This is a genomic window from Bradyrhizobium sp. 153, assembly GCF_023073835.1.
Taxonomy (GTDB): domain Bacteria; phylum Pseudomonadota; class Alphaproteobacteria; order Rhizobiales; family Xanthobacteraceae; genus Bradyrhizobium.
The window spans coordinates 113,858-171,528 of record NZ_JADPKH010000037.1; the positions used below are offsets into that span (position 1 = coordinate 113,858).

Here is a 57,671-nt window from a genome sequence, read left to right on the forward strand (position 1 = left end):
GTGGCCGCGTTTCATTTTGCGCCGGAAAGGTCGATTTGCGCATCGTCAAGATCCTGCTGGTCGTGCTCGCGGTCGTGGCTCTCGCGCCCTATGTGATCGCGCCGTTTTACCGGACCGGCCATCCGGTTTCGACGCTGATAGCCTGGCGTTCGCTTCGGGGCGCGCCGATGCAGCGCCAATGGATCGATCTGGCGGCGATGTCGCCGTATCTGCCGCGGTCGGTGGTGGCCGCCGAGGACGCGCATTTCTGCAAGCATCACGGCATCGATTGGGGGGCGCTGCGCGAGGCGATCGATGACGCCCAGGAGGACGGTACGCCGTTCCGGGGCGCCTCCACCATCACCCAGCAGGTCGCAAAAAACCTGTTCCTCTGGCAGGGGCGGGACTTCGTCCGCAAGGCGCTGGAATTCCCTTTGGCTCTGTGGATCGACCTCGTCTTGCCCAAGCAGCGAATCCTGGAGATCTACCTCAACATCGCAGAACTCGGCCCGCAGGGGCAGTTTGGCGTCGAGGCGGCCAGCCTCTATGCCTTCGGCAAGTCGGCCGCCAGCCTCTCCTCCCGGGAAGCCGCCCTTCTGGCCTCGATCCTGCCCAATCCGGTCAAACGCAGTGCCCGGACCCCCGGACCGGGTGTCAGGCGGCTGGCAGCAACCTATGTGGCGCGGGGGCAGGCGAGCTCGCTTGCGACCTGCTGGCACGAAAATCGCTGATTCCGGGCCCATTCCGGGCGTATTTTCCGGCCCAAGAGCCTAGCTTTACGGCCAGCCTTCCTCTATAAGCGCGGCCTTGATCGGCATTCAGCTCGCCTCGTATTGCGGGTGCTGAGCCGTCCCTTCGCGGACGATGCCCTGATGACACCAATCCCTAGAGGATAACTGAAATGGCCGTTCCGAGAAGAAAAACCTCGCCGTCGCGCCGCGGCATGCGCCGCTCGGCCGATGCCATCAAGAAGCCGACCTATGTGGAAGACAAGGACTCCGGCGAGCTCCGTCGTCCGCACCATCTCGACCTCAAGACCGGCATGTACAAGGGTCGCCAGGTCCTGAAGAAGAAAGAGTCCTGAGGGCAGGACCTTTCTTCGGGCGGGCCGATTGGCCTGCCTGATTTCGGCCACCCCATGAGATAGACGGGGAGGCGGCGGAGCAAATGCTTCGCCGCTGTATTATCCTGTCCGGATATCTTGATCGAGAAGGCATCTTGCCGATGGTCGGTTTCCCGCTACTTCTGATTCCGCTCGCGGTCTACAATATCATCGCCTTCCTGATGCCGACGGTGTCCTTTACGGACGTGCTGTTTAAGGTGCCGATGGTGTCCGGCGAGACTTGGCCGGTCACGCTTGCCGATCTGCTGCTCGCGCTCGGGGTGGTGCTGCTGCTGCTCGAGGTGGTCAAAGGCGCGCGGCCCGGCTCGAAATTCCTGATGGATCACCTGCTGTCGCTGATCGTGTTCGGCGCGGCCGCCGCCGAATTCGTGATGTGGCCCAAATTCGGCAATTCCACCTATTTCCTGCTTGTGCTGCTCGCGATGGCCGACTTCCTCGGCGGCATCGCCCAGCGCACGCGCCGTCGCGTCACCTATGTCGCCGAGACGACGATGGCTGCGCCACGCAAGGCCAAGCGCCAGGCCGAAGCGTCGGCGGACGATGTGGCGTCCGAGCGCAAATTCGAGCCGGTGATCGCGCCACAGCCGGCACCGGTCGTGCCACCCGCACCCTCGGCGCAATCCGTCGCCGAATCCGTGCTGACGGATCATCCCGCGCCGAAGCCGGTGCAAAGCGCGCCGTCGCCGGAAATCCCCTCGCCGCATCTTCAGCCGGGCAACGGCACGCCTTCCTCGCCGGATACACCGCCGCGCTGATCAAGCCACCTGCCGTGTCCGCGCGCTGACGCTCGGCAGCGGGCGCTTGCTGCCATAGGCCATCTGCGCATCTTCGGACGAGGCGCGGCGCAGCCGGCTCGCCTGGGGCAATTGCTCGGCATTGGCGATCAGCTGGGTGACGAAGCTCGGATCGGGTCGCGGCAGCGGTGCCTTATGGACCCACTGCAACGTCGGCATCAGCGGCACGAGGGCCGTGCCTGTCCCGTTGTCTCCTGCGTCCGCTCGATCAGTACTCAACATCGCAATCACCGTTGATCCGGCGGGATTGTCGCGTTTCGGGACGCTGGCGCCGGTGCGTGCCATGTACTCGCAAGCCCTATGCCGGCCGGGCCGGATTGGTTCCCGGGTGCCGACAAACGTGGTTTCCAAATTGTTTATCAACTTTGCCTAGGGTCGAGGCCGAATCTGGCTCTATCCTGTGCCGGCTCAGGACTTCCCGCTGTCCCGAAACGAGGCGACTTTGACCCCAGCATTGCCGCAAGCCTCCGACATCCTGGCCGCACTCGGCCAGGCCGTGTTCGCCTGGGACATCGCCAGCGACGTCATCGTCTGGGGTGAACAGGTCAGCGCCGTCTTCCCGGGCATTCCCGCCGAGCGGCTCGCCACCGGGGCCGAATTTGCCAAGCTGATCGAGCCTGCGCAATCGCTACGGAGCGCTGCGCTGGCGCAGACCTCTGCCGTGCACGGTGCCGGCGGCACGCCTTATCGGGTCGAGTACGGCGTGCGCATGAGTGCTTCCGATCCTGTGATCTGGGTCGAGGAAACCGGCCGCTGGTTTGCCGGTCCCGACGGCCGCCCCACGCGCGCGATCGGCTCCGTCCGCATCAACAACGAGCGTCATGCCCGCGACGAGGAATTGACGAAGCTGGCCCGGCTCGATCCGCTCACCGGCGAGCTCAACCGCTCCCATCTGATCGCGTCACTGGCCGAGGCGATCGAGGAGACGACCCGCTTCCGCTCGACCGCAGCCTTCATGCTGGTCGGCATCGATCATCTCGCCCGCGTCAACGACGCCTTCGGCTTCGACGTTGCCGACGCGGTGATCCTCGACGTCGCCAAGCGCATTCGCGCGCGCTTGCGCGGCGGCGACGTGCTCGGCCGCTTCTCCGGCAACAAGTTCGGCCTGATCCTGAAGAACTGCACCGTCGACGACATGAACGTTGCCGCCGAGCGCTTCCTCGCCGGCATCCGGGACGAGGTGGTACCGACGAAATCAGGCCCGGTCTCGGTCACCGCGTCGATCGGCGCGGTCAGCGTGCCGCGCTATGCCCGCACCACCGACGAGGCGGTCAACCGCGCCCATGAGACGCTCGACGCCGCAAAGCGCCGCCGCGTCGGCTCGTTCGCCGCATGGCGCCCGGATCCCGCGCGCGACGCGCAGCGCCGCGTTAACATCCGCGTCACCGACGAGATCGTCACCGCGCTGAACGAGCGCCGCATCAAGCTCGCCTATGAGCCGGTGGTCTCGGCCGCCTCGCGCGAACGCGCGTTCCACGAATGCCTGGTGCGGATGGATCAGGGCGATGGCCAGGTGCTGCTCGCACCCGACATCGTGCCGGTCGCCGAACGGCTCGGTCTGATTCGCCTCGTCGATCATCGCGTGCTCGAGCTCGTGGTCGCCGAGCTCGCGGCTGCACCCGACATCTGCCTCAGCCTCAACATCTCGCCCGATACGACCATGGATCCCGATTGGTGGGCGGGGATCGAGTCGCTGATGCTGGCTCATCCCGGCGTCGCCGAGCGGCTGATCGTCGAGATCACCGAAACGGTCGCGATTCAGGACATCGATGATGTCCGCGGCTTTGTCACGCGGCTGAAGAATTTCGGCAGCCGCATTGCCATCGACGATTTTGGCGCCGGCTACACCTCCTTCAGGAACCTGCGCAAGCTCGGCGTCGACATCGTCAAGATCGACGGCGCCTTCGTTCAGAACGTCACGCGGTCCGCCGACGATCGCGCCTTCGTGCAGACCCTGATCGACCTCGCCCGCCGCCTCGAAATCAAGACGGTCGCCGAATGGGTGCAGGACGAAGAGGCCGCAAGCATGCTGCGCGACTGGGGCTGCGACTACATCCAGGGTCGTCTGATCGGCCTCGCCTCAGCCGAGCGGCCATGGGGCGCACCGCCGGACAATGCGCTGCCTGCGGCAGGGTAGGTGTTTTCGTTTTCGTCGCGCGGGGATCTCGCTTCACCTCTCCTTTGCGGGAGAGGGCGGATACGTCAGGCAGTAAGTATAAACCTCCTCACGCCCCTTCGTCCAACGCCACCAGCTCACGCTTCTTGCGCAGCGCGGGCAACAGTGGTGCGATCAGCAGCACCATCGCCAGCGCAAGACACGCCGCCGAGATCGGCCGCTGCACGAAGGTCCAGAGATCGCCCTGCGACAGGATCAGCGACTTGCGCAGATTGTTCTCCAGCATCGGTCCGAGCACGAAGGCGAGTACCAGTGGCGCGGGCTCATAGCCGAGCTTGCGCATGAAATAACCGATGATCCCGAACGCGATCATCACGTAAACGTCGAACACGTTGTTGCTGGAGCAGTAGACGCCCAGGATCGTGAACAGGATGATCAGGGGGAAGAGGATGTTATAGGGCAGCTTGAGCAGTTGCACCCACATGCCGATCATCGGCAGATTGAGGATCAGCAACATGACGTTGCCGATATACATGCTGGCGACGATGCCCCAGAACAGGCCGGGGTTTTGTGTGATCAGCAGCGGCCCCGGTTGCAGGCCGTGAATGACGAACGCGCCGAGCAGCAGCGCCATCACCACGTTCGGAGGGATTCCCAAGGTCATCAGCGGAATGAACGCGCCGCCGGCCGCCGCATTGTTGGCGGATTCGGGGCCTGCGACGCCCTCGATCGCGCCTTGGCCGAACCGCTCCGGCGTTTTCGACAGCCGCTTCTCCAGCGCGTAAGACGCGAACGAGGCCACCACGGCGCCGCCACCCGGCAGGATGCCGAGCAGAAAGCCGAGCAGCGTACCGCGTGCTACGGGACCGGCGCTCGCCTGCCAATCGGCCTTGTTGGGCAAGAGCTGCGTGATCTTGGTGTTGATGATGTCGCGCTTGATCGCCTGCTCGGTGTTGAGCAGCACCTCGGCGACGCCGAACAGGCCCATCACGACGGGCACGAGGCCGATGCCGTCGATCAACTCCATGCGGCCGAAGGTCAATCGCGGCTGCGCCGTGATGCTGTCGAGGCCGATCAGGCCGAGCACGACGCCGATGCAGGCCATCAGCAGCGCCTTCGGCATCGAGCCCTGGGTCAGGAAAGTGAGCACGACGAGGCCGAGCACCATCAGGCTGAAATACTCGGCCGGGCCAAAGGCGATGGCGATACTGGCAAGCCTCGGCGCCACCAGCATCAGCGCGATCAGCGCAAAAGTGCCGGCGATGAAGGAACCGAAGGCGGAGATGCCGAGCGCGGGGCCGGCGCGGCCCTGCTTCGCCATCTGGTGGCCGTCGATGCAGGTGACAACGGAGGCAGCTTCGCCGGGGATGTTGACCAGGATCGACGTGGTCGAGCCGCCATACATCGAGCCGTAATAGATGCCGGCCATCATGATGATGCCGGATTCCGGCGTGCCCGACAGCGTCACCGGCAACAGCAACGACATCGCCGAGATCGGCCCGATGCCCGGCAGCACGCCGACCAGCGTGCCAATGAAGACACCGATGAAGCAATAGAGCAGGTTGATCCAGGTCAGCGCAACGCCGAACCCGTGCGCGACATTGGCGAGCGTATCCATGCGATCAGCCGATCCCGAACAGGCCAGAGGGCAGCTGAATCAAGAGCAGGCGCTTGAGCACCCACCACATGCCGAGCGGAACAAGCACGGCGATTGGAATCGCCAGCGTCCAGCGCACGGGATCGATCAGGCGCAACAGCAGCAGCATCAACGGGATCGACGACAACAGGAATCCCAGCGGCTCCAGTGCGAACGAGAACGCGGTGAGGCAGGCGATGACGAGAAGTGGCTTGCTCCAACGCACATTTTCCCAGCGTGAGGCCAGCGTTGGCCCGCCCTCGGTGATTGCCGAGATGATGATGCTGGTTGCGAACACGCATATCAGGATGCCCGTGTAGAACAGCACGTAGCCGGAGCCGGGATCGTTGATGGTGCCGAGCTTGAGCTTCAGCCCCGACCAGATCACGAAGGCGCCGAGTGCGAGCCCGATCGACCCGCCCCAGAGTTCGGAGTTGCTGAGGCGGAGTTTGACGTTGGTTTGGTTGTTCATCGCTTGTCTCTCAGCCGTTCCCCGGACGCTGCGCAGCACGAAGTGGTGCGCTGCAGATCCGGAGGTCCGATGGTTCGTGGCAAGGTGGTTCCGGCTCTGCGGTGCATCGCTGAAGAAGCGCTGCACCGCGTCCGGGACACGGAAGCGGCTCAGCCTATTTCTTCGCCAGCCCGAGTGTCTCGATCACCTTGCGCTCGGACTCCGTGACCTCGACAACGAACTTCTTGTAATCCTCTGTGTTCTTGTAGTTCGGCACCATGTCATATTTGGCGAGCGTTGCCACGACGGCCGGGTCTTCGACCGCCTTTTTGAACGCATCGTGCAGCTTGGCGACGATTTTCGGATCCATCCCCTTCGGGCCGGCGATGCCGAACGGGGAGTCATAGACCATGGGATAGCCGAGTTCCTTCAGCGTCGGTACATCCGGGTAATTCGGCGAGCGGGCACCAGTCCACACCATCAATAACCGCAGCTTGCCAGCGTCGACCAGCGGCCGCCATCCCGTGGAGTCTGCCTGAAGCATTGTATGCTGCCCCAGGACCGCGGCGTTGGTTTCCGCGCCGCCTTTGAACGGCACCTGGGTGAGCTTGATGCCGGACATCGCCGCGATCTGCTCCATGCCGATGTGCAGCGAGGTGCCGGTGCCCGGCGTCGCGTAGGTCACCTTGCCCGGGTTCGCCTTGGCGAACTCCACCACGTCCTTCCAACTCTTGAACTGGGACTCCGCGTTGGTGGTGACGCCGAAGGTATAGCCGGTGAGATGGATGATGTAGGTAAAATCCTTCGCCGGATCCCATGACACCTCCTGCATCAAGGGCAAGCGGAAGACGGTGATCGGGATCTGGGAGATGGTGTAGCCATCCGGCTTCGCGGCCGCGGCCATGGTTGCAGGCCCCACGGTGCCGCCGCCGCCGGCCTTGTTGTCGATCACGATGGGCTGACCCAGGACCTTCGAAGCGCTGTCGGCGATCGCCCGCATCGAGATGTCAGTCGAACCACCGGCCGGCCAGGGCACGATCAGCGTAATCGGCTTGGTAGGATAGTCCTGCGCACTGGTGGCAGTGGAGAGCACTGCGCCTATGACCGCATGTATGGCGGCAAAGGCAATCGTCTTCAGCCCGGATCGCGACATAGAAACGCCTCCCTCGCAGCGGCCTCGCTCAAGCCGCCGTCTCTCATTTTGTGGGACGATTGTTCCCGAAATCACGAGAGAAGAAAAGCGCCATTGCGTCTGTGCCAGGCAAGGAGCGAGACGGCACTTCCGCCGGAAACCATCCATGCGACAATTGGTCGTTCGGCGGCGTGCCGAGATACGGAATTTGAGCGGGCGAAGCCGCTACGCCACGCGCCGGATTGCGCTCAGCGTCTCGATGATGCCGCCGACTTCGGCCGCCGGGCACGGCTTGCCGAAATAATAGCCCTGCACGGCGGTGCAGCCGCATTCGCGCACGAAGTCGAGTTGCTCCGCGGTCTCCACCCCCTCCGCCGTGGTCTCGACCCCGAGCACGGAGCCGAGGCTGGCGATGGTGCGGACGATGGCGACGCTTTCGGGGCTCTCGCCGAGGGTGCCGACGAAAGAGCGGTCGATCTTGATGCGATCGAACGGAAATTTGCGCAAATAGCTCAGCGAGGAATAGCCGACGCCAAAATCGTCGAGGCTGACCCGCACGCCGAGTGCGCGGAGCTGGTGCAGGATCTCTATCGTCGCCTCGCTGTCGTCGAGCAGCGCCGTCTCGGTGACCTCGAGCTCGAGGCGTTGTGGCGACAGGCCGGCTTCCGCAAGTGCGCTCGTGACCATCGTCACCAAGCCGCGCGAGCGGAACTGCACCGGCGACAGGTTTACCGCGATGGTGACCTCGGGCCAGGATACAGCGGACGCACAGGCGGTTCGCAGCACCCTTTCGCCGATCGGGACGATCAGCCCGGTCTCTTCCGCGATCGGAATGAATTCGGCCGGCGAGACGAAGCCGCGCGAGGGATGCTTCCAGCGCAACAGCGCTTCGAAGCCGGTCAGCTCGGAATTGTCGAGCCGCACTTGCGGCTGGAACACGAGATGGAATTCACGTGCTTCCAACGCGCCGCGCAGATCGTGCTCCAGCGCATGCCGGCTGCGCGCCTCTTCCTCCATCTCGGGCTCGAACAGCTGATAGGCGCCGCGGCCCTTGGCCTTAGCCTGGTAAAGGGCGAGGTCGGCGCATTTCATTAGCTCGTCGGCATCGAGCCCGTGGTCGGGCGCGACCGCGATACCGACGGAGACGCCGATATGGATCGACTGGTTTTCCAGCGGCGGGGGGTGGCCGATGATCTCGACCAGGCGACGGGCGAGCTTTTCAGCCGATTGCGGCTGCGGTCCGCGTTGGAGCACGGCGAATTCGTCGCCGCCGAGCCGCGCGACGGTATCATGCTCGCCGACATTCTCCTTCAGCCGCGCCGCAACCCAGCGCAGCAGGCGGTCGCCTGCCGCGTGGCCGAGGCGGTCGTTGACGGTCTTGAAATTATCGAGGTCGAAACACAGCACCGCCATCGCGCCGCCGGCGATCGCGACCTGGTTCAGCCCCTCGCTCATCTTCTCGCGGAACAGCGTGCGATTGGGCAGGTCTGTCAGCGAATCGTGGCGTGCCATGTGCGCGACGCGGGCCTGGGCCTTGTGGCGCTCGGTGACATCCTCATAGGTGACGACCCAGCCGCCAAGCTCCATCCGCTTGTGATTGAGCTTGATGATGCGGCCGTCGCTCAAATGGCGATGCAGCGTGTGCTCGCCCTCGCGCAGCCTCTCGACATAGTCGGCATAGAGCCGCGCGCCCGTGGTGTTCGGATGGATGCCGAGCTCGCAGCTGTGCTCCATGATCTCGCGCATCGAGACGCCCGGCTTCACGATCTCGGTCGAGAGGCCGTACATCTCGATATAGCGGCGGTTGCAGACGATGACGCGCAGGCTCGAATCGAGCATGCACAGGCCCTGGCTCATGTTGTTCAATGCGGCGTCGAAACGTCGATACTGCTCGCTCAGCTCCTCGATGGCGCGCTCGCGTTCGGTGATGTCCTCGTAGGTGGCGACGAAGCCGCCATCGGGCAGTGCACAATAGCGCACCGAGATCACGATCCCGTTGGACATGCGCCGTCGCATCGGCGAGGAATCGCGGTTCGCGATCCTCGCGCTGGCGGCTTCCAGGAGTTGTTGCGGGCTGTATTCGGAAGCGAACGCGCCGTTCGCCATCGACCGCTCGATCAGCTCGGAAAGATGCGTGCCGGGCCGTGTCTCCTCGGGCGACAGTCGGCAGATCGTGCGGTAGGTGGTGTTGCAGACGCGAAGCCGCATCTCGCTATCGTAGAAAGCGAGTCCGTGCGCCATGTTCTCCAGCGCCGCATCGAGGATGAAGTTCTGCTGCCTCAGCGTTTCCTCGTATTGCAGCCGCTCGGTGACGTCCTCGTGCACCGTCACCCAGCCGCCGTCGGGAAGGAAGCGGGAGACCGCCTGCACCATCCGCCCGTCATAGCGCATGACCAGCAGGGTTTTCGCTTTCCTGGCGCGCACGTCAGCCAGCCTGGTGTGATGGAACTCATCGGCCGACATGCCCGTCAGGTTGCCGCGCGACATCCAGTGCTCGATCACTGTGCTGTGCGAGATGCCCGGCTTCACGATTTCGGAGTCGAGGTTGTAAAGGTCAAGGAACCGGCCGTTGCAGACGACGACGCGGCTGTCGGCATCGTACATGATGAGGCCGTGCGACATGTTCGCGAGCGCGTGCTGGCTACGCTCCGTCTGCACGCGCAATTCCGCCTCGAGTCGGGCGAGACGACTGACGTCGTCGCAGATCGTCATCCAGCCGCCGCCGGGGAGAGGCTTCAGCTCGAGCGCCATGACGAGGCCGCTGGCAAGCCGCTGTTCGGTGCGGAATGGCTTGCCCCCTGCAATTTGCGCCAACCGCGCCGAGTAAAGTGCATCAATCTCGTCCTGCGGAAAGTTTCCGCGCGTCGCGCTGTGGGCAAGCACCTCGCGATAGCTCGTGCCCACCCGCACGATATCGGCCGACATGTCGAACAGCGTGAGGTAGCGCTGATTGACCAGCACGATCCGGTTGTGGGCATCGTAGACGCAGACGCCCTGCTCCATGTGGTCGAGCGCAAGCTGGCTGAGCGCGACCAGGGCCTCGGGGGCCTGTTCGCGGTGTGCACCATGCTCGTTCTCGCGGGTCGACATCATGAGAGTCGTGGATCTCGGCGGGCAATAGACTTAACGCGACGTAATTCAGCCGCCGAGGGTAGCGAAGAGGCCGGAAAATTCCCTTAAGGGCAGTAGTTTACGGAGAGTGACCGGCGGTGCAGAGATGCGTGTGCACGGAGTATCACTGTCATCCTGAGGTGCCGGAGCATAGCTGAGATCTGGAAGGGCGTCGGGCCGGCTGCATCGCGGCCGGTTCATCCTTCGAGGCGTGCCGCGCTGCACAGGGCGAGCACCTCCGGATGACGGGCCAAGGCGCAGCCTGCCGGCCTGCTCAAGGCCCGTACAGCACCAGTTCCGTGTCGGTGAGATCGGCGAGCTGCGGCCGGTGCGGGCCCTTGAAATATTTGCGGCCGCGCCGTTCGGTGTAGAGGCCGACGAGGCCGGGAAGCGGGCCGTTGGAATCGACGGCCACCGCAATCTTGCCGAGCCGCAGCAACAGCCGGCCGATCCGGCCGGCGCAAGTGGCATATTCGGCGGTGTTGCGGCAGTAGATCAGCTTCATCGCAGGCGGCGCAATGAAGCCGCGGCGGATGCGCACCGGTTGCAGGATGAAGGGGAACGTTCCCTCCGGTGTGCGGCAGACGAGGCTGAGGCAATTGTAGCGCGCATGTCGTGTCAGCAACTCGGTCTCGGGTTCGCCAAGCCCCTGGATCGCCTTGGCGTGCGGCGAGATCACCTCGATCGTGCTCCAGCGCGGGGGGCGCGCCAGCGCAGGCACCGAGAAGAATATCCCGCAGCAATAGGCGCGAAAGCCCTGCGTCTCGATGATCGGCCAGGTCCACGGCGCCGGGCTGATGTTGAGATAAGTGACGTCCTTGTGCCGCTGCGCGATCTTGGTCAGCAGCGGCGCGTAGTTGCGGTAGGCCGGATCGACATACCAGCTCGACAAATTGCACTGGATGGCGGTCTCTTCGCCGTGCTGGCGCGCCGTGTAGATCAATAGCAGTACGCCGACCGGTGTGCCGTCATCCTCGAGCATGTAGCCGAAGCGCGGATAGCCCTCCGGCACGGTCCGGAAAGCCTGCCGGCGCAGGCCTTGTATCCAATAGTCCCGCGAGCGGCCGATGAAGCCGCCCGTCAGCAGGTCCGCGATGGCTTCGACATCGGGCTCGGTGATTTCGCGGCATCGGACCTTGGTGTGGATCACGCTCGTCTTGCCCGTGGAAATGGTCAGCCTCGTGAGTTCCGTTAGCGCCAGCCTTCGCCGTGGGCCTCGGCCGCAACATGCGGCTGTAAGCCCAGGACGTCCCGCACCCTGGCTGGCCAGGAAGCGGTATCAGTGCCGTGGGTGTGAAACAGGGCGACCGCGAGCCGGTCCATGCCGAAGGCAACGCAGCCGGTGTGGGCCGGCTCGCCATTGGCATCCTGAATGCCCCAGGTCGTGCCGAAATGCTCGCGGTGATAGTTGAAGCTCATGCAGGCGGTCGGCTGCTGCTCCGAGCGCAGCGGGATCAGGAGCTCGAACTTCAGCTGCTGCTGCTTCTGGCTCACCGCCTTCATCTGGCCGACGCGGCCGAAGAAAGGATCGCTGGCGTAGTCGACGCGGAAGGTCAGGCCGAGGTCGCGGGCGATCGCCTGCGCGCGCACCATCCAGCGCTCGCGGAAGTCGGCGACGTCATCGGGGCTGCCGATACAGACATATTCGCGCATCCGGAACGATTGCAGGCGGTCGAGATGCTTTGACGGCTCGCGGCGGAAGCAATCGGCGGCGACGTCGAAGCGCAGACCGCCCTTCGGCAATTGGCCTCGGCTTGCTGCGATCGGGTAGACGGGATAGCAGGCGGCTGGCGACAGCACGAGGTCGGCCGGCGAGAGCGATGAGGTCCAGTCGCCACCGGCATCAAAGCGGCTCACCGCAGCGTTGATCTCGCGTTCGGTGCCGTGCAGCCCGCAGACGCAGCCGAGCAGGTTCGGAAAGCTCTTGAGGTAGCCGGATTTCTCCAGCTGAGCCCGGCTCATCACCGGCGGAAAGCGCATCACCTCGGTTCCGGCCTCGCGATGGCCAGTGATCAGCGTGGCGAGCTTCTCGACGATGCCCTCGTAGAGCGCGGTGCGGGCGTAGACCCCGTCCGAGCCCATGCGGTGGAATAGCTTGTCGATGAGATGATCGAGCGGATCGATGATCTCTGGTGCGGTCGCGGGCGAATTGGGGAGGACGGCAATGTTCATGGAGTTGATGTCCTGCTATCTCAAATTGTTCTTGTTGGTTCAGTCGCCAAGGCTAGTCGGTCATGAAGGCACGTCAGTCACGAAGGCTCAATGGAACGCCGCTCATCAGCGTCGATGTCGCGGCGTTGGCGAGAATACGGTCATTGTTGATCATGATCGGCGACGACAGAACGTCGCGCAGGTGGCGGCCCATGGTGAACTCACCGTCGTTGCGGTAGCCGGAAAGGCCCGCTGTGCGCATCGCATGCATCACAGTCTCGACCGCGAGCTCGGAGGCCTGCACCTTTAAAAGCGTGATCGAGGATTGGAAGTCGAGCGAGCTCAGCGCGCGCTCGTCATGCTCGGCGCCGGCGAAGGCGTCGATGTTGGCAGCGATCAGCGCGCGCAGCTTTGCGAGTGACATCTTCGCGGCGGTGAAATGCGCCGCGGCCGGCGGCATTTGTCCGCCGGAGCTGCGGGCCGCTTTGCGAATGAAGGCCTGCGCACGGGTCACCGCGGCGGCGGCAATGCCGGCCCAAGCGGACGACCAGCATAGATGCGCGAATGGCGTCATGGTCTGGGCGTGGATCTTGTCATAGGATTCCGGGAAAACGCGGTCGGCGGGGCAATCCACCTTCAGCTCGAAACCGGTCGAGCAGGTGCCGCGCATGCCGAGCGTTTCCCAACCCAGCGTGCGCTTCAGCGAATAATCGTCCTTGGCGAGTGCCAGCAGCACTTGGTCGGAAGCGGCAGCGTCAGTGGCGCGGCGGGCGATGGTGACGAGACCGTCGGCTTCGGCGCCGTAGGAGATCACGGTGGCGTCGCGTACTAGCGACACGATGTCGCCGGCGTGATCGACGGCGGCGGCGCTGGCGCGGATGTTGCCGCCGTTCTGTCCCTCGGTGGTGGAAGAGGCGAGCAGCCACTGGTCGCGCGCGACCCGGCGCATCATGGTTTCCATCCAGGGGATGCCGTGGCCGTGCCTGACGACGCAGGCAACCTTGGTCTGGTGCATCGCGTAGATCATCGCGGTGGAAGCGCAGGCGCGTCCGAGCGTATAGCAGATGTCGGTGACATCGTAGATTGAGGCGCCAAAGCCGCCGAATTCGACCGGGATCATGACGCCAAGCAGTTTCTGCTCGCGCGCAACCTCGAAAGCCTTGTGGGGGAAGCGGGCGTCGCGATCGACCCCGTCTGCGTCGGCCGCTGCGGCAGCGGCTGTCCGGGCGGCACGCTCGATCAGGGAGGGGCCCTGCTCGAGAAAGCTCGTCTGCGTTTCGTCGACAGTGAGGACTGCTTCACGCACGTTCATGCTCGTCCGCCTCCGGTTCGCCGTTCGAGATCGCCGCCATCATTCGCGATGCCGCCGGCGATCCTCCGACCATCTTTGCTTGTGAGACGAGGCTACGGATTTAATTCAAATTCGTCGATGAAATAGAGGGTAAACAAAGCCCAATTCCGAACGAACAGTTAAGGTCAGGTTGTTGGAGGGGGCCGAAATTCAGCGGACCCGTTAGGATTCTGGAAGAGCCCTCCAAATTTTAGTCAATCTGAGTCATCGTTTACTAAGAAGGACGAAGTAATCCTCGCGCCCATTGCGGGATCGACTGGCCGTGCCCATCGTAGCCGGCAGTCCGGTCCGCCTCCGATAGACAGATGGGAATTTGCCGATGCAGGCTTTCAATACCGACATGCGCAATCGCATCATCAAGCTGGTGAAGGGCATCATCGAACAGAACTCGCTCACGGCGGACATCACGCCATCGGCGAAGCTCGTCGATGTCGGCCTGACCTCGATGGACATGGTCAATCTGATGCTCGGCGTCGAGGCCGAGTTCGACTTCACCATCCCGCAAGCCGAAATCACGCCGGAGAATTTCCAGACCGTCGAGACGCTGGAGCGGATGATCGCAGCTCAGCTGCAGCCGGCGAACGCAGCTTAGTTGAACCACTGCGGTCGTTCTGGCGAAAGCCAAGACCCATTTCCCAGGGAGCAGTTTTGCGGAGACCGGTCGTTCGGGACAAAGACCGTTCGCAACCGATAGACGTCGCAGTATGGGTCCTGCTTTCGCCAAGGCGACACCGATGGCGTGGCGATAGCGCCCGTTTCCTGACCACACCACCACCCCGTTCCAAATCTGGCGCAAAACTGGCATAGCTTGACCATGTCGCACGTGGCGGATGGGATGGAGCAGGCATGACGCAGGCGGTATTGGGCATCATCGGCGGTTCCGGCATCTATGATCTGCCGGGCCTAGAGGGTGCGCACGAAGAGGAGATCAAGAGCCCCTGGGGCGAGCCGTCAGCGCCCCTGCGCCGCGGCTCCATCGCCGGCTTGCCGATCGTGTTCCTTCCGCGGCACGACAAGGGACACCGACTGTCGCCCTCCGACATCAACTACCGCGCCAATATCGACGTCCTGAAGCGCGCAGGTGTCACCGACCTGATCTCGCTGTCGGCCTGCGGCTCCTTCAGGGAGGAACTTCCGCCCGGCACCTTCGTGCTGGTCGATCAGTTCGTCGACCGCACCCACAAGCGCGAGAGCTCGTTCTTCGGCCGCGGCTGCGTCGCCCATGTCTCGATGGCCCATCCGGTCTCGCCACGGCTGCGAATCCATCTTGCCGCAGCGGCCGAAGCCGAGGGGATCGCAATCGCGCGTAGCGGCACCTATGTCTGCATGGAGGGGCCGCAATTCTCCACTTATGCGGAGAGCATGACTTACAAGACGCTGGGCTATTCCGTGATCGGCATGACCAACATGCCCGAGGCCAAGCTCGCGCGGGAAGCCGAAATTTGCTATGCCACCGTTGCGATGGTGACGGATTTCGACTGCTGGCATCCCGACCACGATGCCGTGACCGTGCAGGACATCATCCGTGTGCTGAATTCGAACGCCGACAAGGCGAAGGCGCTGGTCGCGCGGCTGGCAAGGGATTTTCCGCGCGAACATGAGCCGTGCCCGATCGGCTCGGATCGCGCGCTCGACACCGCCCTGATCACGGCGCACGAGGCCCGGGATCCCGAGCTTTTGAAGAAACTCGATGCGGTGGCGGGGCGCATCCTGCGCGGTTGAGACGAAAGGCAGAATGCCATGAAGGTCGACGGCAAGCATTTTCGCAGCATCTGGCGCCAGCGCGACGGCTGGTCGGTCGGCGCGATCGACCAGCGCAGGTTGCCCCACGAGTTTGTTGTTGCGGAGCTGACGTCATGCGAGGAGGCGGCGGTCGCCATCCGCGACATGCTGGTGCGCGGCGCGCCGCTGATCGGCGCCACCGCCGCTTACGGCATCGCGCTCGCGATGCGCGAGGACGCCTCCGACGCCGGCCTGAAGCGTGCCTATGACACGCTCGTCGTGGCGCGGCCGACCGCGATCAATCTGAAATGGGCGCTGGACGAGATGCGCGCGAGGCTCGCACCGATCGATCCGGTTGAACGGGCGGAGGCGGCCTACGCGCGCGCCGACGAGATCGTCGAGCAGGATGTCGAAATCAACCGCGGCATTGCCGGCAACGGCCTGAAGCTGATCGAGGCGATCGCGGCGAAGAAGCCGGGCGATACGGTCAACGTTCTCACTCATTGCAACGCCGGCTGGCTTGCGACGGTCGACTGGGGCACCGCGACGGCGCCGATCTATCTTGCGCATGAGCGCGGCATCAAGATCCATGTCTGGGTCGACGAGACCCGCCCGCGCAATCAGGGCGCCTCGCTCACGGCTTGGGAGCTCGGCCATCACGGCGTGCCGCACACGGTGATCCCGGACAATACCGGTGGCCATCTGATGCAGCACAGCATGGTCGACCTCGCCATCGTCGGCACCGACCGCGTCGCTGCCAATGGCGACGTCTGCAACAAGATCGGCACCTATCTGAAGGCGCTCGCCGCGCACGACAACGGTGTGCCGTTCTACGTGGCGCTGCCGTCGCCGACGATCGATTTCGCCGTCCATGACGGCATCCGTGACATCCCGATCGAGCAGCGCAGTGGCTCTGAGGTCACCGACATGACCGGCCGCACCGCGGATGGGAGACTGGAGACGGTGCGCATCGTGCCGGAGGGCTCCCCGGTCGCGAATTATGCATTCGATGTGACACCGGCGCGGCTCGTGACCGGCCTCATCACCGAGCGCGGCGTGCTGAAGCCCGACCGCGCCTCGCTCGCGGCCGCGTTTCCGGAGCGGATCGCCTCCGCTGCAGAATAGGTTGGACTAGCAGAGCTTCAACCCCGTCGCGACCTCGAGCTCGGCGATGGCCTGGGCCCCGCTGGTGACCTTGATCGTGGTCATGCCCATCTCGCGAGCCGGCTTGAGATTGACGCCGAGATCGTCGAGATAAACGCAATTGTTGGGATCAACCTTCAGCGTCTCGACCATCAGCCGGTAGATGCGTGGATCGGGTTTGCGCAGGCCGATTTTGGCGGACTCGATGACGTGATCGAACAGTGCCATCACCTCGGCAATGTAGAGCGTGCGTCCCGTCAGGCTGCCGATGGCGTTGGCCGGCAGGTTGTTGGTGATGCAGCCGGTCTTGAATTGCGCCTTGATGCGCTTCAGCGCCTCGACCATCTCGGGACGCAGATCGCCCTGGAGCAGCGGCAGCACGTCGCGCCCGCGCACTTCTGCGCCAAGCGCTCGTGATTCCTCGGCGAACAAAAGATCGAACGTGTCGATATCCACCTCGGCGCGTTCAAACTTGGCCCAGGCATTTTCCAGATGGTTGGCGGCGTTGGTGCGCCGTATGATGTCGATGGGCAGGCCACGCTCGGTCTCGAACCGGGCGAACGCCTCGAACGGTGAGCTCGTCAACACGCCGCCAAAATCAAAGATCACAGCCTCGATCGTCAAGGTCCCGTCCTCGTCAATTCAGTGCCAGGATGGCTGACAAGACGGCTAGCACGCGCTATCGGCAAGGGCCAGCCTGAAGCAAACTCCGCCCCTTGACCGAAGGGCCTGCCAGACGTGTTCCCATGAAGACAATTGCGACATTCATCACCGCCATTCTGCTGCTCGCCACGCCTGCTCGCGCCATCGTCGGCGGCGGCACGCCGCAAGCGGAGGGTGTCGCGCGCGCCATCGTCACCATCGTTGGCTCGCGCGGCAATTTTTGCACCGGCAGCCTGATTGCACCGAAGCTGGTGCTGACGGTCGCTCACTGCGTGCAGCCCGGCGCGGACTACAAGATTGTCGATCGCGGCGGCGACGGCCAGCCGCAATTGCTGAACGTCCGTTCTGTCGCGATCCATCCGAATTTCAACATGCAGGCGATGCAGGCGCATCGGGCGACCGCCGACGTGGCACTGCTGCAACTGGAAATTCCACTGAAGGGAAAATCGACGGTGCCGGTCGGTGCACCGGATATTCCAATCCGCGTCGGCAGCCGCTTTACCATCGCCGGCGTCGGCGTCACAGTTCGCGGTGATGGCAAGAGCGGTGGCATTACGCGTGTGGCTGCGCTGGTCGCCACCGGCCAGCCCGGCACGCTGCAGATCCGGCTAGTTGATCCCCTAACCAACGGTGTTCGTGACGGAATCGGCGCTTGTACCGGCGATTCCGGCGGACCGGTGTTCGAGGACAAGCCGAACGGTGCCGTGCTCGTTGGCGTCGTCAGTTGGTCGACCGGGCCGAACGGCGCCGCAGGTTGCGGCGGGTTGACCGGGGTCACTCCGCTCACGCTCTACCGGGATTGGATCTTGCAGACCGCACGGAGCTGGGGTGCGGCACTGTGATTTGACCGCGACCGGATCTATGTCATGTTGAAACGGAAGCGCGATGGGCGACACTGCCTGTCGCGGAGGAAACGCGCCGTCCAGTCAAGGCCGGCCACGAAAAACGAGCAAGGCAACAAGCAACAATGAATGTCGCTGTTCGCGGTCACACCGCTACCAAGCAAGCTTCCGAACATTTCGACGTGCTGATCGTCGGCGCCGGCATCTCCGGCATCGGCAGCGCCTATCATCTCACCAAGCAGCTTCCGGGCACGAGCTTCGTCATTCTGGAGACGCAGGCGAGCTTCGGCGGCACATGGATCACACATCGTTATCCCGGTATCCGTTCGGACAGCGATCTCCACACCTTCGGCTATCGCTTCAAGCCCTGGGTCGGACCGCCGATCGCGACCGCCGAAGAGATCCTCGCCTACATGAACGAGGTGATCGAAGAGAACGATCTCGCGAAGCACATTCGCTACAAGCACAAGATCAATTCCGCGAGCTGGTCGAGTGAGCAAAGTCTCTGGACCATCGAGGCGGTAGCGACCGACACCGGCGAGCCGAAGACCTTCACCGCAAACTTCCTCTGGATGTGCCAGGGCTATTACCGGCATTCGGAGGGTTACACGCCAGAATGGAAGGGGATGGACCGGTTCAAGGGCCGCATCGTCCATCCGCAGACATGGCCCGACGACGTCGATCTCACGGGCAAGAAGGTGATCGTGATCGGCTCCGGCGCGACCGCGGCAACACTTGTTCCGAACATCGCGGACAAGTGCGCGCATGTCACGATGCTGCAGCGCTCGCCGACCTATTTCCGGCTCGGTCGCAACGCCATCGAAATCGCGGAGGAGCTGCGCAGGCTTCAAGTCGACGAGGAATGGATTCATGAGATCGTCCGGCGCAAGATTCTGTTCGAGCAGGATGCATTCACCAAGCTTTGCGTCTCCAAGCCGGAGCAGGTGAAGAAGGAGCTGATCGGTCAAATCAGCGCGGTCCTCGGCCCCGACTACGACGTCGAGACCCATTTCACGCCAAAGTACCGGCCGTGGCGGCAGCGCATCGCCTTCGTGCCGGATGCCGATCTGTTCAAGGGGATTGCCAGCGGCAAGGCCTCGGTCGTTACCGACGAGATCGAGTGCTTCGCCGAGAACGGCATCCAGCTCAAATCCGGCAAGCTGCTCGAAGCCGACGTCATCGTCACCGCGACCGGCTTCAACCTGGCCGCCCTGGGCGACATCGCCTTCGAGATCGACGGCAAGCCGCTCGCCTTCGGCGACACCGTCACCTATCGCGGCATGATGTTCACGGGTGTGCCGAACATGGTCTGGGTGTTCGGCTATTTCCGCGCGAGCTGGACGCTGCGCGTCGACCTTGTCGCCGATTTCGTCTGTCGGCTGCTCAGCCATATGAAGGGCAAAGGCGCAAAGAAGGTCGAGGTGAGATTGCGCCCCGAAGACCACAACATGCCGATCCTGCCCTGGATCGATCCGGAAAACTTCAACCCCGGATACATGATACGCAATATGGACCTGTTGCCGAAGCGCGGCGACAAGCCAGAATGGCAGCACAGTCAGGACTACTGGACCGAGAAGGACGAGATTCCGAAGACGGACCTGGACGATGCGGCGTTTGTGTATGGGTGAGGGGATTGCGGGAGCAGCGGCACGCCACGATTGTAAAGCCGTATAGGGCGCGCCGAGCATCGGCCGTCACAGGCGCACGTCACACGATCGGCCGTGAATGTAAGCGGCCTTCCATCGGGCGGTGCCGCGGCTAAGTGGAAGGGCCTTGGCCTGGCGGCCAACGAGCGAGCCAGTTGCTCGCGTCGGAGTGTCACGGCAACTCGCCGGGCATTCTGGCCAAGATTAGTCTTGGTCGCAGCAGTCGCGGTGACCTTCCTTCAGCAAGGATAACGAAGAGGTCACCGCTTCTGCTGCTCAGGCCTTCGCGGCGGCCGCGGCGCCATGGGCGTTCCCGCCATCTTGTTGGCGGTCTCGCTGACGTCGAGCAGCGAACGGCGGATGTCCTCGAGGTAGCTTGCCGATTTCTTCTTCATGGTGTCGGCGAGCTCGTGCAATCCCTGTATCTTCTCGAACAGCTCGTCGGCCTTGCCGTCGACGAAGCCGGGCACCACGCCCTCGATCTTCGTGACGGCCTTGTCGAAGTCCGCGAAGGCGCTGTCGACCTTCGCCATGACGGAGTCGACTTCGCCGCCCTTGCTCCTGAGATCGGCGGTGTAGTTCTCGAATGTGCGCAGGCCCTCCTTGATCGCAGGGGCGTTGCTCACGATCGTACGGTCGACGCTGTGCAGGGCATCGACGATGGACTCGGCATCGCTGAGATCGGCGGTCAGTATGGGAACGCCGTCCAAGTCCAGCGGCACCGGCGGCGCGGAGGGGGCACCCCCGATCAGCGAGATCGCGGCGACGCCCGTGAGACCCTGGAACTCGATGCCTGCGACGGTGTCCTTGCGGATCGGTGCGGTGTTGTCGAGCATCACGAGCGCCACGATCCTGCCGGGACTGTCCAGCTTGATCGACAAGATCTGGCCCGCAGGCACACCGTCGAAATTGACCGGCCCGCCGCGACGCAGTCCGCTGGCGGAGCCGCCTTCGAACACCACGCGCAACTGGCTGCGGCTTTGGATGGTGCGCCATTTCTGCACGCCGAGCAGGACGCCGAACGCCACGGCGATCGCCGCCAGCGTCGCCGTTCCGATCACGAGATTGCTCGCGCGTGCCATGCAGGGAGGATTTTACGGCCAAAGCGGAGAAGTTGGAAGCAGCCCGGATAGACTTTGGCCGCATGTTACGTAGGGCAGGTTAGCGAAGCGTAACCCGCCACGTCTCTCCCATGCAGGAGCGCAAATTCGGGGATTACGCTCCGCTAACCCGGCTCTACCTCATCTCAATGCCCGGCCGCGCGCTTTGCCGCAGCGTTGTTCAGGACGATGAGGGCGTCGACGGCCACGCCCGTCTTGGTGTTGATCAGGAACGGGTTGATGTCGATCGAGGCGATCCGGTCGCCGGCGTCTGCGATCAGGCTGGACAGGCCGACGAGCGCCTTCACTGCGGAGGTCTCGTGCAGCGTCGGCCTGCCACGATAGCCGCGCATCTTGACTCCGGCCTTGGTGCGACCGATCAGAAGCCGCGCCTCGGCCTCGTCCAGCGGCGCGCCGGCGAGTGCGACGTCCTTCATCAGCTCAATGTCGATGCCGCCGGTGCCGAACAGCACGACCGGCCCCATCTCGGCATCGAGCGAGGCGCCGACAACGAGCTCGAGCTCGGCCCTGACCTGCTGCGCGATCAGGATGCCGTCGAGCTTGGGCTTGCCCTTCAGCTTCTTCACCCGAGCCGTGATGTCGGCGAACGCCTTCTTCACCTCGGCGGCACTGTTGAGGTTCAGCACCACGCCACCGATGTCGGACTTGTGCAGGATCTCGGCGCTAACGACTTTAGCGACAACCGGGAAACCGATCTGCTTGGCGATCTTCACAGCTTCCGCCGCCGTCTGCGCAATTGCCTCCTTCGAGATCGGGATGCCGTATGCTTTCAGGAGCTTCTTGGAGGCAACCTCGTCGAGCGCGGCGCCGCTCGCCGACTTCAGCGTCTTCTCGAGCACGGCACGTGCGCCCGGCTTCGAGCGTGAGACGATGTCCGGAACTTCCTTGCGCAGCTTTGCGTAATCGAGCAGCGACTTGATCGCGGTCACCGCGCGGTCCATGCCCTGCATCACCGCCAGATGCGGCAGCGATTTGCGCAGCGCCTTGGTGAACTCGGTGAAGCCGATCGACATCGCGCTGATATAGATCACGGGCTTTGCGGCCCTGCTCGCCATCTCATTGACGATGCGAAGATTGCGCTCGCGCAGCTCGTGCGGCGCCTTCGGCAGCTCAGCGTCGATGATGACGACGTCGATATCGGGATCGTCGATCATCAGCTTGATCGACCTCATGTAGACGGAGGGATCGACCACGGCGGCAAACCCTGCATCGAGTGGATTGCCGACGATCGAGCCCGGGCCGAGCATCTTTGCCAGCTCCGAGCTGACATGGGGGCTCAGCGGCGCGAAATTCAAGCCCACGGCATAGAAAGCGTCGATCAGCATGCCGCGCTTGCCGCCGGACAAGGTGACCGCGGCGAGCCGGTCGCCTCTGGGTGCCACGGCGTGGACGAAGCACTCGGTGGTCTCGATCAGCTCGTCGAGCCCACCGACCCGAATCACGCCTTCGCGGGTTGCAATGGCATCGAATGTCTCGATCGACCCGGCGAGTGCACCGGTATGCGCCATCGCCGCAGCGCGGCCGCCCTCCGACGCGCCGAGCTTGAGCGCGATCACGGGCTTGCTCGCGGCGCGCGCCGCCTTGCACGCGTCGCGGAACGCCTTGGTATTGCGCACGCCTTCGAGATAGACGACGATCACCTTGATGCTCGGGTCCTCGGCGAAATAGCGCATCAGGTCCGGCGTCTCGAGCCCGGCCTCATTGCCGGTCGTCACCATGTAGCCGACGCCGACACCCCGGTCCTCCAGCGCCTGGCGGATCGCCATGACGATGGCGCCGGATTGTCCGGCGATCGCCACCGGCCCCTGCTCCATGGTGACGATACGATCGTCGATATTGGTGAAGAGCTTTTCGCCGGCACTCAAATTGCCGAGACAGTTCGGTCCCGTGACCGCAAGTCCCGTCTCGCGCACGGCTGCTTGCAATTCGGCGGCGAGCTTCTGACTGTCGTCGTCCTGCAACTCGCTGAAGCCCGAGGTGACGATGGTGGCCGAACGCGCGCCGGCCGCGGCGGCATCGCGGATCACCTGCACCGCAGAGCGCGCCGGCACCAGCACCAGGACGTGATCGGGCTGCTCGGGAAGACTGGCAAAGTCCTTGTAGCAAGGGACATCCCAGATGGTGTCGCGCCTGGCGTTGACCGGATAGAGCCCGCCCTCGTAGCCGTACTTGATCAGATTGTTCCAGATGCGCTCGGCATAGTTGCCGGGCTTGTCGGTCGCGCCCACCAGCACGATGTTGCGCGGGTGCAGCATGGCATGGATGCCCTTGACCACGTCGCCGGCGTCGGGTGGGGGAGACCATCGATGGAGAGAAACCGACGCAGCGGACACCTGAGCTTCCATGGCGTGACCTCACCTGTTCTTGTTTTTGGTGGCGCGTCACGCTTTTCTATGGCGAGTTCGCCGCAGTGGCAACCATCAGAAAGGTATGCCGTATGACGGAATGGCGATCCGTCGGTTGCTCCACGCATCGCGGGCCGGCACCTTAGCAGCATCTTCGAGCGGATTGAAAAGCTAGCAGTCGGGATCAATCAAGACGGCGTGCAGGATGTAGCGCTCCGGACCGGCCATGACGGCATCGAACGGCCAACATGTGATCAACACCAGTTCAAACCGCTCTGTCGCGGGATCGATGGCCGATGCATCGAAATGCACCACCGCAGATGAGTCGGCGCGATAGCGAAAGTGCCTGCCGTCGCGGCGGGTGATGTCGATCACGTCGTCAACGGCAACATTCCGCAAGAATCGCGCTCAAAAACCCCCGAGCCGTCTTTGGGAAGGATCGCGCCCGATGACGCCAATCAAGCTTTGTATCGAAAGCATCTGCGACGCACGGTGGAGGAGCGCTTCGCGCTCTTCCTGCCGGGGTAGCCACGCTTTGAATGCATTCGCGCCAAAGATAGCGGCCCTTTCGGCCGCTATCTTGCTTGGGCATGTCGAGCTGATGCGGATTAGCCGCCCGTTTCCGCGCTGATGATATCCCCGAACAGTTCCCACTGACCAGCCTTGAAGCGGATCATCTTGAGCTGCTCGATCGGCGCGAAATCGTTGGCGCCGGTGTTAACCTTGATACCGGGGATCAGCGTGTCCGGCGCAAAGCCCTTCAGGCTGGCAGCCTGCTTCATCACGTTCTCCCGGGTCAGCTCGTCCCCGCACTGCTTCAGCGTCTGGACCAGGGTCTGCGCGGCGGCGTAGCCGTAGACGAGATTGGTATCGGAGACGTTGGCGCCCGGCATGTACTTGTCGATGAAGGCCATGAACTTCTTTATGCCCTCGTCGTCCTTCCATTGCGGGTCGGACGCGTCCTTCAAATAGGTCGCAGACAGCACGCCTTCCGAAGCATCGAGGCCGGCGGGCTTCATCACCGCGCCGATCGAGATCGACACGTCGGTCATCACATGCATCGGTTTCCATTCAAGCTCGGCGATCTTCTTGATCGCCTGCGCCGCGAATTTCGGCGTCGAGATATTGACGAGGACATTGGCGCCGGTGCCCTTCAGCTTGACGATGTGGGAATCGATCGACGGCTCGGTGGTCTCGTAGCTCTCCTCCGCCACGATCAGCGAAGAGGCTTTTTCGCCGAAGATCTCCTTGATGCCGGCGACGTAGTCTTTGCCGAAATCGTCATTGGCATAGAAGATCGCGACCTTGGCATCGGGCTTCGCCTGCAAGATGTACTTAGCGAAGATCCGTGCCTCGACCCGGTAGCTCGGCTGAAAGCCCATGGTCCAGGGAAAACCCTTCGGGTCGTTCCATTTGCTGGCGCCTGTTGCAAGGAAGAGCTGCGGCACCTTCTTGACGTTGTGATATTTCTGCACGGCCGTCTGGGTCGGGGTGCCCAGCGCGTTGAAGACCAGGAACACCTCATCGCTCTCGATCAGCTTGCGAACCTGTTCGACGGTCTTGGGCGGCGAGTAGCCGTCATCATAGGAGATCCAGTTGATCTTGCGGCCGTTGATGCCACCCTGGTCGTTGATCATCTTGAAATAGGCTTCCTCGGTTTTGCCGATGATGCCGTAGGCGGAAGCCGGACCGGAATAGGCTTCGACATTGCCGATCTTGATCTCGGTGTCGCTGGCACCGGTGTCGTATTTCTTTTGCGCGTAGGCACCTTGTACCGAGAGCAATGACAGTGCCGCTGCCGCGGCGAGCAGGGCGAGTTTCTTGTTTTTCATGGCAATTCCTTGGGGCTTTCTTGTGGGTTGGAGCAGGCACTTCGAAAAGAAAAAGCGCCCACGAGGGGGCGCTTTGGTCAGGCGGTGGCGACTTTCTCGTCGACTTCGGAAGCCACCGAGAACTCCTTGCGCAAGGTCGGCTTGTGGATCTTGCCGGTGGCGTTGCGCGGCAGCGCCTCGACGAAGCGGATCTGGCGCGGGCATTTGAAGCGCGCGAGGTTGGCCCCGCAATGTGCGAAAACTTCGGCCTCGGTCAGCTTCTGGCCCGGCTTGACCGCAACGATGGCAAGGCCCACTTCGCCCCATTGCGGATCGGGAATCCCGATCACTGCGGCTTCCGCGATGGCGTTGAGCTGATGCAGGACGTTCTCGACCTCGGCCGGATAGACGTTCTCGCCGCCGGAAATGTACATGTCCTTCCAGCGGTCGACGATGTAGTAGAAACCTTCTTCGTCGACGCGTGTGGCATCGCCCGTATGCAGCCAGCCGTCCGTAAACGACGTCTTGTTTGCTTCCGGCCTGTTCCAGTAACCGGGCGTGATGTTGGGCCCCTTGACCCAGAGTTCGCCGACCTCGCCGACATCGGCATCGCTGCCGTCGGGTCGCACGATGCGGACCTCGGTGTGCAGCACCGGCTTGCCAGCGGAGCCGGCCTTGCGCGCAGCATCCTCGCGATCGAGCACCAGCACGGCCGGCGATGTCTCGGTCATGCCATAGCCCTGCTGAAGCGCGACGCCGCGCGCTTCCCACACTTTCAGCAGCGCCACCGGCATCGGCGCGCCGCCGACACCGCCGACGATCAGCCGGCTGAGATCGGTGGTCGCGAAGGCGGGGTGTTGCGCCATGAACTGGTAGATCGCGGGCACGCCGAAGAAGACGTTGATGCCCTGCGCGGGATCGTTGATGAGGCCGAGCGCAGTGCCGGGATCGAAGGCGCGCATGATCATCACCGTGCCGCCGGCATGCAGCACCGGATTGGTGTAGCAATTGAGACCACCGGTGTGGAACAGCGGCAGCACGGTGAGCAGCACCGAGGACAGTCCGATGCAGGCCGGGCCGCCGAGATTGACGCAATTCCAGAAGGTCATGCCATGGGTGATGGTCGCGCCCTTCGGATGTCCGGTCGTGCCCGACGTGTACATGATGGTCGAGACGTCATCGAGCGTGACTTCTTCGGCGCGGTCGAGCGGTTTGGCGGCGTCGATGCCAGCCTCATAGGACCCGCCGGGGCCGAGCAGCAGGCTGGTTGCGACACCGCAGAGCTTCGCCACGCTCAGCGCCGTCTCGGCCAGGTCGGCGTCGTGGATCATCACCTTCGGCGCGCAGTCGCCCGTGATGAACTGGAGTTCGGGAACGGTGAGGCGGGTATTCAGCGGCACGAAGATGGCGCCGAGCCGTCCGCAGGCGAACTGCACCTCCAGCGTATCGGTGGTGTTCAGCGCCAGCACCGCGACGCGGTCACCGCGCGAGACGTTGAGCGTGTGGCGCAGGAATGAGGCGAGGCGCGAGACACGGGCATCGAGCTGCGAATAGGTGAAGCGGCGCTCACTGGCGAGGTCGATGACTGCCACCTTGCCGGGCGTGCGCCGGCCATGATGAGCGATCCAGTCGTAGTAACGAACGGCCACATATCCCTCCCTCGGCGCTCTTGCGCCGCCATGTTATTTATTGCCATGCACCAGGCCCGGCGTGGCCTTGCTGGGCCAGCCGGAGTTGTGTGCACCATATTTTTGATCCGGAGTTGGCCTGCGAGGAGCGAAAATCGTCTTGCGTCAAGTTGCTGGCGCTTGAAGAGGACCGGCCCTCTCCGGCCAGCCACTTGGCGCAAGTGAAACCAACAAAGTTCCGGCCATGCTGGCCGAGGCGAATCCGTACGAGGCGAGAGTGCCATGAAGAGCCCGTTCTACACTGCGGAGCATGACGCCTTTCGCGATGTCATGCGCCGCTTCGTCGAGAAGGAGATCGCGCCCTTCGCCCATGAATGGGACGAAGCCGGCGAATTCCCGCGCGCGCTCTATCGCAAGGCGGCCGAGATCGGGCTGTTGGGGCTCGGATTCCCGGAGGAATATGGCGGGATCGCCGCCGACCAGTTCATGAAGATCGTGGCGAGCCAGGAGCTCGCGCAGGCTGGTGCCGGCGGTGTCAGTGCCAGCCTGATGAGCCACACCATCGGCTCGCCGCCGATCGCCCGCGCGGCGCGCCCCGAGATCAGGGCGCGTGTGCTGCCGCAAATCCTCGCTGGCGAGAAGATTTCAGCGCTCGCCATCACCGAGCCGGGCGGCGGCTCCGATGTCGCGAACCTGCGCACCCGGGCGCTGCGCGACGGCGATCACTACGTTGTGAGCGGGGAGAAGACCTTCATCACCTCAGGGATGCGTGCGGATTATCTGACCGTTGCGGTGCGTACCGGTAGCGAGGGCGCCGGCGGCGTCAGCCTGCTACTGATCGAGGGCAACAGGCCCGGCCTGTCGCGCACGAAGCTGAAGAAGATGGGCTGGTGGGCTTCCGACACCGCGACGTTGCATTTCGACGAATGCCGCGTGCCCGCCGAAAATCTGATCGGCGAGGAAGGTCAGGGCTTCAAGATCATCATGCAGAACTTCAACAGCGAGCGCATGGGCATGGCCGCGAGCTGCACCGCCTTCGCCCGGGTCTGCCTGGATGAGGCGATTGCCTATGCCAAGGAGCGCAAGACCTTCGGCAAGCCGCTCGCCCAGCATCAGGTGATTCGCCACAAGATCGTCGACATGGCGCAGAAGGTCGCCGCCTCCCAGGCGATGCTGGAGATGCTGGCCTGGCGACTCGAGCAGGGCGAAAGCCCGGTCGCCGAAATCTGCATGATGAAGAATCAGGCGACGCAAACCATGGCCTTCTGCGCTTCGGAAGCGGTGCAGATTTTCGGCGGCGCCGGCTTCATGCGCGGCATCAAAGCCGAGCGCATCTACCGCGAGGTCAAGGTCAATGCCATTGGCGGCGGCACCGAGGAGATCATGAAGGATCTGGCATCGAGGCAGATGGGTTTGTGATTGAGGCTGTCATTCCGGGGCGCAGAGCGCAACGGAGCGAGCCGGGATTCCATCGGGCAGCGACTACCGGAGGGGAATGGATTCCGGGCTCATCGCTCCGCGATGTCCCGGAATGACGAAGGGAAAGACATGCTATTCACCGACCATGACGACATCCGCCGGTCCTTGCAGAAATTCATCGCCAATGAGATCAACCCTCATGTCGATGAATGGGAGAAGGCCGACATCTTTCCGGCGCATGAGCTGTTCAAGAAAATGGGCAGCCTCGGCTTTCTCGGATTGAACAAGCCCGTGGAGTTCGGCGGCTCAGGTCTCGACTACTCCTACGCGCTGATGATGGCAGAGGAGCTCGGGGCCATCACTTGCGGCGGTGTCCCGATGGCCATCGGCGTGCAGACCGACATGGCGACGCCGGCGCTGGCGCGGTTCGGCTCGGACGAGGTGCGGCACGAGTTTCTGGCGCCGTCGATCTCGGGAGACTATGTCGCCTGCATCGGCGTCTCCGAGCCCGGCGCAGGATCGGACGTCGCCTCGATCAAGACCAATGCACGCTCGGATGGCGATGATTACGTCATCAATGGCGGCAAGATGTGGATTACCAACGGCACGCAAGCCGATTGGATCTGCCTGCTGGCCAATACGGGCGAGGGGCCCGTCCATCGCAACAAGTCGCTGATCTGCGTCCCCATGAAGAGCAAGGGCGTCACAATCGCGCGAAAACTCGACAAAATGGGCATGCGCTCGTCAGACACCGCGCAGATTTTCTTCGACGATGTCCGCGTGCCCAAGCGCAACCGGATCGGTGAGGAGGGTAAAGGCTTCACCTACCAGATGATCCAGTTCCAGGAGGAGCGGCTCTGGGGCGCGGCGGCCTGCCTGAAGGCGCATGAATACATCATCGATCAGACCATCGAATACACCCGCAACCGCAAGGCGTTCGGAAAGTCGATCCTCGACAATCAGGTCGTGCACTTCAAGCTCGCGGAGATGCAGACCGAGGTCGAGCTGCTGCGCGCGCTGATCTATCGGGCCGCCGAGCAGCTGGTCGCCGGCGAGGACGTCACCAGGCTCGCCACGATGGCCAAGCTGAAGGCCGGGCGACTCGGCCGTGAGCTCACCGACGCCTGCTTGCAATATTGGGGCGGAATGGGCTTTACCAACGAGACGCCGGTCAGCCGCGCCTATCGCGACAGCCGTCTGACCTCGATCGGCGGCGGTGCCGACGAGGTCATGCTGATGGTCCTCTGCAAGATGATGGGCACGTTGCCCGGCAGTAAAGGAAATGCGTCATGATCACGCTCTACCACTGCGAGGCCGCGCGCTCGTTCCGCCCGCTCTGGATGCTGGAGGAGATGAGGCTGCCCTATGAATTGAAGATGCTGCCGTTCCCGCCGCGGGTGTTCGCGAAGGATTATCTCGGCATCAATCCGCTCGGCACGATCCCCTTCCTGATCGACGGCGAGACGCGGATGACCGAATCCTCCGGCATCTGCCACTATCTCGGCATGAAATATGGTCCGACGCCGCTGATGGTCGGCCCCGAAGATCCCGCCTACGGCGCGTTCCTGAACTGGATGTATTTCAGCGATGCCACGCTGACCTTCCCGCAAACGCTGGTGCTCCGGTACACCCAGCTCGAGCCGGAGGAGCGCCGCAATCCGCAGGTCGCCGGAGACTATGCGAAATGGTTCCTGGGACGCTTGCGCGCCGTTGAGGCAGCCACCGCAAATGCCGAAACCTTGTGCGCCGGCCGCTTCACAGCCGCTGACATTGTCATTGGTTATGCCCTCCGCCTTGCCGACAATATTGGGCTGGCCAGGGATTTCGGGCCAAATGTCGCAGCCTATTGGGCGCGCCTGCAGCAACGCGACGGCTTTAAGCGCGCGGTTGCTGCGGAACAGAGGGCAGGCGTCGAGCAGAACGTCGCACCGCGGGTGCGGGCGTAAGCTTCAGCCCGTCATTCCGTGGCGGTGCGCAGCATCGAGCTACGGCGCATCGTTGCGCACCTGAGAATCTCGGGGTTCCGGGTTCGGTCCTGCGGACGGCCGCGGAATGACTGGCCGTGTCTTTTGACAGCGCTATCCTATCGTGACAGCGCCCAAATTTCCGCTAAGGTGACCTCCGTCCGCAGCGGCCAGAGAGCCGCGCGAGGAGGACCCCAATGGAAGATACAGGTCGCGAATCCGACCATTTGATGCTGATCACGCCGGAACGGGTATTCTATGCCGGCCTGCTCGGCCGCCCCCGCAAGCGGACCCCGGGCTGCTGCCATATCTATGTCGCGGTGAAGGGCAGCCTGCATCTGACGATCGACGACGTCCATACCTCCGACGAATTGATCGTGACCCTGCCCAACCAGCGGCACACCATCGCCAGCGATTATCGCAGCGTGATCAGCGTGACGTTGGAGCCTGAGAGCATGCCGGATGGTGTGATCGAGGCTTTGGCCGGGCGGCTGCGGGGACCGGACAAGACTGCCTATGCCCGCAAGATCCTCGCCGCCTACGCGCTACTTCGCCAGCGCCGCTACGGCGACATCACCACCGCCGAGTTCGACGAGATGTGTTTTGGCGAGGCACTGCCGCGCCGCGTGCTCGATCCGCGCGTGATCCGCGCGGTCGCGCGCATCGAGCGCTTCTCCGGCGAGCCGGTCACGGCCGATACTTGCGCAGCCGAAGCGGGATTGTCCGCCTCGCGCTTCCTGCACCTGTTCAAGGAAGAGACCGGCATCTCGTTCCGGTCCTTCCGCGCCTGGAAGCGTGCGCGGCATCTCTTGCACTACGCCAACCAGGACCTCAACCTCGCCCATCTCGCGCAGGACATCGGCTATCCCGATTCCACCCACTTCAGCCACTCGATACGCCGCTTCTACGGCCTGAAGCCGCGCGCGATCTTCGTCGGCTCACGCGATCTCGCGATCTATCGCAGCACCGAGACGGTGCGGATGGCCGAGGCGAGTTAGCGTCCCTCTCGTAGGGTGGGCAAAGGTGCAATGCGCCATGCCCACCACCTGTCCCGGATCGCGATAGAAGAGGTGGGCACGCTTCGCTTTGCCCACCCTACGAAGCTCGTCGTTTTCCAGCTTCTCCGCGCAAGAAGCCGCATGCCGCGCGTCACATGATCGGAAGCGTTGAATTCTCAACGTGCGAGACACCAAGTCATGAGCGTCAAGGCATGAGCGACAAGGCCGTCATCACCTGCGCGCTGAACGGCGTGCTGACCGATTCGAAGCAGCACAACGTGCCTGTGACGCCCGAAGAGATGGCGCGCGAGGCCAAGGCTGCGTTCGACGCCGGCGCGTCCATCATGCACATTCATCTGCGCCAGCAGGCGCCGAACAAGGGCCACTTGCCGTCCTGGGAGGTGAGCGTCAGCAAGGAGATCCAGCAAGCGATTCGCGAGGCCTGCCCCGGCGTGATCATCAACCACACCTCGGGCGTGTCAGGGCCGAACTACTCAGGCGCGCTCGATTGCATTCGTGAGACGAAGCCGGAGATCGCGGCCTGCAACGCCGGCTCGCTGAACTATCTGAAGGTCAAGGCTGACAACAGCTGGGCCTGGCCGCCGATGATGTTCGACAACGCGGTCGAAAAGGTGAAGGACTATCTCGATGTCATGAACGCGGTCGGCACCATTCCCGAGTTCGAATGCTTCGACGTCGGCATCGTCCGCTGCGTCGGCATGTACCACCAGGTCGGCATGTACAAGGGGCCGCTCGAATATAACTTCGTGATGGGCGTCGCCTCAGGCATGCCGTCTGATCCCGAGCTGTTGCCGATCCTGCTCAAGCTGAAGCGGCCCGAAGCGCATTGGCAGGTCACGGCCATCGGCCGCGAGGAGATCTGGCCGCTGCACCAGCGTTGCGCCGAGCTCGGCGGCCATCTACGCACCGGTCTCGAAGACACCTTCTATCTCGCCGACGGCAAGAAGGTGACGTCGAACGGTCAGCTGATCGAAGCCGTCGCTGCCTGTGCCCGGCGTGCCGGCCGCGAGATCGCAAGCCCCGCCGAGGCGCGGAAGATCTTTGGGACGAAGCGCTGAACGTCGGTCCGGGGCGCGCGAAGCGCGAACCATGGTGCCCAATTGCGCACCTGAGAACCTCGAGATTCCGGGTTCGATGCTTCGCATCGCCCCGGAATGACGGAGTAAATTGTGTCCATTCTCGAAAACACCATTTCCCCCGGTAGCGCAGCCTACCACGCCAACCGCGACGGCATGCTTGCGCTGATCGACCGTATGCGCGCGCTGGAAGAGCGCACGCGGGCGGCGTCGGCGGCAGCGAAAGATCGCTTCCACAAGCGCGGCCAGCTTCTGCCGCGCGAGCGCGTCGCGCTGGTACTCGATCCCGGCGCGCCGTTCGTCGAGCTGTCGACGCTCGCCGGCTACAGGTTCGACGTGCCGGATCCGGACAAGAGCGTGCCCGGCGGCGGCGTCATTGCCGGCATCGGCTTTGTCTCGGGCGTCCGCTGCATGGTCAGTGCCAACGACGCCGGCATCGATGCCGGTGCGCTGCAACCTTACGGACTCGACAAGACGCTGCGGGTGCAGGAACTCGCGCTGGAGAACAAGCTGCCTTACGTCCAGCTCGTCGAAAGCGCCGGCGCCAATCTGTTGCGCTACCGCGTCGAGGATTTCGTCCGCGGCGGCAACATTTTTCGCAATCTCGCGCGGCTCTCGGCAGCGGGATTGCCGGTCGTCACCGTGACGCACGGCTCATCCACCGCCGGCGGTGCCTATCAGACCGGCCTCTCCGACTACATTGTCATGGTCCGCGGCCGCACCCGCGCCTTCCTTGCCGGGCCGCCGCTATTGAAAGCCGCGACGGGCGAGATCGCGACCGAAGAGGAGCTTGGCGGCGCCGAGATGCACACGCAGGTATCCGGCCTCGGCGACTATCTGGCCGAGGACGATCGCGACGCACTTCGCATCGCACGCGAAATCATGGCGGCGCTGCAATGGGACCGGCCGGGCAAAGCGGCTCTGCACTTCAAGCCACCGCGCTACAACCAGGACGAGCTCCTCGGCATCATGCCGATGGACCACAAGCGCCCGGTCGACATGAAACAGGTGATCGCGCGCATCGTCGACGATTCCGATTTCACCGAGATGGCGCCGAATTATGGTCCGGCCACGGTCTGCGGCCATGCCCGCATCGAGGGTCAGGCTATCGGCATCATCACCAACAACGGTCCGCTCGATCCCGCCGGCGCCAACAAAGCGACGCATTTCATCCAAGCCTGCTGCCAGACTCGCACGCCGCTGCTCTATCTGAACAACACCACCGGCTACATGGTCGGCAAGGCTTACGAAGAGGCCGGCATGATCAAGCACGGCTCGAAGATGATCCAGGCCGTGACCTCGGCGACGGTGCCGCAGATCACCCTCTATTGCGGCGCCTCGTTCGGCGCCGGCAATTACGGCATGTGCGGCCGCGGTTTCCATCCGCGCTTCTGCTTCTCCTGGCCGAATGCCAAGACCGCCGTGATGGGCGGCGAGCAGGCTGCAGAAACCATGGCGATCGTGACCGAGGCCGCTGCCGCGCGCCGCGGCAGACCGGTCGAGAAGGACAAGCTCGAGGCCATGAAGGCTGAGATCATCGGCGTGTTCGACGGTCAGATGGACGTGTTCTCGACCAGCGCGCGCGTGCTCGACGACGGCGTGATCGATCCGCGCGACACCGGCGCAGTGCTGTCCGAAGTGCTCGCGATCTGCCGCGAGGGTGATGCACGCACACCCCAGCGCATGCAATTCTCCGTGGCCCGCCCATGAGGAACGGATCAGTGCAGCACCGGCCGTTTTTCAAGGTCCTGATTGCCAACCGCGGCGAGATCGCTCTGCGCGTGATGCGCAGCGCGCGACGACTCGGCCTTGGTGTCGTCGCGGTCTATTCAGATCCCGATCGCGACGCCCTCCATGTGCGCCAAGCCGATCAAGCCGTGCGGATCGGCGAGGCGCTGCCGGCGCAATCCTATCTCAACATCCCCGCGATCATCGCCGCCGCCAAGGCGAGCGGCGCGGACGCTGTCCATCCCGGTTACGGCTTCCTCGCCGAGAACGAGGCGTTTGCGCGCGCCTGCAAGGAGGCGGGCCTCGTCTTCATCGGCCCTTCGCCGCAGGCGATCGAGGCGATGGGCAACAAGGCGGGCGCCAAGGAGATCATGAAGAAGGCCGGCGTGCCCGTCGTGCCCGGCTATCAGGGCGTCGACCAGGGTGACGAGGTGATGCTGTCGGAAGCCACAAGGATCGGCTTTCCCGTGATGATCAAGGCGGTCGCCGGCGGCGGCGGACGTGGCATGCGGCTCGTGACCGATGCAGCATCTTTTCCCGATGCGCTGCGCAGCGCGCGATCGGAGGCCAAGGCGGCGTTCGGCGATCCCACGGTCATCCTCGAACGGGCCATCCAGAACCCCCGCCATATCGAAATCCAGGTGTTCGGCGACAGCCACGGCAACGCCATCCATCTCGGCGAGCGCGATTGTTCGGTGCAGCGGCGGCACCAGAAGCTGATAGAGGAGGCGCCGTCGCCCGCCGTGACGCCGGAACTGCGCGCGAAAATGGGCGAGGTCGCCGTCGCTGCCATGAAGGCGCTGCGCTACGAGGGCGCCGGCACGTTGGAATTTTTGCTCGACCAGAGCGGCGAGTTCTACTTCATGGAAATGAACACGCGGCTCCAGGTCGAGCATCCCGTGACCGAGGCGATCACCGGGTTCGATCTCGTCGAGCTGCAGCTGCGCGTTGCGCGCGGCGAGCCGTTGCCGGTGAAGCAGCAGGATATCCGCTTCGAAGGCCACGCCATCGAGGTGCGGCTGTGCTCGGAAGATGCCGCACACGATTTCATGCCGCAGTCCGGCCGCATGGCGCGCTGGCAGGTGCCGGAAGGTATCCGCGTCGAGCATGCGCTGCAATCAGGCGCGGAGATCCCGCCGTTCTACGATTCCATGATCGCCAAGGTGATCAGCCATGGCACGACCCGCGAGGAGGCGAGGGGCCGGTTGATCGTCGGCCTCGAACAGCTCACGGCGTTTGGCGTGACCACCAATCAGGCATTCCTGATGTCCTGCCTGCGTCATCCTGGCTTTGCCCGGGGCGAGGCCACCACCGCCTTCATCGGCTCGCACCGCGATGAACTGTTTGCGCCGCGGACGGCCGCCGCCTTTGATACGGCGCTGGCCGGCCTGCTGCTCTACGCCACGAACCCGTGCGCGCCGTCATGGCGAACTGGACGGAGCCTTGCGACAACGTTTCCGCTGCCGGCAAAAGTCGAGATCGCAGGCCACACGCATGAGCTCGAAATCACGCGGGAGCGCGACGGGTGCTACGCCGTCGCAACGGATGGTCGGCAAGATCGATTCGAGATCGACCAGATCGATGCCGATGCCATCCGCTTCCGCCATGACGGCGTGATTGACAGCGCCAAATTCCTGCGCGATGGCGACCGGCTCTACGTCCAGCGCCGCGGCATCCATCTCGCGGTCGTCGATCTTACCCTGGCCGCGCCGAAGGCTGCCGCGAGCAATGGCGGTGACGGCAAGGTCCGCGCGGCCCTGAATGGTCGCGTCGTCGCCGTCCTGGCCAAGCCGGGCGATCGCGTCACCGCGGATCAGCCGGTGCTCACGCTGGAAGCGATGAAGATGGAGCACGTTCACAAGGCCGGCATCGACGGCATCGTCGCAGCGATCGATGTCGCCGAGGGCGAGCAGGTGACCACTGGGAAGATCATGGCTGAGATCGGGCCGGGGTAGCGGCGGCAAACTAACTTAACGCCCATGGGCCTTCACCGGGACGACATTAGAGAGGCCGCCCCGTCCCGTTATTGAGCAAACACGCGACCTGGTGCCCGCCGGCGGCATCCACCAGTGCCGGCCGTTCCACTCTGCACCGCTCCATCGCAAACCGGCAGCGCGTGTGAAACGCGCACCCCGAGGGCGGATTGACCGGGCTCGGCACGTCGCCATCGACCAGCGGCGCAAGTTTCTTCGCAAGCGGATTAGGGACCGGCACCGAGGCGAGCAGCGCCTGCGTGTACGGATGGCGCGGATTGCGGAACAGCTCGTCCTTGTCGGCAATCTCGACGATTCGCCCGAGATACATCACTGCGACGCGGTGGCTGATATGCGCGACCACGGCGAGATCATGCGCGATGAAGAGATACGAGAAGCCGTGCTGCCGCTGTAGATCGATCAATAGATTGATCACTTGCGCCTGGATCGAGACGTCGAGCGCGGAGACCGGCTCGTCGCAGACGATCAGCCGCGGCTCCAGTGCCAGTGCCCGCGCGATGCAGATGCGCTGACGCTGGCCGCCGGAGAATTGATGCGGGAAGTTGCGCATCTGGTCTGGCCGCAAGCCGACTTGTTCAAAGAGCTTGGCGACGCGCCCCTCCAGCGCCTTGCCAGTGGCGAGTCCATGCACGGCCAGCGGCTCGCCGACGATGTCGCCCGCGGTCATGCGCGGATTGAGCGAGGCAAAGGGGTCCTGAAACACGATCTGCATCGAGCGGCGGTGCGGCCGCAGCGCCGTCTTCGAGAGATGGGTGATGTCCTCGCCCTCGAGACGAATTTGCCCTGAGGTCGGCTCGACCAGCCGCAGCACGCTCCGCGCCACCGTGGACTTACCGCAGCCGGATTCGCCGACGAGGCCGAGCGTCTCGCCGGTGCCGAGTGAAAACGACACGCCGTCGACCGCATGAACCGTGCCGACCTGCCGGCGCAGCACGCCGGCGCGGACCGGGTAGTGCTTTTTGAGGTCGGTGACTTCGAGCAGCGCTTCGGTCATGCCACCTCCGCCACTTCCGCCGCGCGCCAGCACGCCGCGAGATGGCCGCCGCCCCAGTCCGCCAGCGGCGGATACTCGGCCTCGCAACGCTTGATCGCGAGCGGGCACCGTGGCGCGAAGGCGCAGCCTTTCGGCAACCGCACCAGCGACGGCACGGTGCCGGGAATTTCGTTCAGCCGCGGCGGTGCGGCGACGCCGGACGCCGGCACGGCTGGAATCGAAGCCATCAGCCCACGCGTATAGGGGTGCTTTGGCGATGCAAACAGCGCTTCGACGCCGGCTTCCTCGACCTTCCGGCCCGCATACATCACGATCACGCGCTGCGCGGTTTGCGCGACGACGCCGAGATCGTGCGTGATCAGCACCAGCCCGGTGCCGAGCTCCTTCTGAAGGTCGAGAATCAGCGCCAAAATCTGCGCCTGGATGGTGACGTCGAGCGCGGTGGTCGGCTCGTCCGCGATCAGCAGCGCGGGCCGGCACGCCAGCGCCATCGCGATCATCGCGCGCTGGCGCATGCCGCCGGAGAGCTGGTGCGGATATTCCCGTGCGCGCCGCGCCGGCTCAGGGATGCGCACCAGCCGCAGCATCTCGACTGCGATATTCCCGGCCTCCTTGGCCGACAAGTTCCGGTGCAGCCGCACCGCCTCGGCGATCTGGTCGCCGATCCGCATCACCGGATTGAGCGATGTCATCGGCTCCTGGAAGATCATGGAGATGCGGTTGCCCCTGATAGCACGCATTTCCGCTTCATCCAGCGCTAGCAGATCGGTGCCTTCGAGCGTGACTGAGCCGCCGACAATGCGGCCGGGCGGATCGGGCACCAGCCGCATCAGTGACAGCGCCGTAACGCTCTTGCCGCAACCGGATTCGCCGACGATCGCCAGCGTCTCGCCGCGCCGCACTGTGAACGAGACGTCGTCAACCGCCTTGAAGAGGCCCGAATTGGTGAAGAACACCGTCTTCAGGTTCTTCACGTCGAGCACGAGATCGAATTTGTCAGCCATCAGCCGCGCTGCCGGGGATCGAGGATGTCGCGGAGGGCGTCGCCGAACAGATTGGCGCCGAATACCGCGAGGCTGATGGCGATGCCCGGGAAGATCACCAGCCACGGCGCAGTGCGGACATATTCGGCAGCGGATTCCGAGAGCATACGCCCCCACGACGGATAAGGTTCGGGAATGCCGAGGCCGAGGAAGGACAGCGAAGCCTCGGTCAGGATGGTCGAGCCGAGCTGGGCCGTCGCCAGCACGATCAGCGGCGCCAGCGTGTTCGGCAGCACGTGGCGCAGCGCGATCCGCATCTCGCTCATACCGATCGATTTTGCCGCTTCCACGAAGGGCTGTTCGCGCAGCGCCAGCGTGTTGGCGCGGATGACGCGCGCGACCGTTGGGATCAGCGGAATGGCGATGGCGAGGATGACGTTCGGCAGCGACGGACCCAGCGCCGCCGTCATCACCAGCGCCAGCACGAGAAGCGGCAGCGCCTGGAGAACATCGGAGACGCGCTGGAACACGAGATCGACCCAGCCGGAGAGATAGCCGGAGGTGAGGCCAACGATCACGCCGATCGAGCCGCCGAGCGCCGTGGAGCCAAGCCCGACCGCGAGCGAGATCCGCGCGCCGTGGATGATACGGCTGAACACGTCGCGGCCGAAGGAATCGGTGCCCATCCAGTGCGCAAGGCTCGGGCGCGCCAGCGCTCGGGCGGAATCGACCGTTAGCGGATCGTAGCGCGCGATGAAATCGGCGAAGATCGCAGTCAACACGAAGATCGTCATGATGACGAGCCCCGCCGCGCCCAGCACGTGCCGCTGCGTCATGAACAGCACGCGCCTCCAGCCGCCGGTCGCATGTGCGCCGGCGCGCCTTAATTCGAGATCATAGTCGATCGCAGTCAAGCTGATCTCCTAGTCCGTATACCTGATCCGCGGGTCGAACACCGCGTAAAGCATGTCGACGGTGAAATTCGCGAAGACGACGACGACCGCAATGAACATCACGAGGTTCTGCACGATCGGGTAATCGCGCCAGCGGATCGCCTCGACCAGGAAGCGGGCGACGCCGGGGATGTTGAACACGGTCTCGGTGACGATCAGCCCGCCGATCAGGAACGCCGCCTCGATGCCGATCACGGTGATGACGGGCAGGATCGCGTTCTTCAGCGCGTGGTGATAGTTCACGGCAGCATCGGATGCGCCCTTGGCGCGGGCGGTGCGGATATAATCCTGCCGCAGCACCTCCAGCATCGAGGAGCGGGTGATGCGCATGGTCAGCGCGGCGCTGCGGAAGCCGACCGCGGCCGCCGGCACGGCATAGGTGGCAAACGCTTCGAGCCAGGTCTGCGGATTGGGATTGAAGATCGGCATCTGCCCGAACATCGCCACCGACGCGGTCAGGATCAAAAGGCCAAGCCAAAACGAGGGCAGCGACAATCCGCTGAGGCTGACGACACGCAGGGCATAGTCGAGTTTTGTGCCCTGCTTCACGGCGCTGATGACGCCGAGCGGGATGCCGATGGACGCCGAGAACAACAGCGCAAGGCCGGCAAGCCGCGCCGTGATCGGAATCCGCGGCAGGATCTCCTGCAGCGCCGGCTTCTCCGAGACGTAGGAATAACCAAAGTCGCCGCGCAGAAGACCGCCGATCCAGTGCCAATATTGCACGATCAGCGGTTGGTCGATGCCGAGCTCCTTCTCCAGATTGGCCTTGTCGGCGGGATCGACGTAGCCGGCCGCTGCGAACAGAATGTCGACGATGTTGCCGGGGACGATGCGCAGCAGGAAGAAGATGACGATCGAGATCCCGAACAGGGTCACGAGCATCAGGAACAGGCGCCGCACCAGATAGGAAAACATGCACCGCCTCCTATCGAACCCGTCAGCTGCCCGCGCTACTTGTCGATCCAGACGTCCTCGTAGCGAAAGCCGTTATAGGAGCTGTTCGACATGATCGTGATCCCCTTGACATAGGGCTGCCAGCAGGTGCCGGCCCGCGCATGGAAGATGATCGGCCGGGCGACGTCCTCCTGCAGCTTCTTGTCGATGTCCCAGACCAGTTGCTTGCGCTTGCCTATTTCGATCTCTTGGGACTGCACGTCGAACAGCTTCTCGATCTCCTTGTTGCAGTAATTGGTGTAGTTCCGCTCCGAACCACAGGAGTAGTTTTCGTAGAATGACTGATCGGGATCGTCGACGGAATTGCCGGTCAAGTTCAGGCCGAGCATGTAATCCTTGCGTGCGACCTTCGGGAACCAGTTCGCCGTCTCCACGACGTCGAGCTCGCCGTCGATATAGATGCTCTTGAGCTGGTCGATCAGGATCACCGCGGGATCGCGATATTCCGCGAGATTGCGCGTCGAGACCTTCACCGCGAGGTGCTTGTCGGGGCCGTAGCCCGCCTTCTGCATCAGCTTCTTGGCCTCCTCCCGGCTCGCGTTCACGTTCGGGCCATAGCCTGGAATGGTCTCGAGCTTGTCCTTGGGCATGCCCCAGATGCCCTGCGGCGGCGGGAGCATGGTGCCGCCGATATCGGCCTGGCCTTCGAACAGGATGTCGACGAAGGCTTTGCGGTCGAGCGCCATCGCCATCGCCCGGCGAATATCGATGTTGTCGAATGGCGGGGACGCCGAATTGACGATGATGTTGGTCGAAACGTTGGTCGGCTCGACGGCGCAGATCGCGTTCGGCGCCTGCGACTTGATGTCTTTGAGGAGCGGGATGGTAATGTGCGTCGGGAAGGTCATGTCGAACTTGCCGGCGACGAAGGCGAGGATGGCAGTCGAGCGGTTGGTGATGATCGTGTACTCGATGCCGTCGAGATAGGGCAGGCCCTTCTTCCAGTAGTCAGGGTTTCGCGTCAGCTTGATCGATTCATTGGCCTTGAACTCGACGAATTTGAACGGGCCGGTTCCGACCGGGTGGGTGCGCATGTCGGCCGGCGAGACGTGACAGGGATAGATCGGCGTATAACCGGATGCGAGCATCGCCAGCAGCGACGGCTGTGGCCGTTTGAGGTCGAATGAGACCTCGAAATCGCCGTTCGGCGCGACGTCGTTGACCTCGTTGTACCAGGCCTTGCGCGGATTCTGCCGCAGCTTCTGCTGCGATTTGCCCATCAGGAGATCGAAGGTGCATTTGACGTCGGCCGACGTGAACGGCTTGCCATCGTGCCACTTCACGCCCTGACGCAGCTTGAACGTCAGCTTCTTGTTGTCGCCGCTCCAGGACCAGCTCTCGGCCAGCTCTGGCCTGACGGTCTCAGGGCTGTTCTGCGCTATGTGCTGATCATAGATGACCAGATTGTTGAACACCCCCATGAAGGGCACGTTGATCGAATAGGTCGCGCCCTCGAGGATGGACGCATTGGCCGGGCTGTCGCGATGATACATCCGCAGGATACCGCCCTGCTTGGGCTCGCCGGCAAGCGCAATGGTCGAAAACGCCAGCAAAGATAGCGCCGCCGTCGCGGCGAGCGCCCGCACGCTCCGCATCCTCGTCCTCCCTGGACATCGGCCTTTTGGCCTGTTTGAGGGGACGATAGCGATGGGCGTGAAGGGAGGCAACCGGCAAGGCCGTCCACGCTCTCGACAATTCGGATGACGGAAGGCCGCGGCGCTGTTCTCTCACGATGTCACAGTGCGGTGCGAAGGACGGTTCCTTTCGGGGCGCAGCCAACAAACGCCAGCGTTGTCCCAAATCGGTGCGCGCTGGGACAACAACCGAGTTTGTGGCTGCGCCTCACACGATACGCGACGCCTTGTTCCCCCAGTACCTGTCCCGCAGCAGCCGCTTGTACAGTTTCCCCGTCGGCAGTCGCGGCAATTCCTTTTCGAAATCGACCGAGCGCGGCACCTTCTGCCGCGACAGCGATTTTGCGCAGAACGCGATCAGCTCTTCCGCGAGCGCCGGGCCCGGCACCACGCCTGGCATCGGCTGCACCACCGCCTTCACCTCTTCGCCGAGATCGGCATTGGGCACGCCGAACACCGCGGCGTCGGCGACTTTCGGATGGGTGATCAGCAGATTCTCGCATTCCTGCGGGTAGATGTTCACGCCACCGGAGATGATCATGAAAGTCGCGCGATCGGTGAGGTAGAGGAAGCGGTCCTTGTCGACATAGCCAACGTCGCCGACCGTGCTCATGCTGCCGTCGGCAGAGCGCGCCTCCCGGGTCTTTTCGGGATCGTTGAAATATTCGAACGGCGAGGCCGTCTTGAACCAGATCTGCCCAGGCGTGCCGGTCGGGCACTCCCTCATGTTCTCGTCGAGAATGTGGAGGTCGCCGAGCAGCACCTTGCCAACCGTGCCGCGATGGGCGAGCCACTCCTCGCTGTTGCAGGCGGTGAAGCCGAGTCCTTCGGTGGCGCCGTAATATTCGTGGATAATCGGTCCCCACCATTTGATCATGTCGTCCTTGACCAGGGCCGGGCAGGGCGCCGCGGCATGGATCGCGATCTCCAGCGAGGATAGGTCATAGCGGATGCGTACTTCCTCCGGCAGTTTCAGCATGCGCGAGAACATCGTTGGCACCAGCTGGGTGTGGGTGATGCCCCATCGTTCGACGAGCTGGAGGTAACGTTCCGGATCGAAACTCTCCATGATGACGACGGTCCCGCCCATGCGGATCGTGAGGTTCACGGCAGCTTGCGGCGCGGAGTGATACAGCGGTGCCGGCGATAGATAGACCATGCCCTCGCGGTAGTGCCAAAGTTTCGTGAGGAAATCGAATAGCGGCAGATTGTGCTTTGGCGGCTCCTCCGGCAGCGGTCGCAGGATGCCCTTGGGCCGTCCGGTCGTGCCCGACGAATACAGCATGGCGGTGCCGAGCCACTCATCCGCGATCGGCGTTGTCGGCAGACCGGCGGTCACGTCGGCCAGGCCGACGATGCGCTCGCTCTCGCCAGGACCGTCGGCGACGACGCAGAGCCTGACGTCGGGGCAAGCCTGTATGGCTTCGCGCGCGATGTCGAGCTTCGCCATTGACGTGATCAGGATCTTGGACTGGCTGTTGACGAGGAGATAGGCGAGCTCGCCCGGCGTCAGGAAGGAGTTGATGCAGGTGTAGTAGAGGCCAGAGCGCTCGCCCGCGGCGCAGGCTTCGAGATAGCGCGAATTGTTCTCCATGAAGATCGAATAATGATCGAGCCGCTTCAGGCCGTGCCTACGAAACAGATGCGCGAGGCGGTTACTGCGCGCCTCCAGCTCGCGATAGGTGACGGTCTCGTCCGTCGCCGCCATGATGAAGGCAGGCTGAAGCGGGCGTAGGCGGGCATGCTGACCTGGGTACATCAGTCCTCCGGCTTTGGATCATGCGGCAAGAAGCAGGATTTCGCGCACTTGCGCGGGGCCATCGATCTTGCGGGGATTTCGCGGGATCCAGTTCGTGCGCATCGCCTGTTCGGCGATGGCGTCGAAATGTTCCGGCGATACGCGCACCTCGGCGAGGCTGCGGGGCATGCCGAGCGAGCGGATGAAGGCATCGAGCACGTCGGCGGCATTTTGGCCGGGGAAGCCCATGGCAGCCGCGACGATCATCTGGCGCTCGGCATTGTCGCGCGCATTCCAGCGCATCACCGCCGGCAGCATGACGCAGGAGGTGTAGCCGTGCGGCACGTCGAAGGCTGCGCCCAGGACGTAGCCGATGCCGTGGCTCGCGCCCATGGGAACGCCGGCCGAAAGCGCGCCCATCGACAGCCATGTGCCGATCTGCGCATCCATCCGCGCGTCGAGATCGGCGGGATCGGCCTTCACCCGCGGCAGCGCATTGGCGAGCATGGCGAGGCCCTTCACCGATTGCGCGTCGGCGTAAGGGTGCGTTTCGCGCGAGCAGATCGCCTCGACGCAATGGTCGACGGCGCGAATGCCGGTGGACAGAAACAGCCATTCCGGCGTGTGCACGGTGATAGCGGGATCGAGGATGGTTGCGCGCGGCACCGTGAGCGGATGCCGCAACATCTGTTTCACATGCGAGCTGCGGTCGGTCACGCCCGCGATGGCGCTGAACTCGCCGCCGGCAATCGTGGTCGGCACGCTGATCTGCCGCACGCTCGGGGCGGTCAGCTCGGGCGCGATGCCCTTGTGGACGCGGATGCGCTCGATGCCGCCGATATCATCGATGCCATTGGCGAGGCAAAGCTGCACCGCCTTGGCGCCGTCGGTGATGGAGCCGCCGCCGACGGTGACGATCAGATCCGCGTTCACCTCGCGCGCCGCATGGGTAGCCGCGATCACAGCCTCGCGCGGCGTATGCGCCGGCATGGCGTCGAACAGGCCGGCGCAGCGCTCGCCGAGCGCCTGCCTAATCTTTTTGATTTCGTCGGTCTTCCGGTTGAGCGTGCCCGAGACCATCAGGAAGGCGCGGCGCGTGCCCAGCCGGTCCATCTGCGCGACGATGGCTTCGGCCGCAGGATGGCCGAACACAACCTCCTCGATCGCGCCGTAAACGACACGTCCCTGGTGCACGCCTGTCCTCCCTGGACAATTCGTCTTTGTTTTAAGAGCATAATCTAGCCGAGCCGCTGGTGTCCGTCATGCGCGAAGACGCTGGCCGCTTCTCACCGTCCAGGGAAGTGCCGAGCATGGCTTTTCGTCACCCATCTCGCACTGCCCGTGTGCGACCGTCTCCGTCTCTGTCAACCCACCATCCGGTCAGGGCCGCTTCCCCAGCCTTGCGTCCGCCGTCGTCTTGAAGAGTTCATCATCGCGACACATCTTGTGTCGCCCGCGGGTAGACGAGTACCCTGTCCTGCGGCTTTGATGCGAGGACCTGGGATGAGCGGACCGGACGGAAGCGAGCAGTTTGTTAAAAAGCACGATTTCGTTCAGCGCAGCGCAATCGCCGGGCTTCTCGCTGCGGCGTTCGCCCTTTCCGGCTGCGACAAGCCGGCGTCACAGGCCGCTGCCCCGCCGGCGGCGCCGGTGACAGTCGCCCCGCCGGTCAAGCGCACGGTCACCGATTGGGATGAGTTCACCGGCCGCTTCGAGGCGGTCGAGGAGGTACAGGTGCGCCCCCGCGTCGGCGGCTTCGTCAACTCGGTCGAGTTCCAGGACGGCGCCATCGTGCGTCAGGGCGATCTGCTCTACGTGATCGATCCCCGTCCGTTCGAGGCGGTGGCCACGCAGGCGGAGGGGCAGCTGTCGGATGCGCGCGCCAGGGTGGAGCTTGCCAAGCGCGAGCTCGACCGTGGCCTCAATCTGGTGCAGACCAATGCGGTCTCGGAGCAGGTCGTCGATCAGCGTCGCCAAGCCCTGCAGGCCGCGCATGCGGCCGAGATGCAGGCCGAAGGCGCGCTGAAGGCCGCCAAGCTCAACATCGAGTTCACGCATGTGACGGCGCCGCTGACCGGTCGCGTCGGCCGCCATCTCGTCAGTCCCGGCAATCTCGTGCAGGGCAGCGACAACGGCGCTTCGACGCTGCTGACCTCGATCGTCACGCTGGATCCGATCTACATCTATTTCGACATGGATGAGGCGACCTTCATCAAATACAGCAAATTATGGTTCGAGGGGCGGCGCCCAAGCTCGCGCGACACTGCGAACCCGGTGCAGGTGACGCTGGCCGGTGAGACCAAGCCGTCGCATGAGGGCACCGTCAACTTCCTCGACAACCGGCTCGACGTCTCGACCGGTACGCTGCGCAGCCGCGCCGTGGTCAAGAATACCGACCTGTCGATCCTGCCCGGCCAGTTCGGGCGCGTCCGCCTGATTGGCAGTGCGCCCTATGATGCGCTGCTGATTCCGGACGTCGCTGTCGCAACCGACCAGTCCCGCAAGATCGTGTTCGTGGTGAAGCCCGATGACACGGTCGAGGCGCGTCCGGTGGTGCTCGGGCCGCTCGATGACGGCCTGCGCGTGATCCGCGAGGGGCTGAAGGCGGAGGATCGCGTCATCGTCAACGGCATCCAACGCGCCCGGGTCGGCGCCAAGGTCGCCCCGCAGACGGCGCAAGCGCCGGCCGGTGGCAAGTCATGAATCTTGGCCGCCTCTCCATCAACCAGCCCATCCTGGCAATGGTGCTGTCGATCGTGCTGCTGATCGTCGGCGCGATCGCCTACACCACGTTGCCGGTCTCCGAATATCCGCAGGTGGTGCCGCCCACCGTGGTGGTCACCACGCAATATCCCGGCGCGTCCGCGCAAACCGTATCCGACACGGTCGCAGCTCCCATCGAGCAGGAGATCAACGGCGTCGAGGACATGCTGTATCTCTACAGCCAGGCGACCTCGAACGGCCAGCTCACCATCACCGTCACCTTCAAGCTCGGCACCGATCTCGACAAGGCCCAGGTGCTGGTGCAGAACCGCGTCGCCATCGCGCAGCCGCGTCTGCCGGAGGAGGTCCAGCGCAACGGCGTCACCACGCGCAAGAACTCGCCCGACATCCTGATGGTCGTGTTCATGCTGTCGCCGGACGACACGTTCGACCAGCTCTACATCTCCAACTATGCCTTGCTCCAGGTCCGCGACCAGTTGCTGCGTCTCGACGGCGTCGGCGACATCCAGATCTTTGGCGCACGCGACTATTCGATGCGATTGTGGCTCGATCCCGACCGGATCGCCAATCTCGGCCTGACCTCGGCCGAGGTGCTGGCGGCGATCCGCGCCCAGAACGTTCAGATCGCCGGCGGCCAGATCGCCGAGCCGCCGATCGCCGACCGCGCTTTCCAGCCGAACCTCACCTTCACGGGGCGCCTGAAGGATCAGAAGCAGTTCGAGGACATCCTGATCAAGGCCGGCCCCGATGGCCGGATTGTCCGCCTGCGCGACGTCGCCCGCATCGAGCTGGGTGCCTTGTCCTACACCACCAACAGCTTCCTGCTGCGCAAATCCGCGGTCGCCATGCTGGTGACGCAGCGACCCGGATCCAACGCGCTCGCGACGGCGAAAAACATTTCCGACACGATGACGAAGCTCAAGGAGAGCTTTCCGAGAGGTCTCGACTACAATATCGGCTACAACCCGACCGAGTTCATCGCGCAGTCCGTCCACGAGCTGATCAAGACCATCTACGAGGCGATGCTGCTCGTGGTCGTCGTGGTGCTGGTGTTCCTGCAAGGATGGCGGCCCGCGATCATTCCGATCATCGCTATTCCGGTGTCGCTGGTCGGCACTTTCGCGGTGATGGCGGCGCTGGGCTTCTCCATCAATAATCTCACGCTGTTCGGTCTCGTGCTCGCTGTCGGCATCGTGGTCGACGACGCCATCGTCGTGGTCGAGAATGTCGAGCGGCATCTCGAGCACGGCATGAGTCGGCGCGACGCCGCGCTGAAGACGATGGAAGAGGTCGGCGGCGCGCTGGTGTCGATCGCGTTGGTGCTTTGCGCAGTGTTCGTCCCGACCGCGTTCCTGGGCGGCATTTCTGGGCAATTTTTCCAGCAATTCGCCGTCACCATCGCGGTCGCGACCGCGATCTCCTGCTTCTGCTCGCTGACGCTATCGCCGGCGCTGGCTTCGCAGATTCTGGTGCCGCACGAGGAGAAGCGGCCGCCGGCCGCCTGGAACGTCATCGCGCGCGGCTGGAATGCTTTCACTGGCGTGTTCAACCGGGTGTTCGACCGGCTGGCGCACGGCTATGCGGGTCTTGCCAATTTCGTGATCCGGCATTCGGTCGTGATGCTTCTGGTGTACGTGGTGCTGATCGGCAGCGCGGGCTGGCTGATCGTGACGACGCCGCAGGGCTTCATTCCCGCGCAGGATCGCGGCTACGTCATCATATCCGTGCAATTGCCGGGCGCAGCGTCGCTGGCGCGCACCACCGAGGTCGTACGTGAGATCGAGCGGATCTCGCTGGATACGCCGGGCATCGTCCGTGTTGCGGCATTCGCCGGCTTCTCCGGCGCCACGCGCACGCAGGCTGGCAACGCGGCGGCGCTCTTTCCGGTTTTCGATGAGCCCGAGGTGCGACTGAAAAAGGGGCTGTCCGCCAACGCCATCACGGCCGAGCTGCGCAAGCGCCTCACCGCAATTCAGGGTGCCTTCATCATCGTGATTCCGCCCCCGGCCGTGCCAGGCATCGGCACCGGCGGCGGCTTCACCATCCGCGTCCAGGATCGCCAGGGCCGCGGGCCCGAAATGCTTGCCGCTGCGACCGACGAGCTGGTCGCCGCCGCGCGCAAGGCACCCACTCTCACCTCGGTATTCTCGCCGTTCACGGCCAACACGCCGCAGCTCTTCGTGGACATCGACCGCACCAAGGCGCAGAAGCTCGGCGTTCCCATTTCCAACATCAACGACACGATCCAGTCCTATTTCGGCTCGACCTATGTCAACGACTTCAACCTGTTCGGCCGCACCTACCACGTCACCGCGCAGGCCGATTTCCCGTACCGCAAGGAGCCGAGCGACCTCGCGCGGCTGCGCACGCGCAACGCCTCCGGCGACATGGTGATGCTCGGCAGCGTCGTCGAGTTCAAGGATGTCTCGGGTCCCGATCGCGTCGCGCGCTATAATCTTTACGCCGCCTCCGAATTGCAGGGCGAGCCGGCGCCGGGCACCAGCTCGACCACCGCGCTCAACACCATCAAGCAGCTCGCCAACGATACCTTGCCGAGCGGCTTCACCTTCGAATGGACGGATTTGTCCTACCAGCAGGTCACCGGTGGCAATGCCGGCCTCTACGTGTTCCCGATCTGCGTGCTGTTCGTCTATCTCGTGCTCGCCGCGCAATATGGCAGCTGGACCTTGCCGTTTGCAGTGATCTTGATCGTGCCGATGTGCCTGCTCGCTGCCACCATCGGTGTGCGCATCATGGGCCAGGACGTCAACATCCTCACCCAGATCGGCTTCGTCGTTCTGGTGGGACTAGCAGCAAAGAACGCGATCCTGATCGTCGAGTTCGCGCGCGACATCGAGAACGAGGGCAAGCCGCGGCTCGAGGCCGTCATCGAGGCCTGCCGGCTGCGCTTGCGGCCGATCCTGATGACGTCCTTCGCCTTCATCCTCGGCGTGCTGCCCCTGGTGATCTCGAGCGGCTCCGGCTCGGAGATGCGGCAGGCCGTCGGCGTCGCCGTGTTCTTCGGCATGATCGGCGTCACCCTGTTTGGGCTTCTGTTCACGCCGATCTTCTATGTGGTGGTGAGGAACTTGGCGGAGGGGCGGCGGGACAAGAAGCCAGGGGTCGCTGCGTAGTCAGTGTCGCCACCGGCGTATCCACATCCGCGCCATCATCCCGGACAAGCCTAAGCACAGATTCGGGACCCACCCCCAGAGACGCGCGCTCGCTCAAGGCGCGCTTGGTCCGGTGACGAAGCGGGGAATATAGCGCCCACCTCCATACTAACGGCCTACGCCGAAATGGATGGGCACGCGCGGGGTTCTTCACTACTATCCGCGCGATTTCACAACAGAAGACTGCTGGGAGTTAACATATGAAATCAACATTTTTGGCCGCAGCGGCCTCGGCCGTATTGCTGGCGTCGCCGGCCGCCGCGCAGGGCGTCAAGATCGGCATCCTCAACGATCAGTCTGGCGTCTATGCCGACTACGGTGGCAAATGGTCGGTCGAAGCCGCGAAGATGGCGATCGAGGACTTTGGCGGCGAGGTGCTCGGCCAGAAGATCGAGCTCATCACGGCCGACCACCAGAACAAGCCGGATCTCGCTAGCTCGATCGCGCGGCGCTGGTATGACGTCGAGAATGTCGACATGATCACGGAGCTGACCACCTCCTCGGTCGCGCTCGCGATCCACGAGCTCTCCAAGGAAAAGAAGAAGATCGACATCGTCGTCGGCGCCGCGACCTCGCGCCTCACCGGCGATGCCTGCCAGCCCTACGGCTTTCACTGGGCCTACGACACCCGTGCGCTCGGCGTCGGCACCGGCGGTGCGCTGACCAAGGCCGGCGGCGACACCTGGTTCTTCCTCACCGCGGACTACGCCTTCGGCTACGCGCTGGAAAAGGACACCAGCGAGATCGTCACCGCCAATGGCGGCAAGGTGGTCGGCTCGGTACGCGTGCCGCTCAATTCATCGGACTTCTCCTCCTTCCTGCTCCAGGCGCAGAGCTCGAAGGCGAAGATCGTCGGCCTCGCCAATGCCGGCCTCGACACCACCAACTCGATCAAGCAGGCGTCCGAGTTCGGCATCGTCGCAAGTGGCCAGAAGCTCGCCGGCCTGCTGATGACGCTCGCTGAAGTGAACGGCCTTGGCTTGCAAGCTGCGCAAGGCCTGGTGCTGACCGAGGGCTATTACTGGGATCTCAACGATCGCACCCGCAATCTCGGCGAACGCTTCCTCAAGCGCACCGGGCGGATGCCGAGCATGATCCACGCTGGCACCTATTCGGCGACGCTGAGCTATCTCAAGGCGGTCAAGGCCGCCGGCACCAAGGATTCGGACGCGGTTGCCAAGAAGCTGAAGGAGCTGCCGGTCGACGACGACTTCGCGCAAGGTGGCAAGGTGCTCGAAAACGGCCGCATGGTCCACGACATGTATCTGTTCGAGGTCAAGAAGCCCTCGGAATCGAAGAAGCCCTGGGACTATTACAAGCTGCTCGCTACCGTCCCCGGCGACAAGGCATTCTTCGCCGCCAAGGAAAGCGGCTGTCCGTTGACGAAGTGACGCGCAGCGTTGTTTCGGGGCGATGCGAAGCATCGAACTATGGTGCGCAATTGCGCACCTGAGAATCTCGAGATTCCGGGTTCGGCGCCAATGCGCCGCCCCGGAATGACGGCGGAATTTGGAGCCGCAGATGGGCCCTCACACCAGCCGCAACGCCACCGCCCCTAACGCTCCCGCCCACAGCGCCATGGCGGCGAGGCTCTGGATCGCGAAACCCAGGCTGCGCTTTGCCGCCGCCTTGGAATAGCCGACGAAATAGGCGATGCGGCCGATGATCCAGACCACGCCGATGCTGGCTGCGATGGCGTCGCTGATATAGATTGCGAACAGCCACAGCGCCGGCAGGAAGATCGGCATCCATTCCAGCGTGTTCATCTGGATGCGAAAGGCGCGCTCGAAATCCGGATGGCCGGACATCGCCGGCACCTTGACGCCGGTCTTGGTGCGCGAGCGAGAGACGTTGACGGCGGTGAAAAAGTAAAATGCGATCGCCAGCAGCGTGACGAGGGCGGTGAGATGATGCATCGTTAGTCCCTTCGACGAGATCGCGCTTCAATAGCCCGTCAGCTCGAGATAGCCAACGCCATCATGCGTGCCGGCAAAGCTGATCGGCCCTTCCCAGTAGGAGAAGCCGGTCCCCATCCAGGCCCCTGGATTGAGCGGCTTGCACAGGATCGAGAACGATTGCGAGGGGATTGCGATCTGCCACTCCACCGGCAGCTTGCGTCCCGCAACATCCGCGGTCGCCTTCGGCATCATCTGGATGTCGCTACCTGCAATCATCCGCGTCTCGCCGGCGGCGCTGATCCAATTGCCGAACGGATAGTTTTGGCCGTCCTTCTGCCGCAGCCGGTACAGCATCAGCTTGTCGCCGGATCCGAGATGCAGCGACAGCCAGTCCCAACCGGTCTGATCGGCATCCAGCGGCTGGCTGCTCCATTCGCGGTCCATCCAGGCCTGGCCCATCACTTCGGCCGGCTTATCGTCGATCGTGATGCTGCCGCGCGCGCGGTAGAACGGCTGGCTGTAATAGTAAGATGCTTGCCCGCGCTCCGACTTGCGGCTGTAGCCGCGGTCGCCCTGCAATACCATCGGACGATCGGCCTCCAGCGTCAGCGCATAGCTGAAGTCGGTGGCGGAGGCTTTGAGCATCAGCGGCGCCAGCGTGCGATAATCGGTGCGCTCAAGCCCCTTCATTTCCCAATCGTCGATCCAGGCATCGAACGGCTTGGCCGTGACGCCGGCCTGCCCCACACCGCCGCGTGAAAACGTCTCGCTAAAGCGGTGGGTGTCGGCGCGCGTCACCGCCGCATGTCCCATCCATACCTGCTGATTGGCCCAGCCCTCGCGTTGCGGGCCCGGCTGCGCCGCCTGGCGGAACAGGGTCCATTGCAGGCCGCAGGCAGCGCCACTGGCATCGACGAGGTTGGCCGTGAGATACCACCACTCGATGCGAAACTCCGGATGCGGCCCGTGATCGCCCGGAAAGGTGAAGACCTTGCCCGCCGTTACCTTGGCAAAGCCGTCCGCGGTTTCGCCGAGCCCGGCATAGCCCTGCGCCCCTGCGCGAGGTGTGAGTGCCAGCGCAGCAAAGCCGCCGATGACCGCGCGTCGTGAGATTTTCTCAGCGCTCATTGGCGAACACCTTGACGAGATTTGCCGGCTGCATCCGCGCCAGCCGTAGCATCGGCAGCAATGCGGCAAGCAGCGAGGCGAGCAGCGCGACCGCGACCAGCTCGACCAATTGCAGCGGAAACACATGGAACGGCAGCCGCCAGCCGAATGCCTTCACATTGACGATCGCGATCAGGCACCACGCCACCAAGAGGCCGAGCGGCACGGCCAAGAGCGATGTGAACAGCGCCACCGATAGCGTCTTGGTCAGCTCGATCGCGGCAAGGCGCGGCCGGGTGAGGCCCATCGCCCACAGCGGCGCAAGCTGCGGCAGGCGGGAGTTGGCCAACGTCAGCAGGCTTGTGAGCAGCGCGATGCCGGCGACGCCAAGCGTAAAGGCATTCAGCGCGGACGTGACCGCAAAGGTGCGGTTGAAGATGCGGATCGATTCCGCCTTCACCGTCGCCTGGTCGGCGACGCTGCGATCGTCGAGCGCAAATTGCTTCTGCAACGCTGAGATCAGGCCGGGGATATCGTTCTTGTCGACGATGAGGCCGATCCGCGTCTGCGGCGTCTGTGGAAATTGCCGGATCAGCGCCGCGACATTGATGGCGAGCTGCCCCTTGGGATTGCCGTAGTCAGCATAGATGCCGACAATGTCGAGCTCCCAGGTCCCGCCCGGCGCCGGCACCTCGACGACGTCGCCGACGCGGACGTTCAGCCGGCGGCTCAACTGCTCGCTGATGAAGGCAGCATTGCCGGGCACGAGCCGGGTCCAGGCGCGCGGCGCGGCTTCCAGCAGCGGCCAGCGTTCGCGATAGAGCGCGTGGTCGGGAAGGCCGAGCAATTCCACCGGCTGGCCCTGAACTTGCGCCTCCGCGCGTCCGCCCGAGAGGATCGCCTGGACATCGCTGCGCTCGCGCAGCCAGTTCCGGATCGCAACGCCTTGCGTGTTGTCGGACGCGCTGATGTAGACGTCGGCCGCCAGCCGTCCATTGAGCCAGCCGATAAAGGTCCGGCTGAACGTCTCCACCATCGTGGACACCCCGACATTGACGGCGAGTGCAAGCAGCAGCGCCATCAGCGCCAGCGACAATCCGGAGAGTTGCTGCCGGCTGTCGGCCCAGAACCACAGCGCCAGCGGCCCTTTCGCCCAACGCTGGCCAACGAGCAGGATGAGTTCGAGAAATGCCGGAAGGATCAGGGCCGCACCGAGCATCAGCGCGGCCAGCACGCCGAAGCCTGCGATCAGCGATTGCCCATAGTAAAGCAGCAGCAGCGCGACCGCGAATACGGCGCAGGCGCCTGCACTTTGCAGGATCAACCAACGGCGCTGCACCTGCTGCCAGGCGCGTGGTTGCGCGGTTGCCAGCACCGGCATCCTGATCGCCTTGATCAGGCTGGTTGCGGCCGCAACTAGCGCGCCGACAACGCTGATGCCGATACCGGCCAGCCACCATTCGGAACGCAGCGTCAGCTGCCCCGGGATCTGCGCGCCATAGAGCCCGCGCAGCGACGCCGCGACGTCGGGCAACAGCGCTGCCGCGATGAAATAACCGCAGACGAGCCCGATCAGCCCGGCGATCAGCGCCAGCACCACCAGCTCCAGCACCAGCATCGTGTTGACCAGCCGCGCCGACGCGCCGCAGGCGCGCAACGTCCGCAGCATCGGCAGACGCTGCTCGAAGGCGAGGCCGACGGCCGAATTGACGATGAAGAGCCCGACGAAGAATGACAACAGGCCGAAGGCGGTGAGATTGAGATGAAAACTGTCGGTGAGGCGTTCCAGCTCCGTCTCGGCATCCGGCTCAACCCGCTGCAGCTGATCGCCGACGACGCTTTGAAGCGACGTGGGCTTACCCTTCGCCTTGCCGATCAGCAACCGCGACAGCTGGTCCGGCTTGTTGAGGAGCCGCTGCGCCACGCCGATATCGACCACCAGCACGCCGGGCACGAGCTGCGGCAGCACGCGCAGCGGCGGCAGTATTGCGCCGCTGCTGATCGCCGGCACCGCACCCTCCTGCTGCTGCAAGTCACTCAGCGTCTCCCGCGCCACCAGCGTCTGGCCCGGCGGCGCGACGAAACTGCTGAGATCCGAGGCGCCAAGGCGCGGCGCATTGCCGACGTCGGTCGGCAGCGTCACCGGCTCGATGCCGAGCAGCCGCACCGAGCGTCCATTGATCTGGACGCGTCCCTCCAGTATCGGGGAGACCGGCCAGCCGGCGCGGCGCAATTTTATGAACAGCTCCTGGGAAAAGGTCGCCGTATCCAGCGCGACCAGCATCGCCGTACGTGCGCCGCCGAATGTCGCCGCGGCGCGGTCATAGGCGCTGCGGGCCTGCTGGTTGATCGCCTGCACGCCACTCCACAGCGCGGTCGCCGCAATCAGCCCGATCAGCAGCGTTGCGAACTGCATCTGGTGACGCCGCCAATGGCTGAGCAGCACGGCGAGGATCCACAGCGCGCGCCTCATGCGATGCGCCCGCCGTGCAAAGTAAGGTGGCGGTCGAGCGTCGCTGCCAGATGCAGGCTGTGCGTCACCATCAGGAAGCCGCAGCCCGTGCGCGCCACGAGATCGCGCGTCAGCGCCAGCACGTCCTCGGCGGTGGCTTCGTCCAGATTGCCCGTCGGCTCGTCCGCCAGCAGCAGCGAAGGCTTCGTCGCCAGCGCCCGGCCGATGGCGACCCGCTGCTGCTGTCCGCCCGACAATTGCTCTGGATAACGCTTGAGGAGAGTGCGAAGTCCGAGCCGTTCGATCAGCTCTTTGGTCCAGGCCGCATCATGCCGGCCGGCGATCCGTGCCTGGAAGGCGAGATTGTCCGCGACCGACAGGCTCGGGATCAGGTTGAACTGCTGAAAAACCAAGCCGACCCGGTCGCGTCGCAAGCTGGCACGTCCCGCATCCGACAGCTTGGTGACCTCGATGTCCGCCAGCCGGATCGAGCCGCTATCAGCCGCATCGAGCCCGGCGATCAGGTGCAGCAGCGTGCTCTTGCCGCTGCCGGATTCTCCCGTCAGCGCGACCCGCTCGCCAGCCGCGAGGTCGAGATCGACGCCGCGCAGCACGTGGACCGGCTCGCCGGCTGAGAAGAAGGTCTTCGAGAGATTTTTGATGTTCAGCACGATTAATGGCGCCGGACGGAATTAGCGGAATTGCTGCCTAGCACACTTGCTGCGGAAATGCCGGGGTTGCGTTGGCATCCAAGCCGTTGTTAGCTCCAAGAAGGTCAAATCAAAAAAGTGCCAAAAAGATACATGGGGAAAATAGAAGCATGAGCGCTCAGGGAACGCCGTCCGCGGCGAGCAAGCCGACAGCGACGCCGAAGGGCGCCTGGACCATCACCTTTCTCCTGTTTCTGTTCATGCTGGTGAACTTTGCCGACAAGATCGTCGTCGGTCTTGCCGGCGTGCCGATCATGGCGGACCTCAAGCTCACGCCGGAGCAATTCGGCCTGCTCGGCTCTTCGTTCTTCTTCCTGTTCTCGATCTCGGCCATCGTGGTCGGCTTCATCGTCAACAAGGTGCCGACGCGCTGGGTGCTGCTGTCGCTCGCGGTGGTTTGGGCGCTGGCGCAGTTTCCCATGGTCGGCACCGTCTCCTTCACCACGCTCCTGATCTGCCGCATCGTGCTGGGCGCCGGCGAAGGCCCGGCCTTCTCGGTCGCGGCGCACGCCATCTATAAATGGTTCCCTGACGAGAAGCGCACGTTGCCGACCGCGATCCTGTCGCAAGGCTCGGCCTTTGGCGTGATCATCGCAGTGCCGGCCTTGAACTGGATCATCGTCAACCATTCCTGGCACTATGCCTTCGGCGCGCTCGGCGTCGTCGGCCTGGTCTGGGTCTGTGCCTGGCTCGCGCTCGGCAAGGAGGGGCCGCTGGAGGATGCGCAGGCCCTCGCCGCCACCGAGACGAAGATTCCCTACATTCAGCTTCTCACCTCGCGCACCTTTCTCGGCTGCGTCGCCGCGACCTTCGGGGCCTATTGGGCGCTGTCGCTCGGGCTGACCTGGTTCACGCCCTTCATCATCAAGGGTCTCGGCTTCTCTCAGAGCCAAGCCGGCTGGATTTCCACTCTGCCCTGGATCTTCGGCGCCACCATCGTGATCCTGACGGGCTGGATCTCGCAAATGATGATGGCCCGCGGCTCGACCACGCGCATCGCTCGCGGCGTGCTCGGCTCGGTGCCGCTGGTCGTCGGCGGCCTGATCCTGGCGACGATGCCGCATGTCCAGGGCGCCGGCCTTCAGCTGGCTTTGCTCGTGGTCGGAACGGGCCTGTGCGGCGCGATCTATGTCGTCTGCCCGCCCATGCTCGGCGAGTTCACGCCGACATCGCAGCGCGGCGCCATCCTCGCGATCTACGGCGCGCTCTATACGCTTTCGGGCATCATCGCACCCGCCGTGATGGGCACCGTGATCCAGCACGCCGGCAGCATGCTCGACGGCTACATGACCGGCTTCACCATCAATGCGGCGATCATGGTCGGCTCCGGCCTGCTCGGCCTGCTGCTGCTCTGGCCGAACACCGAACGCGCCAGGTTGACGGGCGGTGCCGCCCCGCAGGCGGGCGCGCTGAAGAGCGCGGTATCGCCGACGTAAGGGTGGCGGCGCACGCCCAAGCAACACCCTCGTCCCCGGACAAGCGCGCCCCAAGGGCGCGCCGATCCGGGGTCATGACTGCGGGGCGATGTTTGGCGCCGGAACGGACGACTAGCTTTGTGGTCGCCGCTTCTGCTCCGTGAACCCTGACAGCACCACCGTCGCCGCCATGAAGATCACGGAGGCGCCGAACACCCAGTGCGGCGCGCTCTGGTCCATGATCCAGCCGAACAGCAGCGGGCTGACGATGCCGCCGAGATTGAATCCGGTGGAGACGATGCCGAAGGCACGCCCCGCAGCGCCGGGAGCAGCCGCGTTGCGCACCAGCATGTCGCGCGAGGGTGCGATCACGCCGCTGAGGAAGCCTGCGGCCGTCATCGCCGCGGTGAGAGCCCAGCCCGGCAGTGTGGCGAGTGCGATCAGCAGCACGATCGCCGCATTCGCGGCAAAGCAGGCCGCGGCGACCTGGCCGTGGCGCTCGGTTCGGTCGGCGAGCAAGCCGCCTGCGAGCACGCCGATGGCGCTGGCGCCAAGGAATGCCGTCAGCGCGATGTTGGCGGCGGAGTAGGAGGCGCCGTAGCCGCTCATCAGCGCCACCACGCCGAAATTGTTGATGCCGGCAACCGAGAGGCTCAGCAGCATGAACAGCGCGGTCAGCGTGATCAGCGCCGGCGTGATGACGGCCTGTTTTGGCGCGTTCGCGCTGCCGGGTTTTGTCTTGTGCGCGCCGGCGTCGGGAATGTTCATGGTGATCAGCAGCAGCGCCACCGCGACACCGATCGCGCCGGAGGCGATCAGCGCTCCAGTGCCACCGGACAACGTGACGAGCGCAGCGACGATGGCAGGAGCGACGGCGCCGCCGAGAAAGCCGGCAAAAGTGTGGATCGAGAAGGCGCGGCCCATCCGCGCCTCGTCCATGTGCGCGGCCAGGATCGCGTAATCGGCGG

Annotated in this window: 45 protein-coding genes and 2 pseudogenes (1 of these 47 cut by a window edge); 21 read left to right on the forward strand and 26 right to left on the reverse strand. The window is 64.1% G+C overall.

All coding sequences use genetic code 11. From position 1 onward, the window contains the following. Positions 1-35: 35 nt before the first annotated feature. The 3 genes from mtgA to IVA91_RS10335 all read left to right on the forward strand — a co-directional run bounded on the left by mtgA (position 36) and on the right by IVA91_RS10335 (position 1,857). Positions 36-710 carry a monofunctional biosynthetic peptidoglycan transglycosylase gene (gene mtgA, locus IVA91_RS10325; RefSeq protein ID WP_247281953.1) on the forward strand — a complete coding sequence of 225 codons (675 nt, stop codon included), beginning with the start codon at positions 36-38 and terminating at the stop codon, positions 708-710. Positions 711-880: 170 nt separating this feature from the next. Next, a complete protein-coding gene (gene rpmF / locus IVA91_RS10330) occupies positions 881-1,063 on the forward strand; it encodes a 50S ribosomal protein L32 (protein ID WP_007598106.1) in 183 nt (60 codons plus the stop codon). A gap of 140 nt (positions 1,064-1,203) precedes the next feature. Then, positions 1,204-1,857, forward strand: a complete 654-nt coding sequence (locus IVA91_RS10335; RefSeq protein WP_247282054.1) for a hypothetical protein — start codon at positions 1,204-1,206, stop codon at positions 1,855-1,857. Here IVA91_RS10335 and IVA91_RS10340 read toward each other — a convergent pair whose 3' ends face one another. Continuing rightward, positions 1,858-2,118: a hypothetical protein gene (locus IVA91_RS10340; RefSeq protein WP_247282053.1), complete on the reverse strand. Its 261-nt coding sequence runs from the start codon at positions 2,116-2,118 to the stop codon at positions 1,858-1,860. A 220-nt stretch (positions 2,119-2,338) separates the two neighbouring features. Here IVA91_RS10340 and IVA91_RS10345 point away from each other — a divergent pair, with 220 nt between their 5' ends. Further along, the gene (locus IVA91_RS10345) at positions 2,339-4,033 is read left to right on the forward strand and encodes a bifunctional diguanylate cyclase/phosphodiesterase (protein ID WP_247281952.1); all 1,695 of its coding nucleotides are present in this window, start codon (positions 2,339-2,341) and stop codon (positions 4,031-4,033) included. A gap of 88 nt (positions 4,034-4,121) precedes the next feature. Here IVA91_RS10345 and IVA91_RS10350 read toward each other — a convergent pair whose 3' ends face one another. From IVA91_RS10350 to IVA91_RS10380, 7 genes are all read right to left on the reverse strand, one after another. After that, positions 4,122-5,630, reverse strand: coding sequence for a tripartite tricarboxylate transporter permease (locus IVA91_RS10350; protein WP_247281951.1), 1,509 nt, complete (start codon positions 5,628-5,630; stop codon positions 4,122-4,124). Positions 5,631-5,634: 4 nt separating this feature from the next. Next, complete coding sequence (locus tag IVA91_RS10355; RefSeq protein WP_247281950.1) at positions 5,635-6,120, reverse strand: tripartite tricarboxylate transporter TctB family protein; 486 nt, start codon at positions 6,118-6,120, stop codon at positions 5,635-5,637. A gap of 154 nt (positions 6,121-6,274) precedes the next feature. Next, positions 6,275-7,252: a tripartite tricarboxylate transporter substrate binding protein gene (locus tag IVA91_RS10360; RefSeq protein WP_247281949.1), complete on the reverse strand. Its 978-nt coding sequence runs from the start codon at positions 7,250-7,252 to the stop codon at positions 6,275-6,277. Between the two features lie 204 nt (positions 7,253-7,456). Further along, the gene (locus IVA91_RS10365) at positions 7,457-10,324 is read right to left on the reverse strand and encodes a PAS-domain containing protein (protein ID WP_247450634.1); all 2,868 of its coding nucleotides are present in this window, start codon (positions 10,322-10,324) and stop codon (positions 7,457-7,459) included. A 292-nt stretch (positions 10,325-10,616) separates the two neighbouring features. Continuing rightward, a complete protein-coding gene (locus tag IVA91_RS10370) occupies positions 10,617-11,492 on the reverse strand; it encodes an acyl-CoA acyltransferase (protein WP_247281947.1) in 876 nt (291 codons plus the stop codon). A gap of 41 nt (positions 11,493-11,533) precedes the next feature. Continuing rightward, on the reverse strand, positions 11,534-12,514 hold the full coding sequence (locus IVA91_RS10375; RefSeq protein WP_247281946.1) for an amino acid--[acyl-carrier-protein] ligase: 981 nt from the start codon (positions 12,512-12,514) through the stop codon (positions 11,534-11,536). Positions 12,515-12,587: 73 nt separating this feature from the next. Then, on the reverse strand, positions 12,588-13,805 hold the full coding sequence (locus tag IVA91_RS10380; protein WP_247281945.1) for an acyl-CoA dehydrogenase family protein: 1,218 nt from the start codon (positions 13,803-13,805) through the stop codon (positions 12,588-12,590). A 358-nt stretch (positions 13,806-14,163) separates the two neighbouring features. Here IVA91_RS10380 and IVA91_RS10385 point away from each other — a divergent pair, with 358 nt between their 5' ends. The 3 genes from IVA91_RS10385 to mtnA all read left to right on the forward strand — a co-directional run bounded on the left by IVA91_RS10385 (position 14,164) and on the right by mtnA (position 16,691). Beyond that, on the forward strand, positions 14,164-14,436 hold the full coding sequence (locus tag IVA91_RS10385; RefSeq protein ID WP_247281944.1) for a phosphopantetheine-binding protein: 273 nt from the start codon (positions 14,164-14,166) through the stop codon (positions 14,434-14,436). 254 nt (positions 14,437-14,690) lie between these two features. Beyond that, positions 14,691-15,566, forward strand: a complete 876-nt coding sequence (locus IVA91_RS10390) for an S-methyl-5'-thioadenosine phosphorylase (RefSeq protein WP_247281943.1) — start codon at positions 14,691-14,693, stop codon at positions 15,564-15,566. Positions 15,567-15,584: 18 nt separating this feature from the next. After that, a complete protein-coding gene (gene mtnA, locus IVA91_RS10395; RefSeq protein ID WP_247281942.1) occupies positions 15,585-16,691 on the forward strand; it encodes an S-methyl-5-thioribose-1-phosphate isomerase in 1,107 nt (368 codons plus the stop codon). A gap of 6 nt (positions 16,692-16,697) precedes the next feature. Here mtnA and IVA91_RS10400 read toward each other — a convergent pair whose 3' ends face one another. After that, positions 16,698-17,333: an HAD-IA family hydrolase gene (locus IVA91_RS10400; RefSeq protein WP_247281941.1), complete on the reverse strand. Its 636-nt coding sequence runs from the start codon at positions 17,331-17,333 to the stop codon at positions 16,698-16,700. 122 nt (positions 17,334-17,455) lie between these two features. Here IVA91_RS10400 and IVA91_RS10405 point away from each other — a divergent pair, with 122 nt between their 5' ends. Both IVA91_RS10405 and IVA91_RS10410 read left to right on the forward strand, forming a co-directional pair. Beyond that, positions 17,456-18,214, forward strand: coding sequence for a trypsin-like serine protease (locus IVA91_RS10405; RefSeq protein ID WP_247281940.1), 759 nt, complete (start codon positions 17,456-17,458; stop codon positions 18,212-18,214). Positions 18,215-18,339: 125 nt separating this feature from the next. Further along, positions 18,340-19,842, forward strand: a complete 1,503-nt coding sequence (locus tag IVA91_RS10410) for an NAD(P)/FAD-dependent oxidoreductase (RefSeq protein ID WP_247281939.1) — start codon at positions 18,340-18,342, stop codon at positions 19,840-19,842. A 278-nt stretch (positions 19,843-20,120) separates the two neighbouring features. Here the strand turns inward: IVA91_RS10410 and IVA91_RS10415 are convergent, their stop codons facing one another. From IVA91_RS10415 to IVA91_RS10425, 3 genes and pseudogenes are all read right to left on the reverse strand, one after another. Continuing rightward, positions 20,121-20,942, reverse strand: a complete 822-nt coding sequence (locus IVA91_RS10415) for an MlaD family protein (protein ID WP_247281938.1) — start codon at positions 20,940-20,942, stop codon at positions 20,121-20,123. Positions 20,943-21,106: 164 nt separating this feature from the next. Next, the gene (locus IVA91_RS10420; RefSeq protein ID WP_247281937.1) at positions 21,107-23,326 is read right to left on the reverse strand and encodes an acetate--CoA ligase family protein; all 2,220 of its coding nucleotides are present in this window, start codon (positions 23,324-23,326) and stop codon (positions 21,107-21,109) included. Between the two features lie 171 nt (positions 23,327-23,497). Then, positions 23,498-23,731 (reverse strand): annotated as a pseudogene (locus tag IVA91_RS10425) (sortase); the annotation flags it as partial. A gap of 15 nt (positions 23,732-23,746) precedes the next feature. On the opposite strand from IVA91_RS10425, the pseudogene IVA91_RS10430 reads away from it, so the two are divergent. After that, positions 23,747-23,854, forward strand: a pseudogene (locus tag IVA91_RS10430) (transcriptional regulator); the annotation flags it as partial. Positions 23,855-23,934: 80 nt separating this feature from the next. Here IVA91_RS10430 and IVA91_RS10435 read toward each other — a convergent pair. Further along, positions 23,935-25,158, reverse strand: coding sequence for an ABC transporter substrate-binding protein (locus IVA91_RS10435; RefSeq protein WP_247450631.1), 1,224 nt, complete (start codon positions 25,156-25,158; stop codon positions 23,935-23,937). Positions 25,159-25,235: 77 nt separating this feature from the next. Then, on the reverse strand, positions 25,236-26,786 hold the full coding sequence (locus IVA91_RS10440) for a long-chain fatty acid--CoA ligase (RefSeq protein WP_247281935.1): 1,551 nt from the start codon (positions 26,784-26,786) through the stop codon (positions 25,236-25,238). 261 nt (positions 26,787-27,047) lie between these two features. Here IVA91_RS10440 and IVA91_RS10445 point away from each other — a divergent pair, with 261 nt between their 5' ends. The 7 genes from IVA91_RS10445 to IVA91_RS10475 all read left to right on the forward strand — a co-directional run bounded on the left by IVA91_RS10445 (position 27,048) and on the right by IVA91_RS10475 (position 35,926). After that, complete coding sequence (locus IVA91_RS10445; protein WP_247281934.1) at positions 27,048-28,184, forward strand: acyl-CoA dehydrogenase family protein; 1,137 nt, start codon at positions 27,048-27,050, stop codon at positions 28,182-28,184. Positions 28,185-28,313: 129 nt separating this feature from the next. After that, the gene (locus IVA91_RS10450) at positions 28,314-29,477 is read left to right on the forward strand and encodes an acyl-CoA dehydrogenase family protein (RefSeq protein WP_247281933.1); all 1,164 of its coding nucleotides are present in this window, start codon (positions 28,314-28,316) and stop codon (positions 29,475-29,477) included. Beyond that, entirely contained in the window at positions 29,474-30,130 is a 657-nt protein-coding gene (locus IVA91_RS10455; protein ID WP_247281932.1) for a glutathione S-transferase family protein, read from the forward strand. Before IVA91_RS10450 ends, IVA91_RS10455 begins: the two co-directional genes overlap by 4 nt. A 215-nt stretch (positions 30,131-30,345) precedes the next feature. Then, a complete protein-coding gene (locus IVA91_RS10460; protein ID WP_247281931.1) occupies positions 30,346-31,146 on the forward strand; it encodes an AraC family transcriptional regulator in 801 nt (266 codons plus the stop codon). A 212-nt stretch (positions 31,147-31,358) separates the two neighbouring features. Next, complete coding sequence (locus IVA91_RS10465; RefSeq protein WP_247281930.1) at positions 31,359-32,225, forward strand: 3-keto-5-aminohexanoate cleavage protein; 867 nt, start codon at positions 31,359-31,361, stop codon at positions 32,223-32,225. A gap of 111 nt (positions 32,226-32,336) precedes the next feature. Beyond that, a complete protein-coding gene (locus IVA91_RS10470; protein WP_247281929.1) occupies positions 32,337-33,953 on the forward strand; it encodes an acyl-CoA carboxylase subunit beta in 1,617 nt (538 codons plus the stop codon). Next, entirely contained in the window at positions 33,950-35,926 is a 1,977-nt protein-coding gene (locus IVA91_RS10475) for an acetyl-CoA carboxylase biotin carboxylase subunit (protein ID WP_247281928.1), read from the forward strand. Before IVA91_RS10470 ends, IVA91_RS10475 begins: the two co-directional genes overlap by 4 nt. 46 nt (positions 35,927-35,972) lie before the next feature. Here IVA91_RS10475 and IVA91_RS10480 read toward each other — a convergent pair whose 3' ends face one another. From IVA91_RS10480 to IVA91_RS10510, 7 genes are all read right to left on the reverse strand, one after another. Further along, on the reverse strand, positions 35,973-36,959 hold the full coding sequence (locus IVA91_RS10480) for a dipeptide ABC transporter ATP-binding protein (protein WP_247281927.1): 987 nt from the start codon (positions 36,957-36,959) through the stop codon (positions 35,973-35,975). Beyond that, positions 36,956-37,963, reverse strand: coding sequence for an ABC transporter ATP-binding protein (locus IVA91_RS10485; RefSeq protein ID WP_247281926.1), 1,008 nt, complete (start codon positions 37,961-37,963; stop codon positions 36,956-36,958). The genes IVA91_RS10480 and IVA91_RS10485 overlap by 4 nt, the downstream gene beginning before the upstream one ends. Then, positions 37,963-38,856: an ABC transporter permease gene (locus IVA91_RS10490; RefSeq protein ID WP_247281925.1), complete on the reverse strand. Its 894-nt coding sequence runs from the start codon at positions 38,854-38,856 to the stop codon at positions 37,963-37,965. The genes IVA91_RS10485 and IVA91_RS10490 overlap by 1 nt, the downstream gene beginning before the upstream one ends. Positions 38,857-38,865: 9 nt before the next feature. Further along, positions 38,866-39,813, reverse strand: a complete 948-nt coding sequence (locus IVA91_RS10495; protein ID WP_247281924.1) for an ABC transporter permease — start codon at positions 39,811-39,813, stop codon at positions 38,866-38,868. A 35-nt stretch (positions 39,814-39,848) separates the two neighbouring features. Further along, positions 39,849-41,447, reverse strand: coding sequence for an ABC transporter substrate-binding protein (locus tag IVA91_RS10500; protein ID WP_247281923.1), 1,599 nt, complete (start codon positions 41,445-41,447; stop codon positions 39,849-39,851). 247 nt (positions 41,448-41,694) lie between these two features. Continuing rightward, a complete protein-coding gene (locus IVA91_RS10505; RefSeq protein WP_247281922.1) occupies positions 41,695-43,245 on the reverse strand; it encodes an AMP-binding protein in 1,551 nt (516 codons plus the stop codon). Positions 43,246-43,263: 18 nt separating this feature from the next. Then, positions 43,264-44,418, reverse strand: a complete 1,155-nt coding sequence (locus tag IVA91_RS10510) for an iron-containing alcohol dehydrogenase (protein ID WP_247281921.1) — start codon at positions 44,416-44,418, stop codon at positions 43,264-43,266. A 309-nt stretch (positions 44,419-44,727) separates the two neighbouring features. Between IVA91_RS10510 and IVA91_RS10515 the strand changes: the two genes are divergently transcribed. The 3 genes from IVA91_RS10515 (at position 44,728) to IVA91_RS10525 (ending at position 50,512) form a co-directional block, all read left to right on the forward strand. Next, positions 44,728-45,927, forward strand: a complete 1,200-nt coding sequence (locus IVA91_RS10515) for an efflux RND transporter periplasmic adaptor subunit (protein ID WP_247281920.1) — start codon at positions 44,728-44,730, stop codon at positions 45,925-45,927. Beyond that, positions 45,924-49,082, forward strand: coding sequence for a multidrug efflux RND transporter permease subunit (locus IVA91_RS10520; RefSeq protein ID WP_247281919.1), 3,159 nt, complete (start codon positions 45,924-45,926; stop codon positions 49,080-49,082). Before IVA91_RS10515 ends, IVA91_RS10520 begins: the two co-directional genes overlap by 4 nt. Before the next feature lie 239 nt (positions 49,083-49,321). Further along, complete coding sequence (locus IVA91_RS10525) at positions 49,322-50,512, forward strand: ABC transporter substrate-binding protein (protein WP_247281918.1); 1,191 nt, start codon at positions 49,322-49,324, stop codon at positions 50,510-50,512. Between the two features lie 138 nt (positions 50,513-50,650). Here the strand turns inward: IVA91_RS10525 and IVA91_RS10530 are convergent, their stop codons facing one another. The 4 genes from IVA91_RS10530 to IVA91_RS10545 are packed head-to-tail and all read right to left on the reverse strand — an operon-like array spanning position 50,651 to position 55,249. Then, a complete protein-coding gene (locus IVA91_RS10530; RefSeq protein ID WP_247418218.1) occupies positions 50,651-51,037 on the reverse strand; it encodes an MAPEG family protein in 387 nt (128 codons plus the stop codon). 27 nt (positions 51,038-51,064) lie between these two features. Beyond that, the gene (locus IVA91_RS10535) at positions 51,065-52,147 is read right to left on the reverse strand and encodes a lipocalin-like domain-containing protein (RefSeq protein ID WP_247281917.1); all 1,083 of its coding nucleotides are present in this window, start codon (positions 52,145-52,147) and stop codon (positions 51,065-51,067) included. Further along, on the reverse strand, positions 52,137-54,599 hold the full coding sequence (locus tag IVA91_RS10540; protein ID WP_247281916.1) for an FtsX-like permease family protein: 2,463 nt from the start codon (positions 54,597-54,599) through the stop codon (positions 52,137-52,139). The genes IVA91_RS10535 and IVA91_RS10540 overlap by 11 nt, the downstream gene beginning before the upstream one ends. Next, the gene (locus IVA91_RS10545; RefSeq protein WP_247281915.1) at positions 54,596-55,249 is read right to left on the reverse strand and encodes an ABC transporter ATP-binding protein; all 654 of its coding nucleotides are present in this window, start codon (positions 55,247-55,249) and stop codon (positions 54,596-54,598) included. The genes IVA91_RS10540 and IVA91_RS10545 overlap by 4 nt, the downstream gene beginning before the upstream one ends. A 149-nt stretch (positions 55,250-55,398) precedes the next feature. On the opposite strand from IVA91_RS10545, the gene IVA91_RS10550 reads away from it, so the two are divergent. Next, positions 55,399-56,724: an MFS transporter gene (locus IVA91_RS10550; protein ID WP_247418216.1), complete on the forward strand. Its 1,326-nt coding sequence runs from the start codon at positions 55,399-55,401 to the stop codon at positions 56,722-56,724. Positions 56,725-56,835: 111 nt separating this feature from the next. Here IVA91_RS10550 and IVA91_RS10555 read toward each other — a convergent pair whose 3' ends face one another. Further along, positions 56,836-57,671 carry the 3' portion of an MFS transporter gene (locus tag IVA91_RS10555; protein WP_247281913.1) on the reverse strand. The gene runs 373 nt beyond the window's last position, so the window shows 836 of its 1,209 coding nt (coding positions 374-1,209); its start codon lies beyond the right edge, outside the window; the stop codon is at positions 56,836-56,838.

Bases quoted from the DNA above. Each gene is read 5' to 3' on its own strand.
- IVA91_RS10355 (WP_247281950.1), bottom strand. From the start codon at position 6,120: ATGAACAACCAAACCAACGTCAAACTCCGCCTCAGCAACTCCGAACTC.
- IVA91_RS10485 (WP_247281926.1), bottom strand. From the start codon at position 37,963: ATGGCTGACAAATTCGATCTCGTGCTCGACGTGAAGAACCTGAAGACG.
- IVA91_RS10380 (WP_247281945.1), bottom strand. From the start codon at position 13,805: ATGAACGTGCGTGAAGCAGTCCTCACTGTCGACGAAACGCAGACGAGC.
- IVA91_RS10445 (WP_247281934.1), top strand. From the start codon at position 27,048: ATGAAGAGCCCGTTCTACACTGCGGAGCATGACGCCTTTCGCGATGTC.
- IVA91_RS10480 (WP_247281927.1), bottom strand. From the start codon at position 36,959: ATGACCGAAGCGCTGCTCGAAGTCACCGACCTCAAAAAGCACTACCCG.
- IVA91_RS10360 (WP_247281949.1), bottom strand. From the start codon at position 7,252: ATGTCGCGATCCGGGCTGAAGACGATTGCCTTTGCCGCCATACATGCG.
- IVA91_RS10405 (WP_247281940.1), top strand. From the start codon at position 17,456: ATGAAGACAATTGCGACATTCATCACCGCCATTCTGCTGCTCGCCACG.
- rpmF (WP_007598106.1), top strand. From the start codon at position 881: ATGGCCGTTCCGAGAAGAAAAACCTCGCCGTCGCGCCGCGGCATGCGC.
- IVA91_RS10495 (WP_247281924.1), bottom strand. From the start codon at position 39,813: ATGTTTTCCTATCTGGTGCGGCGCCTGTTCCTGATGCTCGTGACCCTG.
- IVA91_RS10455 (WP_247281932.1), top strand. From the start codon at position 29,474: ATGATCACGCTCTACCACTGCGAGGCCGCGCGCTCGTTCCGCCCGCTC.
- IVA91_RS10350 (WP_247281951.1), bottom strand. From the start codon at position 5,630: ATGGATACGCTCGCCAATGTCGCGCACGGGTTCGGCGTTGCGCTGACC.
- IVA91_RS10365 (WP_247450634.1), bottom strand. From the start codon at position 10,324: ATGATGTCGACCCGCGAGAACGAGCATGGTGCACACCGCGAACAGGCC.
- IVA91_RS10530 (WP_247418218.1), bottom strand. From the start codon at position 51,037: ATGCATCATCTCACCGCCCTCGTCACGCTGCTGGCGATCGCATTTTAC.
- IVA91_RS10505 (WP_247281922.1), bottom strand. From the start codon at position 43,245: ATGTACCCAGGTCAGCATGCCCGCCTACGCCCGCTTCAGCCTGCCTTC.
- IVA91_RS10535 (WP_247281917.1), bottom strand. From the start codon at position 52,147: ATGAGCGCTGAGAAAATCTCACGACGCGCGGTCATCGGCGGCTTTGCT.
- mtnA (WP_247281942.1), top strand. From the start codon at position 15,585: ATGAAGGTCGACGGCAAGCATTTTCGCAGCATCTGGCGCCAGCGCGAC.
- IVA91_RS10520 (WP_247281919.1), top strand. From the start codon at position 45,924: ATGAATCTTGGCCGCCTCTCCATCAACCAGCCCATCCTGGCAATGGTG.
- IVA91_RS10375 (WP_247281946.1), bottom strand. From the start codon at position 12,514: ATGAACATTGCCGTCCTCCCCAATTCGCCCGCGACCGCACCAGAGATC.
- IVA91_RS10385 (WP_247281944.1), top strand. From the start codon at position 14,164: ATGCAGGCTTTCAATACCGACATGCGCAATCGCATCATCAAGCTGGTG.
- IVA91_RS10550 (WP_247418216.1), top strand. From the start codon at position 55,399: ATGAGCGCTCAGGGAACGCCGTCCGCGGCGAGCAAGCCGACAGCGACG.
- IVA91_RS10390 (WP_247281943.1), top strand. From the start codon at position 14,691: ATGACGCAGGCGGTATTGGGCATCATCGGCGGTTCCGGCATCTATGAT.
- IVA91_RS10435 (WP_247450631.1), bottom strand. From the start codon at position 25,158: ATGAAAAACAAGAAACTCGCCCTGCTCGCCGCGGCAGCGGCACTGTCA.
- IVA91_RS10500 (WP_247281923.1), bottom strand. From the start codon at position 41,447: ATGCGGAGCGTGCGGGCGCTCGCCGCGACGGCGGCGCTATCTTTGCTG.
- IVA91_RS10340 (WP_247282053.1), bottom strand. From the start codon at position 2,118: ATGTTGAGTACTGATCGAGCGGACGCAGGAGACAACGGGACAGGCACG.
- IVA91_RS10335 (WP_247282054.1), top strand. From the start codon at position 1,204: ATGGTCGGTTTCCCGCTACTTCTGATTCCGCTCGCGGTCTACAATATC.
- IVA91_RS10410 (WP_247281939.1), top strand. From the start codon at position 18,340: ATGAATGTCGCTGTTCGCGGTCACACCGCTACCAAGCAAGCTTCCGAA.
- IVA91_RS10450 (WP_247281933.1), top strand. From the start codon at position 28,314: ATGCTATTCACCGACCATGACGACATCCGCCGGTCCTTGCAGAAATTC.
- IVA91_RS10525 (WP_247281918.1), top strand. From the start codon at position 49,322: ATGAAATCAACATTTTTGGCCGCAGCGGCCTCGGCCGTATTGCTGGCG.
- IVA91_RS10460 (WP_247281931.1), top strand. From the start codon at position 30,346: ATGGAAGATACAGGTCGCGAATCCGACCATTTGATGCTGATCACGCCG.
- IVA91_RS10475 (WP_247281928.1), top strand. From the start codon at position 33,950: ATGAGGAACGGATCAGTGCAGCACCGGCCGTTTTTCAAGGTCCTGATT.
- IVA91_RS10415 (WP_247281938.1), bottom strand. From the start codon at position 20,942: ATGGCACGCGCGAGCAATCTCGTGATCGGAACGGCGACGCTGGCGGCG.
- IVA91_RS10465 (WP_247281930.1), top strand. From the start codon at position 31,359: ATGAGCGACAAGGCCGTCATCACCTGCGCGCTGAACGGCGTGCTGACC.
- IVA91_RS10515 (WP_247281920.1), top strand. From the start codon at position 44,728: ATGAGCGGACCGGACGGAAGCGAGCAGTTTGTTAAAAAGCACGATTTC.
- IVA91_RS10420 (WP_247281937.1), bottom strand. From the start codon at position 23,326: ATGGAAGCTCAGGTGTCCGCTGCGTCGGTTTCTCTCCATCGATGGTCT.
- IVA91_RS10540 (WP_247281916.1), bottom strand. From the start codon at position 54,599: ATGAGGCGCGCGCTGTGGATCCTCGCCGTGCTGCTCAGCCATTGGCGG.